Origin of the sequence: Streptomyces thermocarboxydus, from assembly GCF_024760485.1 — a bacterium.
Lineage (GTDB): Bacteria > Actinomycetota > Actinomycetes > Streptomycetales > Streptomycetaceae > Streptomyces > Streptomyces cellulosae.
In genome coordinates, this window is the sequence record NZ_CP058273.1 from 6,954,181 (window position 1) to 7,008,961 (window position 54,781).

Consider the following 54,781-nt stretch of genomic DNA (forward strand, 5'->3'; position numbering starts at 1 on the left):
CAGCGGTTGTTCTGGACGACGTAACGGCCCTGGATGACGGTCGAGCCGAACTCTTCGCAGATCGTGGTGTCGGCCTGTGCGGGGGCGGTCGCGGTCAGCAGCGCCGCGAGGGCGGCGAGGGCGGTGAGGAGCGCCGCCGACACGGCGCGCAGGGTGCGGGGGTGGTGCCGTAACCGTGGCATGTGGGGGACCTCTCGGGAGGGGGTGCGGGCTACCGACGGGAGCGCTCCCGCCTCCCCATTGATGGGAGCGCTCCCAATGGTGTTCCGGGAGGGGACTGTAGAAGGCGTCCATGTCCCTGACAACCCCGTGCGCGGCAACCCGTCGAATGTCTTTCGAAGTCGCAGGTCAGCGAATTGATCGACTTGACCTCGGGAGACGGGAGCGCTCCCGAAACTTTCGACATGTGCGTGGGGGAGGTACTGGCGGCGATCGTGTTCGTGGCCACGTCGGGCTGCACGTGGCAGCAGTTGCCGTCAGCGTCTTTCGGGCCGTCGGGGGCGACGGCCCACCGACGATTCACCGAGTGGACGAAGGTCAGGGTATGGGCCAAGCTGCACCGCATGGTTCTCGATGAGCTCGGCGCCCGCGGTGAGTTGGACTGGTCCCGGTGTGCGATCGAATCGGTGAACATGCGGGCCCTGAAAAGGGGGACCTGACGGGTCCGAATCCTGTAGACCGGGGAAGTACGGCTCGAAGATCCACTTGATCACCGAGCGAACCGGTCTGCCCCTGTCCGTCGGGATCTCGGGAGCGAACCTGCATGACAGCCAGGCTCTGATCCCCCTGGTGAAGGGCATACCGCCGATCCGCTCCGGCCACGGACGGCGGCGAAGCAGGCCAGACAAACTTCACGCCGACAAGGGCTACGACTACTCCCACCTGCGACGCTGGTTACGCGAGCGCGGCATCACCCACCGCATCGCCCGCAAGGGCATCGAGACCTCCCAGCGATTGGGCAGGCATCGCTGGACGATCGAACACCCATGGCCTGGCTCGCCGGCTGCCGCCGCCTCCACCGGCGCTACGAACGCAAAGCTGACCACTTCCTGGCCTTCACCAGCGCAGCATCGCCTGCACCCTCATCTGCTACCGCAGGCTCGACAGCCAAGTGTGCCGCTAAATTCGATGGCACACATCGAACGGTGCCCTCACGCTGGTCACCGTGGCAGAACCCAAGCACCAAATCCGCGCCCTTCACACGGCTTCCACGGTCACCGTCTACCAGGCGTACGGGCCGGAGATCGGTCTTCCCGCAGCCCGGGACAGTTGCTTCCCGGCAGCCTGGCAGCGGGACCGGATGACATGGATCAAGCCCTCCTTCCTCTGGATGATGTACCGCTGCGGGTGGGGCTCCAAGGACGGCCAGGAAACTGTCCTCGCTGTCGAGATCACCCGTGAAGGCTTCGAATGGGCACTGAAACATGCCTGCTTGGCCCACTATGAGCACGGGCTGCATCCCGATCGCGCAACCTGGAAACGCCAGTTGAAGCGGTCTCCGGCTCGGGTCCAGTGGGACCCGGAACGTGACCTGCACCTGCAGCCACTTCCTCACCGCTCGCTGCAACTCGGTCTCACAGGAGAAGCCGCACACCGCTACGCGGACGAGTGGACGGTCTCCATCAGCGACATCACCACACTTGCGCATACGATTCACGAGCACGTCCGGGACGGGAACCTGACGGCAGCACGACGCCTCCTACCCTCAGAGCATCCCTACCCAGTGCCCGAAGGGGGCTTGGCCCACTTGCACCGGTGAGCGGAGCCTCCAATTGAGATGACCTCTAAGGAGGCCCCGCCGGGCGGGACAAGCGGATTTCGGGTTCTCGGTGCGGCCCGGTTGAGCGGTCGGTCATGGCCCGCTTTCCGGCGGGCGCTGCCTCAGAGGGGGCGGCCAGGGATGCGTTCAACGGCCCAGGAGGCCCAGGCGGCCCGCGCAGCCCTGGCGGCCCCGGCAGCCAGGGGGCCCCGTGCGGTCACGCGCCGCCTCCGCCGGATCCGGGCCGGAGCCGTCGGTCCCGGTCGTACCGGCACCGTCCGCCGACCACCGCCGTCGAGGGAGGGCCGGCGATCGAGGGACGAGCTCAGGCCGAGTCCCGCAGCACCAGTTCCGTGCGGTGGATGACGTGCCGCCAGGCCGTCGACGGCTCCTCCATCTCCTCCAGCAGCAGCCGGACCATCGTGTGCCCGATGTCCTCGAGCGGCTGACGGACCGTCGTCAGCTTCGGGTCGGTGTGCTGGGCGAGCGGGAAGTCGTCGAACCCGATCACCGCCACATCGTCCGGCACCCGCCGGCCCGCCGCTCGGAGCGCTCCCAACGCGCCCACGGCCATGGTGTCCGACGCGGCGAACACCCCGTCGATCTCCGGTGCCCGCTCGACGAGTTCGGCCATCGCGCGGTACCCGCTCTCCGCCGAGAAGTCGCCCTGGACGGTCCAGGACCGCCGCGCTTCCACGCCCGCCCGCTCCATCGCCTCCCGGTAACCGCGCAGCCGGCACTGGGCCACGTACATGTCCGGCGGCCCCGTGATGGTGGCGATCGCGCGGCGGCCGCTGTCCAGCAGATGCGCCACGGCGGCGCGCGCCCCGCCGACGTTGTCCGCGTCCACGTACGTCACGCTCTCGTCCCCGGACCTCCGCCCCAACAGCACCGTGGGCAGGCCCACTTCGGCCAGCATGTCGGGCAGCGGGTCCGTCGCGTGCACGGACATCAGCATCACGCCGTCCACCCGGCCGCCGCGCGCGTACTCCACGAGCCGCTGCCGCTCGGCGTCCGTGCGGACCAGGGTGAGCAGCAACTGCACCTCGGTCTCGGTCAGGGCGTCCCCGACGGACCGCACGATCTCGGAGAAGAAGGGCTCGCCGAACTGCCGCCAGTCCGGCTCCGTCATGACCAGCGCGACCGCGTCGGCGCGCCGTCCGGCCAGCGTGCGGGCGGCGAGATTGGGGACGTACCCCAACTCCGCGATGGCGCGCTGCACGGCCCGGCGGGTCGTGTCCTTGACCCCCGCCGCGTTGTTGATGACGCGGGAGACGGTGCCCCGCCCCACACCGGCGAGCGCCGCCACCTCCTCGAGCGTCGGTGTCCCCGGACGCCGCCTGAGCATGACCACCCCCACGAGATCCCCTGATCCTACCGCTGATCTTGCGAGAGTGCGCCGGCCTTCAGGCCGGGGGTGAATCGCGTCTCAAGGCTGCTCTGACCGCGGTCGTGGGCACGGGTCCGCACTGTCCACCCGGGCCACGGCTGGCCGCGCTCAGTCCGGGCGCTTCTGCTGCGCGATGTAGTCCTTGACCGCCTGGAGCGGTGCACCGCCGCACGAGCCCGCGAAATACGAAGGCGACCAGAACCGGCCGTGCGTGATCGCCCGGTTGACCCGGCCGGTGAACTCCGCGCGCAGACGGCGGGACGAGACGCCCTTGAGGCTGTTGACCAGGCTGGCGAGTGCGACTTTCGGCGGGTAGTGCACAAGCAGGTGGACGTGGTCGGTCTCGCCGTTGAACTCCTTCAGCTCCGCGCCGAAGTCCTCGCAGACCTTGCGCATGACCTCTTCGCAGCGCGTCAGCATCTCGTCGTTCATCACTCCGCGCCGGTACTTCGTGACGAAGACCAAGTGTGCATGCAGGTGGTGGACGACTGTTCGACCCCTGCGGATATCGGGGTTTGGTTCCCATCGTGGTGACATAGACCAAGGGTAGAGTGATCGTTGTGCAGCTCCGGTACAGCTTCCGCGTGTACCCGAGCGCCGGTCAGCGCAGCGCGTTGGCGAGGGCGTTCGGGTGTGCGCGGGTCGTCTTCAACGACGCGTTGCGCGTCCGCGAGGAGGCCCGCGCAGCGGGGCTGCCGTTCGTCACCTCGGCGGAGCTGTCCAAGCACCTCACCGCCGTCAAGAAGACCCCGGAGCGGGCCTGGCTCGGCGAGGTGTCGGCGGTGATCCTCCAGCAGTCCCTGAGGGACCTGGACACCGCGTACCGGAACTTCTTCGACGGGCTGAAGGGCAAGCGCCCGCGCATGGGAGCCCCGCGCTTGAAGTCGAAGCGGGACAACCGGCAGTCGATCCGCTTCACCGCGAACGCGGCCTGGCGGATCACGCCGGGCGGGAAACTGCGTCTGCCGAAGATCGGCGACCTCAAGGTCAAGTGGTCCCGCACACTGCCGTCCACCCCGACCACCGTGACCGTGGTCAGGGACGCGGCCGGCCGGTACTTCGCGAGCTTCGTCGTCGAGACGGACGCCTCCGAGGTCCTTCCGGAGACGACGCCTGAGGTGGGCATCGACCTCGGCCTCGGGCACTTCGCGGTCCTCTCGGACGGCACGAAGGCCGACAGCCCGCGCTTCCTGCGACGGGCCGAGAAGCGCCTCAAGAAGACGCAACGCGCCCTCTCCCGCACGGAGAAGGGCTCCCGCAACCGGAACAAGGCCAGGCTGAAGGTCGCCCGCGCTCACGCGCGAGTGGCCGACGCACGCCGCGAGTTCCACCACCACCTCTCGACGAGGATCATCCGCGAAAACCAAGCGGTTGCCGTCGAGGACCTGGCGGTGAAAGGACTCGCCCGCACGCGCCTGGCCAAGTCGGTACACGACGCCGGATGGTCGGCGTTCGTGACCATGCTGGAGTACAAGGCCGCCAGGTACGGGCGGACCTTCGTGAAGATCGGCTGGTTCGAGCCGACCTCCCAGGTGTGCTCGCGGTGCGGCGTCAAAGACGGACCCAAGCCCCTCAACGTCCGCGAGTGGACGTGCAAGGAGTGCGGAGCCGTCCTGGACCGGGACATCAACGCGGCGGTCAACATCGCCAAGGCCGCCGGACTGGCGGTATCAGCCTGTGGAGCGCAGGTAAGACCGGGACTCGTCCCGGCACCGCGCAGCGCAGCAGGAACCCACCCGAAGCGGCCCACACAGCCCGTGTGGGAGCAGGCGGGAATCCCGGGCCTTTAGGCCTGGGAGGATGTCAAGGCCCCAGTCATACCCGTATCGACCGTTCCCGCAACCCGCGTGCGGTGTGCGGTCGTTCGCACCTCGCGTCCGGCGTGAACGGCGTGTCCGGACCCTGGACAGGCCCCCGGGCGCCGTGCTCTCATCCCGACTGGGCCTTACAACGTTGTGCAGACCGAACCGGCGAGCCACCCCGCCCGTCCCGCGCACCCCCCTCCGCAGGACCACGGACGACGATGAACAGGAGCCCGCGCATGCCCCTGACCAGACGCACCCTCCTCGGCGCCGGAGCCGCAGGCCTCGGCGCGGCCGCACTCGGCGGACCCCTCACCCGCCCCGCCTCCGCGTCCCCCGGGCGTGCCGCCGGCCCCCTCCCTGACGCCTTCCGCCGACTGCCTGCCGGCAGCGTCACCCCGTGCGGCTGGCTGGCCGGCCAACTGCGGCTCCAGCTCGACGGGTTGTGCGGCCGCTACGAGGAGATCTCCCACTTCCTCGACTTCGGGACCACCGGCTGGGTGCACCCCGACCGCCCCGGCTGGGAGGAACTGCCGTACTGGCTGCGCGGATACGTGCCGCTCGCCGTGGCCACCGGCGACACCGCGGCCCTCGCCAACGCCCGCCGGTGGGTCGACGCGGTCCTCGCCACCCAGCAGTCCGACGGCTTCTTCGGACCGCGCGCCCTGCGCACCTCGCTGGGCGGCGGCCCCGACTTCTGGCCGTACCTGCCGCTGCTCCAAGCCCTGCGCACACACGAGGAGTTCACGGGCGACGAGCGCGTCGTGCCCTTCCTCCTGAAGTTCCTGCGCTTCATGAACGCCCAGGGCCCCGGCGCCTTCGACACCAGCTGGATCTCCTACCGCTGGGGCGACGGCCTGGACATCGCCGTCTGGCTGTACCGCCGCACGGGGGAGACCTTCCTCCTGGACCTGGCCCTCAAGATGCACACCCTGGGCGCCGACTGGACCGGCCCGACGCCCTCCCGCCACAACGTCAACATCGCCCAGGGCTTCCGCGAACCCGCCCAGTACGCCCAGGTGACCGGCTCCGCCGAACTGACCCGCGCCACCTACCGCGCCTACGACTCCGTCATGGCCGCGTACGGCCGGTTCCCCGGCGGCGGCCTGGCCGGCGACGAGAACTACCGGCCCGGTTTCACCGACCCTCGGCAGGGCTTCGAGACCTGCGGCGTCGTCGAGTTCATGGCCTCCCACGAACTCCTCACCCGCATCACCGGCGACCCCGTGTGGGCCGACCGCTGCGAGGACCTGGCGTTCAACATGCTCCCCGCCTCCCTCGACCCGCACGGCAGGGCCATCCACTACATCACCAGCGCCAACAGCGTCGATCTGGACGACCGCACCAAGACGCAGGGCCAGTTCCAGAACGGCTTCGCCATGCAGGCGTACCACGCGGGCGTCGACCAGTACCGCTGCTGCCCCCACAACTACGGCATGGGCTGGCCCTACTTCACCGAGGAACTGTGGCTCGGCACCGACGACGGGGGCCTGGCCGCCGCGATGTACGCGCCCAGCACGGTCCGCGCCGAGGTCGCCGGCGGCACCACGGTCACCGTCACGGAGGACACCGGCTACCCCTTCACCGACACCGTCCGCCTCACCGTCTCCACCCCGCGCCCGGTGCGCTTCCCGCTGCGCCTGCGCGTGCCCGGATGGTGCCGTTCACCCGAACTCCGGGTCGCCGGACGGCAGGTGAGCGCACCCGACGGTTCCGGTTGGGCGACCGTGACCCGCACCTGGCGCGACGGCGACGTGGTCACCCTGCGCCTGCCGCAGCGCACCGAGGTGCGGACCCTGCCCGGCCAACACGGCGCCGTAACTGTCCGACACGGACCGCTGACGTACTCCCTCGAGATCGGTGAGCGGTACGAGCGTTACGCGGGCGACGACGCCTTCCCCGCGTACGAGGTGCACGCCACCACACCGTGGAACTACGGCCTCGCGCCGTCCCCTCGTCCGGAGTTGCGCCGCACCCCAGGCCCCGTCCCCGACAACCCCTTCACCCACGCCACCACCCCCGTCCGCATCGCCGCCGACGCCCGTCGCATCGCCGAGTGGACGGCCGACGACGAGCACGTCGTCACCCCGCTCCAGGACAGCCCCGCCCGCAGTGACGTCCCGGTCGAACGGGTCACGCTGATCCCGATGGGCGCGGCCCGGCTGCGGATCACCGCGTTTCCCACGGCGTCCCCGGACGGCCGGCCCTGGACGCCGGAGCCGCCGTACCGCCGGATCGAGAACCGGCACAGCGGCAAGGTCCTCGCCGTCGACGGCATGTCCACCGAGAACAGCGCCCGTGTGGTGCAGTTCGCGAACACCGGCACGGGCGACCACGCCTGGCAGCTGATCGACCAGGGGGAGGGCTGGTACCTGATCCGCAACGGCCACAGCGGCAAGGTCCTGGGCGTGGACGGCATGTCCACGGCGGACAGCGCACGGGTCGTCCAGTACGAGGACAACGGCACCCCCGACCACCTCTGGACCCTGGTCGACAACGGCGACGGCTGGTACCTGATCCGCAACCGCCACAGCGGCAAGGTGCTGGGCGTGGACGGCATGTCCACGGCCGACAGCGCCCAGGTGGTCCAGTTCACGGACAACGGCACGGCGGACCACCTGTGGCGCTTCATCTGAAGCGCCCCGCAGGACAACCGGGCGCTCAAGTAACTCCCCCAGGGGCGCGGGGAACTGCGCGCTCAGCCCCCACGGACCCGCAGGGAAGCACGCTCAGGGGCGCGGGGAACTGCGCGACCAGCCCCCGTGCACCCGCACCCGACGACGACCCGCACCGCCCCCCGCGTCCCGAGCACTCCGCGCGCTCCGTACGAGATCCCCCGCCGCCCCCTCCCACTCAGGCCACCTGAACTCGAACCCCGCATCCCCCAACCGCCCCGACACCACCCGCCGACTCTTCAACAACAACTCCGTGTCCGAGCGGAGCACAAACGCCCCCACCTCCGCCATCCACCGGCTCGCGGGCAACCCCGCCGGCACCCCCCAAGCCCTCCGCAGCACCCGCATGAACGCCCGCTGAGGAAGCGGACCGGGCGCGGCGAGATTCACCGCGCCCTCCATGTCGTCCCGAGCGATCAGAAACTCCACGGCCCGCACGAAGTCGTCCTCATGGATCCACGACACGTACTGCGCACCGCCGGCGACCGGCCCGCCCAGCCCCAGCCGGGCGAGCCTCGACAGCATGTCGAACACCCCGCCCCGGTCGGGACTCATCACCATCGCCGCCCGCAGGGCCACCTTCCGCGTGTCCGGGGTCGCCGCCTCGGCCTGCGTCCGCTCCCAGTTCCTGGCGATCTCGACGCTGTACGCCCAGTAGTCCGGCACGCCGCTCTCGGCGCCGCCGACGACACCCGTCGCCTCGTCGTTGGCGGCGTCGAACCGGTGCGCGTAGATCGTCGCGGTGCTCATCTGGAGCCACACCTTCGGCGGCCGACGCGCCGAGGCGATCGCCTCACCCACGACCCGCGTCGAGCCGACACGCGAGTCCATCATGGCGCGCAGATTTTCCGAGGTGTACCGGCATGAAACGCTGCGCCCCGCCAGGTTGACGACGACGTCCGCGCCCTCGACCACCTCGGCCCAAGGGCCCGGGCTCACCCCGTCCCACGCGACGTCCTGAGGCCGGCGAGGCTGCCTGGTCAGCACGACCACCTCATGCCCGGCCGCGCTCAGCGCGCGGTCCAGCATCGTGCCCACCTGTCCGGTCCCCCCGGGCATGACGATCTTCATCGGACCCCTCCGGCCTCTTGGGTGTCCTCACTCTATCCCGCGTTTTTGAACGCGTTCAACTCTGGGTCCCGGCGGAACGGAAAACGGCCGAAGGGGGAGGCCGGGGCCTACGCCTGCGAGGCGATCTGGATCAGATTCCCGCACGTGTCGTCGAAGACGGCGGTCGTGACCGGCCCCATCTCCAGCGGCTCCTGGGTGAAGCGGACGCCGAGTCCTCGCAGACGCTCGTACTCCGCGTGCACGTCGTCCACCGCGAACGCGGCGAGGGGGATGCCGTCGGCCATGAGGGCGTCCCGGTAGGGCTTGACCGCGGGGTGGTGGGACGGTTCGAGCAGCAACTCGGTGCCGTCCGGCTCCTCGGGCGACACGACGGTGAGCCACCGGTCGGTCTCGCCCAGCGGCACGTCGTGCTTCTTCACGAAGCCGAGGACGTCGGTGTAGAAGCGCAGGGCCTTCGCCTGGTCGTCGACGAAGACGCTGGTCAGATGGATCTTCATGAGGGGTCCTTCTCGCGTGCGGGGGTGGCGTGCGGGTCGAGCCAGCGCTCGGTGATGTGCCGCAGCGGCGCGACGTTCAGGTCGTGGAACTTGTACCGGCCCTCCCGCCGGGTCTCGACGAGCCCGGCGGCCTCCAGGACGGCGAGGTGCTGTGACACCGCCTGACGTGAGATGCCGAGCCCGTGCTTCATGGTCAGGCGCGCACAGATCTCGAACAGTGTCTGTCCGGACTTCTCCGTCAGCTCGTCGAGGATCGTGCGGCGGGTTCCGTCCGCCAGAGCTTTGAAGAGGTCGTCGGCCGCCATGTCCTCACTATAGGCAAGTGCTCACTTGCCTATCAATGCGACAGCCTCCCCCGGCGAGCTGACGAGGGGCGGCCGTCGGGTCGGTGGTGACGGTCGAGCCGGTCGGTGACGCCCATGGTGGGACTCCTTGTGGCCGATGCGCAGGGCAGGAAAGAGGGGGCGGCGCGGAGGCCGTCCGCCCCCACCGACGTGCGTGCCGGGCGCGCTGTTCAGCCGTTCGGGGCCTGGTTGGACACGGGTCGGCAGCAGTCCTCCGGGCGGTGGCCGGCAGACTCGTCCCCCATGAGCGACAGAGCAGTCCCGCCGGCCCGCCCCGCGGGTGAAAGCGGGCCTCCCGCACCGGGCGCGACGGGACGGACGCGGCTCCAGGCGGCGGTCGCCGCGCTGGTGACCGTCGGTGCGGGACTGGGCCTGCGGGCGCTGGCGACGGGCGACGTGGCCAAGTACGGCGGGGACGCGCTCTACACCCTTCTGATCCTCACCCTCGTCCTCCTGCTCGCCCCGCGCTCCACCCCCGCGCGGGCGGCGGGCGTCGCGCTCGCTGTGAGCTGGGCGGTGGAACTGCTCCAGCTCACCGGACTCCCCGCGGAACTGTCCGCCCGCAGCACCGCCGCCCGTCTGGTCCTCGGCTCCACCTTCAACGCACCGGACCTGCTCTGGTACGCGGCCGGCGCGTGCGGCGGCTGGCTCGCCCTCCGCGTGGCCGTTCGCTGCCGGAAGACCGGTTGAGCCGGCGGCCCGCCGTCTTCACGGGGTGCGACTGCGGGAGCCGGTGGGCACCATGGGAAGGCGTACTCCCCATGACCAAGGAGCACGCTCATGAGCGAGCCGATCCTCGAGCCGGCGGCGCGGGAGTTCGCCGACGCCACCTCACGGCCCCCGTCCCTCCAGGAACGGGGTCCCGAAGCCGCGCGCAAGGTTCTGCACGCGATGCAGACCGCCCCGCTCGGCCAGCCGGACGTCGACGAGGAGTGGGTGACCGTCCCCGCCGACGTGGGTGAGGTGCGGGTACGCATCGTCGAACCCCCCGGACCCACGGGCCCCCTGCCCGTCGTCGTCTATCTGCACGGCGGGGGATGGGTGCTCGGCGACGCCGTGACCCATGACCGGCTGGTGCGGGAGCTGGCGACCGGGGTCGGCGCGGCCGTCGCGTTCGTCGAGTACGACCGCTCGCCGGAAGCCCGCTTCCCCGTCGCCGTCGAACAGGCCTACGCCACGGCGCGGTGGATCACCGGCAACGGAGCGCGGTACGGCCTCGACAGCACGCGCATGGCCGTCGCGGGCGATTCGGCCGGGGGGAACATCACGGCCGCGCTGGCCCTCATGGCAAAGCAGCGTGGCGACGTCACCTTCGTCCACCAGTCCATGTACTACCCCGTGACCGACGCGGGCCAGGACACCGCCAGCTACAGGGAGTTCGCCGGCGGGCCCCACCTCACGGCCGAGGCCATGGCGTGGTTCTGGGACTGCTACGCGCCCGGCCCGGCCCAGCGTGCCGAGATCACCGTCTCACCGCTGCGGGCCGGTCTCGGCGAACTCCGCGGCCTCCCCCCGGCCCTCGTCGTCGTCGCCGAGAACGACGTCCTGCGCGACGAGGGCGAGGCCTACGCGCGCAAGCTGCTGCAGGCGGGGGTCCCGACGACGAGCATCCGCTACAACGCCACCCTGCACGACTTCATGATGCTGAACCTCCTGAGGGGCACCCACGCGGCCACCGCGGCCGTCGAGCAGGCCGTCCGCGCGCTCCGCACGGCCCTCCGGACCGGCTGAACGGGCCCGACAGGGGCGCCTGACGGCCTATACATGGGCGGGGGCGCGGCGGCACACGCGCTCAGGCCCGCCGCCCGCCCCGCAGCCGAAGCCGCTCACCCGGGAAGCGGGACCGGAAGCCTCGGTCGTGGGACACGGCCACCACGGCACCCGGATACGCGGCCAGCGCCGTCTCCAGGTCCTCGACGAGGTCTAGTGCCACATGGTTGGTCGGCTCGTCGAGCACCAGCAGGTCCGCCGGGCGGGTCACCAGCCGGGCGATCTGCAGCCGCCGTTGCTGACCCGCCGACAGCGCCGCCACCGGCACCGTCAGGTCCTCCTCGCGGAACAGCCCCAGCGACAGCAGCGTGTCACGATGCTCCCCGACCGCCCCCGGCCGACGTGCGGCGAACGCGGCGAGCAGCGGGAGCCGGCTCAGGCGGACGGGCAGCTCCTGCGGCAGATGACCGATGGCGGCCGGACGGCGCACCGACCCGGTGTCCGGGTCCAGGTCCCCGGCCAGAACCCGCAGCAGGGTCGACTTACCGGCCCCGTTCTCCCCGGTGACCAGCAGCCTTTGGCCAGGCTCCACTGCCAACCGGCCCTCCAGACGCAGCCGTTCACCGACCCCCACGTCCTCCAGCTCGACGAGCGGATACGCGGACTCGCCTTCGGCCACGGGCTGTTCGGGAGCAGCCACCGCCGGGGCCGCCGTGAACCGCAGCGGCTCGGTCGGTGCGGGCACCGGTGTGCGCCGCAGCCGGGCCAGCCGTTCGCGCACCGCCCGCACCTGGCCGCCCAGTTTCGCCTCGTGCGACCGGCGGTGCTTGCCGAAGCCCTGGCGCGGGTCCCCGCCGGTGGTGGACAGGCGCCGGCCCGCCGCCTCCAGCAACTCCTCGGTGCGGGCGACCTCGTCGATCCACTCCGCGTGCGCCTGTTCGGCGCGGCGTCGTGCGGCCGCCTTCGCCGCCCGGTATCCGGCCCAGCCGTCGCCGTACCGGCGCACGGAGCGGGTGTCGCGGTCGACCTCCAGGATCGTGGTGGCGATCCGCTCGATGAACGGGCGGTCGTGGGTGACGGCCACGACGGTGCCGCGGTGCGTGCGCAGCCGCTCCTCCAGCCAGTGCACCGCGGACGCGTCGAGATGGTTCGTCGGCTCGTCGAGCAGCAGCAGTTCCGGGTCCGCGGCCAGGACGCAGGCGAGCGCCAGCCGGGACTGCTCACCCCCGGAGAGCGAGCCGAGCAGCCGGTCACGGGTCACGCCGGCCAGCCCCAGCCCGTGCATGGCCGCGTCCACCCGCGCGTCGGCCCGGTAGCCGTCGCGCTGCTCGTACGCGGTCAACAGGTCGCCGTAGGCCGCGAGTTCGGCCTCGGACGCTTCGCCGAGGCGCTCCTCGGCCGCGCGCAGCCGTTGTTCCAGGGCGCGCAGCGGGGTGAGCGCGTGATCGACCGCGTCCTGCACGGTCCGGCCGGGTTCCAGTACGGGGGTCTGGGTGAGGTGGCCGGTGCCGCCGGGGAAGGCGGCGGTGATCTCGCCGTCGTCGGGCGTCTCGGCCCCGGCGAGGAGCCGCAGCAGTGTGGACTTGCCGGCGCCGTTCTCGCCGATGACGGCCGCCCGCTCACCGGGGCGGACGGTGAAGGTGACCTGGTCGAGGATCGTGCGGGGGCCGTAGGACTTGGTGACGTCCTTGACGGACAGCTGCGCCGTGACGGCGGGCGCGAGGGTGTGGGCGCGTGCGCGCATGGGTCTTTCCCCGAGGTGAGAGAGGTGACGGTGGGCGATGACGGCGGCGTCGGCCGTGCCCGGACTCAGAGAAAGAAGTAGTGGCGCATGCACCCACCCTAACAAGACGGGCCGTCTCGTCTCAAGTCGCGTCCGATTCCGGCGATCGGCCCTCGCCCGTCGCGGCCCTGCGCCGCCGGTGCGCCGCCGCCTTGGCGTTGTTGCCGCAGCGGCGCATGGAGCACCACTGGCGGGGCCGGCCCGAGGGCGGGTTGAGGTAGAGCATCCGGCACACCTCGGACGCGCACCTCGTCAGCCGCTCCCGGCGCGACGCGTCGGACACGAGCCCGGTCAGGTCCCGCGCGACCACCGACAGCAGGGCGTCCTCGGTGAGCAGATCGCTGCCGGGTGCCTGTCGCACGCCGTCCGGGCGCAACTCCAGTCTGGGGGCGGGCGGTTCAGGGGCGGCCAGCTCGTTGACGAGGTCCACGGACGCGGGGGAGGGGCGATGCCCGTCCAGCAGCGACGAGGCGATGTCGTACGCGGCGTCGCGCAACGCGTGCAGCGACCGCAGCAGCGCCTCCGCCTCGTAGCCGGGCGCCGGAGTCAGCCCCACGCCGCGGCACCACGCGGCCAGCCGCTCGGCGTCCCCCATCCGCTCCACCGGGCCGGCCGGCCGGCGCCCCACCGTCGCGACGAGGTTCAGCGACAGCGTGCCGGCGTCGAACCGTAGATCACGCGCCCGGGCGGTGACCCTCGTGCGCGGTTCTTGCGGCGAAGCTCCCATGCGGTGATAGTAACCTCCTGAACGGTTATCAAGGGAGACGGGTGGCCATGCGGATCGCGATTGTCGGAGCGGGTGGGGTCGGGGGCTACTTCGGGGCGCGGCTCGCCGCGGCGGGCCACGAGGTCACCTTCGTGGCCCGGGGACGCCACCTGGAGGCCGTACGCCGCTCGGGGCTTCTCGTGCGCAGCCCGCTGGGGGACGTCCGCACCTCGCCCGGCTCGGTGGTGGAGAGCGTCGCGGACGTGGACGGCGCCGACCTGGTCGTCGTCGCCGTGAAGCTGTGGGACACCGAGGACGTCGCCCGTCAGCTGGGCGCCTCCAAGCTGGCCGGCACGCCCGTGCTGTCGCTGCAGAACGGCGTGCAGAAGGACACCGTCCTCGCCCGCCGCCTTCCCGCCGAGTCCCTGCTCGGCGGCGCCTGCTTCATCTCCGCCTTCATCGAGGAACCGGGCGTCGTCCGCCACAACGGCACCCTCCAGCGCATGGTGTTCGGCGCCCGGCACCCCAGTCAGGAGCCGGTGGCGCGTCAGTTCCTCCAGGCGTGCACCGAGGCGGGCATCGACGCCGAGATCAGCGAGGACGTCGACCGGGTGATCTGGGAGAAGTACGTCTTCCTCGTCGGCCACTCGGCCGCCACCACCGCCGTCCGCCGGCCCATCGGCGTCGTCCGCTCCCACGAGCGGACGCGGGCCCTGCTGCGGGACGTCATGGCGGAGACCGTGGCCGTCGCCCGCGCGTCGGGCGTCGCGCTGGCCGAGGACTTCGCCGAGCGTCAGCTCGCCTTCTGCGACACCCTCCCCGCCGACATGACGTCGTCCATGCACAACGACCTGGAACACGGCCACCGTCTCGAACTGCCCTGGCTCAGCGGGGGAGTGGTCGGCCTCGCCGACGAACTCGGCGTCCCCGCGCCCCGCAACCGCACGGTCGCCGACATCCTGTCCCCTTACGTCGACGGCGCCCCGGCAGACGCCTGACGGGCCGGGGCGCCGGGACCGCCGGTCAGTCCGCCGTGGCGCGGTTGAGGCGGACGGACGACCAGAAGGCCGCGCCGATGAGGGTGACCCCGATCAGGCCGGTCACGATGTCGTTCACCTCGTAACGGATGCTGACGAGCAGGACGGCGGCGAGGGCGCCGATCGCGTAGTGGGCGCCGTGCTCCAGGTACACGTAGTCGTCCAGCGTGCCCTGGCGCACGAGATAGACAGTGAGCGACCGGACGTACATCGCGCCGATGCCGAGGCCGAGCGCCATCAGCACGATGTCGTTGGTGACGGCGAAGGCGCCGATCACGCCGTCGAAGGAGAAGGACGCGTCCAGCACCTCGAGGTACAGGAAGGTGAAGAAGGCGGCCCGGCCGGCCAGCGCGACCCCGGAGCGCCCGCCCCCGGCCTCGCCGCCCTGCTCCCTCTCCAGCCTGGCCTCGAAGAAGCCCGACAGCCCGTGCACCACCAGATAGGTGACGAGTCCGGCGACCCCCGAGACCAGCACGGTCTGCGCCTTGTCGGCGTGGTGGCCGCCGTGCTGGTGGGCCTGGGTGGCGAACGTCGTCGAGGTCGCCAGGAGCACGACGAGGGCCACGCACACCGACAGCATGTCGATCCGGCCGAGCCGCGCCAGGGGCCGCTCCACCCGGCCGAGCCACTTGGTCGCCCGGTCCTCCAGGATGAAGTCGAGGAAGATCATCAGCAGGAACATGCCGCCGAACGCCGCGATCGACGGATGCGCGTCGGTGACCAGCTGCTGGTAACGCTCCTTGTCCGTGAGCGCCAGGTTCACCGCCTCCTGCGGAGCCAGCCGCGCGCTCACGGACACGATGACCACCGGGAACAGCAGCCGCATGCCGAACACGGCGATGACAATGCCGACGGTGAGGAAGATCCGCTGCCAGAAGGCGTTCAGCTTCTTGAGGATGCCGGCGTTGATCACCGCGTTGTCGAAGGACAGCGAGATCTCCAGCACGGCGAGGATGGCGACGATCCCGAGTGCCGCCCACCCGTCGTACAGCACCCCGCCCACCAGCCCGACGGCCGTCACGGCGAACGCCCACCGGAAGGTCTTCCACAGCACCCGGCACTCTCCCTTCTCCCTCGCCCCGCTCGGACGACGGATTGGGCTCCAGTGCCCCTTCCCGCGACCTCCGTAACGCACGGACCCCGCACATCCACCGATCACCGGTACGGCGTCACACGCCCACCGGGCGGATGTGCGGCCACAGAGCGCGTGGTCGGGGAGGGCATTCGACCGTTCACGTCGGAGGAAGCTGAGGAGAGGCCGTACGCCGGGCGGCGGATCATACGTGGACAGTGGTGCACGGATATGGCCCGTTGTGCCTTCGACCGCCCGGTCCGACAGGTCGGCGCATGTCAGCATGCGCCATGATCCGAGTCATGCTGTGCGGTGCCGCGGACACGCGTCAGGTGCAGGACGAGTTCGTCCGGACGGTTGCCGACTTCGGCGGCGTTCCCTGGCACTTCGTCAACGGCACGATGAACTACATCAACTCCGCCTCCTCCGACTGGGAGGAGAACTCCCGGGCCACGGTCCAGGAAGCGGACGTCTGTGTGTTCGTCATCGTCGAGGAGATCGGGCACATCACATGGGGCACCGAGGTGACGGCCGCGCTGCTGGCGGGCAAGCCGTTCTTGGTGCTCTGTCAGCAGTCGACCTACGAGCGGTACCTCGTCCTCAATGCCGAGTTCCGCCCGCCCGCCAGTCTGGACTCCTTGGAGGAAGGCACCCGGAACCTGGTCACCACCCTCCGCGAGATCGAGCAGGACAGGAGACTGACCGCGGTCCCCTTCGGTCACGGGAAGTTCGGCGAGACCTTACGCAGGGAGCTGTCGAAACTGTTCGACATCGCGTTGGGGCAGATGGAGGAACGCAACCGGAGGAAATCGATCCTGCCCCTGCTGAGCGACCCCGCCCGGCTGACCACGAAAGACCTCAGAACGGCCCAGGCCATCGCCGTCGACGAGTGGGAGGACAAGCAGGCGCGCAAGGCGGCGCTGCGTGCCCTGGCCGCTCGCCGGACTCTGGACGAAGACGCTCTGTACTCCTTGCTGGCCAGTGGTGAGCAAGGAGTGCAACGGATGACGGTGGAGCTGCTGCCCGAGCTGTACCCCGTCCGCCCGCCCGACCCGGCACTGCTGGAGCACGTGGTGGCCCTGGCCAACGACTCCGACGATGTGGGCATCCCCCGGCGGCTCATCCCCGTCATGCTGGACATGGACCTGTCGAAAGGAGTGGAGGCGCTGGCTCTTCTCGAGATGGAGGACTCGGGAAGCAGGCGCCGCCTGGCCCTGGCGTTGGAGCGGCACGAGGACGCCGTCGCCCGTCAAGGGCTGCAGTCAGCTGTCGCGGCGCTGCTGAAGCGCTGTCTCTCCCAGACCGCCGAGTCGGACTGGAAGGCCCGTTGCCGGGCCTATCTCGCCCGCCTGGGAGCCGGTGCTGTGGAGCCTGCTCCCGGTGACTGAGCTCACCCTCGCCCGGAGGGACCGCTTCGGGGACGGGTGTACGAGTGCCCGTCCCGGCCTCGCGCCCGTTGCCGCCCCGCGCTCAAGGCCTTCACCGCCCCCGCCGCCTCGCCAGCCGCCGGAACGACCGGGCGCTGCCCGTCGGAGAAGGCAGCCGCCCGGCCGCCGCGTCGTCGAGGAGGGAGCCGACCGTCTCCGTCGCGCAGACGCGGTTGGCGCCGATGCCGCCGGAGGCGCCGCGCTTGATCCAGCCGACGACATAGGCGCCGGGGCGGCCGGTCACCCTGCCCCGGTCGTGGGGCACCGTGCCCGTGGACTCGTCGAACGGGAGCCCCGGCAGCGGCGTCCCCCGGTGGCCCACCGCGCGGAGGGCCAGGCCGGCCGGGATCTCCACCTCGCCCGCCGCGCCGGTGACGCGTACCGCGCGGACCGACTCCTCCCCGCACACCTCGGCAGGCGCGGACAGGAAGCGGAGGACGATGCGGCGCGGGCCGTCCGTCGCCGGCGGCAGGGACCAGTCGACGGCCTCCCGCCGTACGTCCTTCAGTACCGCGGCCTTGTCCCGCTCCGCCGCCGCTTCGACGGCCGCGCCCACGGCCGGGTCGTGGTCGTCGACCACCAGGTCGACGCCGGGCAGATGCTTCAGGGCGAGCAACTCCGTGCGCGTGTACGCCGCGTGCTCCGGGCCGCGCCGCCCCAGCACCACCACCTCGCGCACCTTGCTGCGCCGCAGCTCCGCCAGCGCGTGCGCGGCGACCGGGGTCCCCTCCAGCGTCGCCGGGTCGGACACCAGCAGGCGTGCGGCGTCCAGCGCGACATTGCCGTTGCCCACCACGACGACCCGGTCCGCCGACAGGCCGAAGGCGTCCGGGGCGACATCGGGGTGCCCGTTGCACCAGGCGACGAACGCGGTCGCGGCGACACTGCCCGGCCGGTCCTCGCCCGGCACGCCGAGCCGCCGGGCCTCCGGCGCGCCGACGGCGTAGATCACCGCGTCGTGGTGGGCGGCGAGTTCGTCCGCCGTGACGCCGCCCTCGCCCACCTTCAGGCCCAGACAGAGCCGTACCCGTGGATGGGTCAGGAAGCGGGCGAAGCTCTCGCCCGCCTTCTTCGTGGACGGATGGTCGGGCGCGACCCCGTACCGGACCAGACCGCCGGCGACCGGCAGCCGGTCGATCAGCGTCACCTCGGCGGGGGTGTGCAGCAGCAGGTCCCGCGCCGCGTACATCCCGGCCGGACCGGTGCCCACGATCGCGACCCTGAGCGGCCCGAAGTCCGGCGGCAGCACCCGGTCGAACGTCGGCGCGCCCCAGTCGTGGAACACCGGTCCCGTAACGGGCTGTTCGGGCCGGTGCTCCTCGTTCCCGTCGTTCTCGTAGTACGCGGCGTTGATACGGGCGTACTCCCGCTGTCCTCCGGTCAGCCGCTCGACCGGGAAGATCGCGTCCACCGGGCAGGCGTCCGCGCACGCGCCGCAGTCGATGCAGGTCTTGGGGTCGATGTGCAGCATCTCCGTGCTGCCGAAGGCGCGTTCCTCCGGCGTCGGATGGATGCAGTTGACCGGGCAGACGGACACACAGGTCGCGTCGCTGCAGCAGGTCTGGGTGATCGCGAAGGCCATGGTCGTCCGCTCCGCCGAGGGCCCGGGGTGGGCAGGGTGTACGTGGTCAGATGAGGTGGGCGCGCTTGTAGAAGAAGAGCGCGGGGCGGGTGAGCAGTCCGGCGGAGGACAGGAACTCCATCAGCCCCGCACAGCTCGCCCGCACCATCGACTTGTGGTGCTCGTTGGCGCGGGCCTCGCGCAGCGCACGCTTCTCGTCCAGCCCGGCGTTCGCGTACACCTTGGGGTTCACCATGCTGGTGACGATGACGTACGCGGAGATGGCGACGAGCATCGCCTGGACGCGGCGGCGCACGCGCCCGGCGCGGGCGAGGTGCTTCCGCGTCTCCTCGCGCGCGAACATCATGTGCCGCGACTCCTCGACGACATGGATGTTGTTGATGGTGCGGACGAACGGCGCGACTCGCTCGTCGCGCATCCAGTCGCGCTGCATGACGTCGAGGACCTCCTCGGCGACGAGGATCGCCGCGTACGCGGCCTCGCCGAACGCGGTGGTCTTGAACAGGCGTCCCAGCTCGACCGCCACCCGGTGCGGGCGGTAGGCCGGTGCGCCGAGCTTCTTCGCGCCGCGGGCGAACATGATCGAGTGCCGGCACTCGTCGGCGATCTCGGTCAGCGCCCACTGGAACGTGTCGTCCGTGGGGTCCTTGGAGTAGATGTCCCGCAGGATCATCTGCTGGAGGATCATCTCGAACCAGATGCCGGTGCAGGCGACCGACGCCGCCTCGTGCCGCGTCAGCTCCTTGCGCTGCGCGTCGGTCATCTCGTCCCAGTACGCGGTGCCGTAGAGCGTGCTCCACTCGGGGCTGGCGCCGTGGAAATTCTTGTCCAGCGGTGTGTCCCAGTCGACCTCGGTGAGCGGGTCGTAGGAGAGCTGCGCCGACGAGTCGAGCAGCCGACGGGCCACGTCGACGCCGTCGTCCGACGGCTGATCCGGGTGCTGTGCCCGGGAGGTGGTCAGAGCCATGCGGGGCCTCCTCGAGTCGAGTCCTTACGCCATTACCACGGGTAACCGGCCCGCTTGCTGACGAACTGTATAGCAAGACCCTTGGTCTTCCCACCCCTGTGCACGTCAAGCTCATGTGAAGGCCCGCACGGCGTGTTCACCGTGCGGGCCTTCAGCGGCGTGTGGGGGCGGGCGCTCAGAGACCGGTGACCTTGCTGCTCGCCGAGATCTCGTGGACCAGCGTCACTGTGCGATGGCCGCCCGGCGGGAGCTTTACGTCCCAGCGGGCGACGCCGTCCGCGTCCACCGCGTCCGGCGCGGGCGAACACGCCTCCTCAAGCAGGCGCACCTCCACCGCCGACACCTCGGACACCGGGATGCGCTCCCGGACGACGACCACCCGGTCGTCCTGCTCGTCCGGCGCGGAGAACCGCGACAGATGCAGCCTCACGGTCCGGGTCAGCACGGTCCGCTGCGTCAGGCCCGTGGTGTCCCGGGTCTCCTCCGTCTCCCGTACGACCCGGTGGTCGTCCCGGCTGCCGAAGGCCAGCTCGACCACGCCCCCCGGAGCGGTGAACTCCAGCGTGCCGCGCCCCACGAACCCGCTGCCCCGGATCAGGTCGACTGGCCCGGCCAGCAGCGCGTGCCCGGACCGGTTGTCGGCCCGCACCACCTGCGTGACCAGCGGCGACAGCTCCGGCGCGCAGGCGTACTCGCTGCGCGCGGCCGTGGTGAACGACGACACCGGCACCCGGTGCGCGCGCCCGTCGGCCGGCACGGACACGGGGTCGGGGGCGTGCAGCACACGGACCTCGCCGCCGTCGTCCACTCCCGGCAGCCCCGGCACGGGAGCGGGGCCCAGGTCCGCGATCTCCTCCTCCCGCAGGTCCACCCGCACGGTACGGCGCTCCTCGGGGGAGCGCTCCTGCAGCGTCAGCCGGTCCTCGCCGAGCACCGGCGGCTCCGTGGCCGCAGCGGAACGCGCCGTGGACAGCGTCAGCCGCACGCCGGTCCAGTCCTCCCCGGTGCGCTGCCAGACCGTCGCCTCCGTCTCCAGGGTGAGCGCGTCCCCGTCCAGCGTGGCCCGGTACGCCGGCCGCCACAGCGCGCACGGCGTGAGGTGACTCAGCCGCAGCTCCGCCGTCCCCTCGCCCGCGGCCTCCACGGTCAGCTCGACATGCCCGACCAGCTCGGCGGGCTCCGTCTCCGCGTCGGCGAGAGCCTGCTGCGCCTCGCGCAGCTCGTCGGAGAGGGTCCGCAGCCGCGTCTCCACCTCGCGCAGCTGCTCGGCCTGCCGCTCACGCTCCTCGTCGACGCGGTCCAACTCCCGCGCCCACCGTTCCCGTTCGGCCTCGCCGAACCCGGCGCCCTCGCCGATCTCCCGCAGCAGATCCGCGGCGAGCCGGCCCAGCGCGTCCCCGCGCGCCGCCAGCCGGTCCCGGCGCTGCTCCAGCACCGGCCGCTCCTTCTCCAGGGCGGTCACGCGGCGGCGCAGAGGCGAGTCGTCCTCGGCGGGTCCCGGGCCGCGCGGAGTCCATGCGCGCACGATCCGCACGTCGAGCACGGTCGCCGGGAAACCGGCGGTCAGCTCGGCGTGCAGGGTCCGGTCGACGGCCGTGGCGCTGACCGGTCCCAGCCTCAACTGCTGCGTTCCGGGACGCAGTTCGAGTATCGCGGTGCGTTCGACGTGGGCGCGGTCCTCGGTGCAGGTGACGGCGGTGACGGGGAGGGGGACGGGGGCGGTCGGCTCCGACGACGGTGACGTAGACATGTCTGGGTCAGCTCCTGCGGTTGCCGCCGGTCAGGGCCTTGCCGGCTGGGATCCTGATCTCGTAGCCGCCGTCGAGGGCGACGGTGCCGCCGGCCGGCAGGTCGACCCGCCAGATCCGGGTGCCCGGGGCATGCCGCTCCCGGTCCGCGGTGTTCTCGGGCTCGGTCCAGTCGGCCCGCTCCTCGATCCGTACGTCCGCCTCCGAGGTGACCGGCACGCGCTCGCGCACCTCCACGCGGACCGCCGCCGGGAGCCGGTTGGCCAGCTCCACACGCACACGGTGGTCGAGCACGGTGACGTTGTTGCGCAGACCCGCGGTCGACTCGGTGAGGTGCGTCCGCCGGGTGACGCCGATGGCCTCCGCAGGACCCAGCCCGAGGCGGCGCACACCGCCCGGCGCGAGGGTGGGCAGCGCGGCGGTCAGCTGGTACTCCCCGTCGACGCTCACCTCGACCGGTCCGGCCAGCAGCGCCTGATCGGTCGCGTTGGACAGCACCAGCGTCGCGTACACGGTCTGCTCCACCGCCGGCACGCACACGTACTCGGTGCGCAGACCCACCGCGATCTCGCCGACCGTGACGGTGTGCCAGGTGCCGTCCGAGGGGATGTCGGCGGGCGCGACCGCGTCGTAACGGTGGTCGAACGAGCCCGCCGACTCACGGGGCCGCACGGCGTGCCCGGGCAGCGGCAGCGCGGCGGGCTTCTCGGCGCGCCGGCGGTACTCGGCGGTCACCGGGTCGAAGCCCGCGTCGTGGAAGAGCCGGCCCCGGCGGTCCCGCGCCTCGTCCGGACCGCTCAACACGAGCGCCGCGTAGTCGAGTTCGGTGTCGTCCGGCCGGGGCGGCCCCGGGACGGGCGGGGGCGGTGCGTAGGCGGCGGCGCCCGCGGACTCCGGGGCGGCCGCGTAGGCCCCTCCGCCCGCACGGGGTGCGGCGGCCGAACGCGGGCCTATCCCCTGTGTGCCTTGCCTCCCACGACTAGCCGCGCCCGGTCGGCGGCGGGAGCGGAGCCCGGCGCGGCCGGACCGCCGAAGCCCTGAGGCGCGCCGTACACGGCGCCGGGGTCGGACAGCGCGGCGGGGGCCGGGGGCGGAGGCGGTGGAGGAGTGGGCGGAGAGCCGTAGGCCGCCCCTGCCGCGAGCGAGGTGTCCGCGCCGGGACCGCCCGCGACCCACCCGCCCGCTCTCTCCTCCGCGAGGCCGTGGGGGTCCGGCCGAGGACCCGCCGCGTCGTACCCCGCGAACAGGTCGGTCAGCCCCGCCGGGGGCTCCCGCCAGCCGGACGGGGCCGGCGCGGGCTGGCTGCGCCCGATACGCACCGACCGCAGCCGGGGCAGATCGGTACGGCGCCGCAGATCGGCCGTGGCGAAGGCGATCCGCACGCCCGTCCAGTCCTCACCGGACCGCTGGGCGACCGAGGCCCGCAGCACCAGCCGCCCGCTGTCCTCACCCTGACGGTGCGTGAGACGGTACGCCGGCACCCAGACGGCGCCGGGCACCCCGTACTCGATCTCCACCTCGGCCTCCGCCCCGGCCCCGCCCCGCAGGGTCAGCACCGCCGTGTACGAGGAGGCGACCCCGGACGCCGGGGCGTCGGTGCTCGCGCGGTCCAGCCGGTCGTGCGCCAGATCCATCTCGTGCTCCAGGCGCCGGAGTTCGTCCTCCAGTTCGCGAAGCCCGGCGTGCAGCGCGGTCAGGCGCTCGTCGACGAAGCCGGCCAGCTCCAGCCAGGCGTCCACCGGGGTACGGCGATGATGCGGGTCGTCCCGCTTACGGCCGGGCGGCACCGGGCGCAGCGCGCCGACCTCCTCGATGCGCTTCAGCTGCCGGTCCCGTCGGGCGTCGGCCGTGTGGTACGCCTCGGCCAGCCGGTCGACCTCGCGCCGCGCCTCGGCGACGGCCTCCGCGTCCACCGGCTCGGCGTCGACCTCCGCCCGCGCCTCGGCGACCCGCACCCCGGGCGCACCCAGGACGCGAGCGCGCAGCGAGTGGGGGTCGAGCGAGCGCGGCAGTCGGGGCACCCGGACCTGTCCGTCCGCCGGGACCGTGCCCCGGGCGACACGACGGCACAGCGCGCCCTGCGCGTACACCGTCACCGATTCCAGTGCCGAGTCCCACCTCGGTGCCGTCCCAGCCGTCATGTGCTCCCCCGCGCAGCCGTGTTCGTACCCAGGGCAGCCTACGCGGAGACGGGCCGGCAGGGATCACCAGATCAGACACCAGTACCTGCCGTGGTGCCCGATCCCGATCCGGCTCTCGTGCGGCACCAGGGCGGGGTCGGGCCGCCCCACGGCCGACAGGGTGCAGGCGCGGTCCCCGACGGTGCCGGCGGCGGACATGCGGCGGGCGGCGTCCGTGGCGGCGGGGGAGGTGTACCAGGCGGTGATGGGGCCGACGGTGGGTGTGGGTGTGGGTGTGGGTGTGGGTGTGGGGGTGGGCTTGGGCCCGGGCTCGGTGGTGGGCTTCGCACTGGGCTTCACGGTCGGCTTCGCGGTCGCCGTCTTCGCCGGCGGCTTGGCCGGTTCGGTGGACCGCGGCGGGCCGGGGGAGACCGACGCGTGCGCCGTGGGGACACGCGTCCCGGTGCCCGGCGGCGGAGGGATGTGCGGTCCGGGAGTCGTTCCCGCGGTCGGGATCGCGTGCGCCGAAGGCACCGCGGGCTCAGGGGCGGCCGACCGGAGCGGGGCCTCGGGCGCAGCCGATCGCGCGGGCGTCCTGGGCCCCTCCGGCGCACCGGTGACCGTGCCGGTGTCGGTACCTGTTCCCGCACCTCCCGTCGCGGTGGGCGGCGGAGGCACGAACCCCGACGGCCGGCTGGACGGCGCGACCCCGGACGTGCCCGCCACCCGCGGAGGCCCGGTGGTCGCCCCCGTCGGCACGGCGGTCCGGTCGGGCGCCTTGGTCGGGTACGGCCGGTCCGGTCCCGGCGCCCTGGTCCGGCACCCCCGGTGGCTGCGTTCGCCCCTGCCCGGGCGGTGACGGCGGCCTCGTCGGACCGCCGCTCGGCCGGGCCGCCCCGCCGGGACGGGACACGGTCGGCACGGGAGCGCCGGTCCCGCCCGTTCCGGTCGGCCCCGGTGATGTCGTCTCGGTGGTCGGCGTCGGCAGCGGGCCCAGCGTCGGCAGGGTCAGATCGTTGGAGGCGGACGGCTTGGGGCTCGGTGTGCCGTCGTCCTGCGCCACCCACACCCACACGCCGACGCCGCCCAGGACCAGCGCGGCGGCGCCGCCGGCGATCCACGGGGCGCGCCGGGGCGGGCGACGGTGACGATTCATGGTCACCACTGTCCTATGCGCCCCGGCGGGCCGCCTGTCGCATGGTCCGGCTGCCCTGCCGCCCGTCCGCCCAGTGCGCTCGTACGGGTGACGGACACCGCCGACCGGCCGTGCCGCCCCGGCCGTCCGGAGGACCCCCTTCCCTTACCTCCGAGGTCATCGACCCGGCGCCCGGCCCGGTGCCACGATCACGTCGTACCGGAACCGACGCACCGTGGAGGACAGCATGACCGCGTACGCCATCGCCCATCTGCGGCCGGCCGCACCGCACCCCGACGTCGCGGAGTACATGGAACGCATCCCCGCCACGCTGGAACCGTTCGGCGGCCGCTTCCTCGTGCATGCCACGCGCCACGAGGTGAAGGAGGGCACCTGGCCCGGAAACGTCGTGGTGATCGCCTTCCCCGGGATCACCGAGGCGCGGGACTGGTGGGACTCGCCCGCCTACCGGGAGATCGCGCCCCTGCGCTCCCGGCACATCGAGGGCGACATCATCCTGATCGACGGCGTCCCCGACGGCTACGACCCCGCCGTCACAGCCGCGGCCCTGCGCAAGGAACTCGACGCCGCCGGCTGACCGCTGGGCAGCCCGGGCGCGTCCGGTTACGGTGGAGATGTCCCCTTCGCCCGGGGCGTCGCCCCGGAGTATCCGGGAGAGAGACCATGAGTAGTCAGTTCGAGGTCGTCGTGGACGTCGACCGGCCCATCGAGGACGTCTTCGCCTACCTCGCCGACGGCCGGAACGACCCCGAGTTCAGCCCCCGCGTCCTGACGATGGAGAAGAGCCCCGACGGCGACACCCATGTGGGCACGGTGTTCCACAGCACGGTGAAGGACGCCGGGATGCGCTCCCGACGGGACTTCGAGATCTACGAGTTGACCGCACCCACCCGTGTGCGCTGGCACGAGGTGTCGCACAACTCCATCACCGCAGAGGAAGGCGGGTACGACCTCGAACCCACACCCGACGGCGGCACCCGGGTGCGCCTGTACAACAAGCTCGAAGGGCACGGTGTGGGCAAGGTGCTGCTGCCGCTCGCGGCGGGCGCGGCCCGCAAGGACGCCCCTGCCTTCGGCCGCCGTATCAAGGAGGCCGTCGAGTCGTCGGCCTGACGCACCTCCGTGGTGCGCACGGGTTGGCCGACGCGGACCCGTGCGGACCACGGGCAAGGATCAGGAGACCAGCAGCCAGACCGCCATCATCAGCAGGAAGGCGCCCACGGCCAGCGCCGGAAGCCCCAGGATCGCCGTCACCACGCCCCAGCGTGTCCGTCCGCGCGCAGTCTTCGACCCGCCCGCCCCTGCCACGTCACCCTCAGCTGCGCTCACGAACTCACCTTCCGGTCAAGGGAATGACAGGGAGGCTAGCCCATGCCGCGCTCACCGGTGGCGGACATCGAGTCCCCCGACCGGCGTAGCGACGTGGCGGCCGGCATGCCGTCAGGGCTCCGGGTGGCATAACAGTGGCCCTATGACATCAAGACATACTGCCCCTCAGGACACCGAGCGCCGTGCCTCCGGAATGCGGGTCCGGGCCGCTGTGATGGTCCTGGCCGCCGCGACCGCCCTCGGCACGAGCACGACCGAGGCGGCGGCCTCGGCCTCGGCCCGAGCCGCCACCGACTGGGACGCCATCGCCCGGTGCGAGTCGGGCGGCAACTGGAAGGCCAACACGGGCAACGGCCACTACGGCGGACTCCAGTTCGCGCAGTCGAGCTGGGTCGCGGCCGGCGGGCTCAAGTACGCGCCTCGGGCCGACCTCGCGACGCGCAAGGAGCAGATCGCGGTGGCGAAGCGCCTCGCCCGGCTCCAGGGCATGTCCGCGTGGGCGTGCGCGTACGCGGGGCGCTAGCGCTGCGAAGCGCGACGAACTCACGCGACGCGTGATGTCCGCGCGGTGCGCTGCGTCCATGCCACGCGCTGCGGTCCACGCGGTGCGTCACGTCCACGCGGTGCGTCACGTCCACACGCTGCGGTCCACACGCTGCGGTCCACGCGGCGCGTTACGTCCACACGGCGCGTTACGTCCACACGCTGCGGTCCACGCCGCGCGTCACGTCCACGCCGCGCGCGCCGGCTGACCGGAGCGCGCTGTCACGGGACGTCCGCTCCGACCGTCACGCGCCCGGAACCGGGCCGCTCGCCGGCGGATACGGCAGGGCGGGCTGTTGGAGCGGCTGCTGCCGGCCCAGCGCCTTGTCGTTCTGAGCCGCCGTCAGCCTGCGGACGAACAGCAGCGCCAGCACCGCGGACGCGATGTCGAGAACCGACCCCGCCATCAGCCACCCCGCGGCGTCATGGATCGCCTGCGGGTCGTTCGCCTCGTCGTACTGGTCCGAGGTGAACCGGCCGAAGAGGTTCGACGCGATCCACATGCCCCACCAGGCGTTCAGCAGGCCCTGGTGCCGTACCTCGGACGCGTAGGGGTCCGGCTGGCTGGCGCGCAGGACGTCCATGGCGATGCCGCGCGGGATGACCAGGTTGGCGAACGGGACGAACCAGCCGCCGATCGCCCAGCCCGGCGTGCGGCGCTGCACGTCCGGCGCGAACACCTCCGCGTTGTGACGCACCCGGTGGAACCAGATGATGAACAGCGTCGCCGTGCCGAGCAGGCCGAGCAGGTACATCCCGCTGGTCGCGACCATGGCCCAGTCCGCCCGGTCGGCCGTGCCCAGATCGACGCCCGCGCCGGATGCCACGTCCCCCATCACCGAGCGCATGTACGCCGCCGCGCCGAAGCACAGCACATCGGCCAGGATCATGAAGGCGAGCAGCGCGGTCACGGCGTGCGCGAGACCCAGCGGTGAGCGCAGCACGGGAAGCGGCCCGAGCATCGGGCGCTTGGGCAAGGACGGATGAGTCATGGGACCCCCCTGAGAAGTGCGGTGGAAGTGCGGCGCGCTCTCCCCAGAAACGCCGCGAGATGATCACAACTGAGTGATCGACTTCCGGACCCTACCTCACGACCGGTACGGCGTGTCCATGACTATTACATCCTGACCACAGGAAACGCCCGTCATGGAAGGCGCGCCGGACCATGCACACGCACGACATCGACGAAGACCTCGTGGCGGCCGCGGCCGAGGTCGCCCGGACCCGCTGCCGGGGCGACAACCACACCGTGGCCGCGGCGGCGCGCGCCACGGACGGGCGGATCGTCACCGGGGTGAACGCCTACCACTTCACCGGCGGCCCGTGCGCCGAACTGGTCGTCGTCGGCACGGCCGCCGCTCAGGGCGCCTATGACCTGGAGACGATCGTCGCCGTGGGTGACCGCGACCGCGGAGTGATCTCCCCGTGCGGCCGCTGCCGCCAGGCCCTCCTCGACTACTTCCCCGGCCTCGAGGTCATCGTCTCCACCCCCGACGGCCTCCGCGCCGTCCCCGTCGCCGACCTCCTCCCGTACACCTATGTCTGGGCAGACCATCAGCTCGACACGCCGTCGTAGTCAGGGGCGACGGGCATGCGTTCCTCGCATGAGCGATGAGGGTGAGGCACTAAAGTACGCGCCATGCGTATGAGTCTGGAGGAGCAGGTGCGGTCCGCCGTGGCGGCGCTCCTGCACGCGGCGGGGGAGTCGCAGACGGTCCTCGCCGCCGCCCTGGGAGTGAGCCAGGCGCAGGTGAGCCGACGCCAGGCGGGCACCGCCGCGTGGAGCCTCGCCGACTGCGATGCCGTCGCCGCGCACTTCGGCATCGGCACCCTCGATCTCCTGGCCGGGCCCACCGCCGCCACGCAGGCGCTGCCGCCGGAGCGCCGCCGCTCCGCGTCCCGCGCCTCCGGCCGCGTGCGCCGGGCCGCGCCGGTTCAGGAGGCGAGCGGACGATGACGGACTTCGAGGCGATCGACGCCCTGCTCGACTCCGCACGGCAGGAGGTGCCCCTCCCGCCCGCCGGGGAACGCCGCGCCCTGCGCGAAGGGCTCAACCTCTCGCGCAGCCAGGTCGCCCAGGCCCTCGGCGTCGGCCCGTCCACGGTCGGCGGCTGGGAGGCGGGCCGCGAACCCGCGGGCGAGGTACGGGAGCGGTACGCCTACTTCCTCGACGGGGCCCGTAAGAGGCTGGACGGGACGACCGCCGCCCCGGACGCACCGGAGCAGCCGGCCCCCGAGTCCGAGGAACCCCGCGAACCGGCCCTCGCCCCCACCGCCGACCCGGACGACGACGTCGACACGCTCCCCGCCCCCCAGCCGTGCGTGCTCTGCGGACAGCCCGCCGTCCACCAAGTCGCGGGTTTCGCCCAGCACTTGAACCCGGCGGACTGCGGTACGCAGCCGTCCGCCCCGCAGCCGCGCACGGCCCCGCCGACGTCCAGGACCCCGAGCAGCACCGCAACGGGCTCCCGTCCGGACGGCGGGGGAGTGAAGGTCGTGCCCGCCGGCCGGCGTCTGAAGACCGCCGACAGCCCCGACCTGATCGGCCGCGCCGTCGCCGCTGCCCTGAAGGCGCACGCGGGGGACGTCGCCGCCGCGACCGCCGCCCTGGTGAAGCGGGCGATCCCGGACGCGATGGCCCTGCTGGACGAGACGCGCAAGGGCGGCCGTTACGACGTGATCGCGCACCCGTGGCTGCCGGACATCCTCCGCAAGCAGTCCGCGCGCGGTTCCGACCAGATCTGGGAGGCCCGCCCCCGCTGGACCCGGCCCGAACTCCCGCCCGGGCGGCACGAGGTGACCGCGCTCGACATCAACGGCGCCTATCTCTCCGCGCTCAAGACCCATCTGCCGATCGGCCAGCTGGAACACTCCACGGGCGACCAGCACGACCGGCGCCGCGCCGGGGTGCACCTGATCACCCCGCCCGCCTGGGAGCACGACGCGGTCCTGCCCAACCCGATCGGCAGCCGCGACGAACCGGGACCGCTGTGGGTGACCGAGCCGACGCTGAGGCTGCTGCTGCGCCTCTCGGGCCCCAAGTACGGGCTGTGCGACCCGCCGGAGATCCACGAGTCGTGGACGTCCGGGGCGACCGAGAACCTGCTGGAGAAGTTCCGGACCGCGCTCAGGGACGCGCGTGACCGTGCGATCGCCGAGGACGACGAGGTGACCCTGGAGTACGTGAAGGCGATGTACTCCAAGTTCGTCTCGACGATGGGGGAGTCGAACTACAACCGGGAGCTGTACCGCACCGACTGGATGCACATCATCCGCGCGCAGGCGTTCGTGAACCTGTGGTGGAAGGCCCATCGCGCCTACGACGAGGGCCTGATGGTCGTCCGCGCCATGGGCACCGACGAGCTGCACGTGACCGGCGACTGGCGCGCGGTGTTCCCCGAGGGGCGCGGGGTCACCGAGGTGAAGGTCAAGGACGTCTACACGGTCGGCGACCCGGACCCGGACCCGGAGGAGGCGGGAGAGGGGGACGACTGATCCCCCTCCGGTCCCTCACAACCGCTCCCGCACCCAGTCCACCTCGGGATTGACCCGCGCCCGCCCGTCCGGCAGGACCACCGTCGGTACCGTCTCGTTCCCGTCCGCGATCGCCCGTACCGCCGCCGCGGCGGCCGGGTCGCGCCAGATGTCGACCCAGTGGGCGCGGCGGGCGTCCCGGCCCAGAGCGAAGCGCAGACGCCTGCAGTAGCGGCATCCCGGCCGCCAGTAGATCACCGGACGCCCGTCCGCCGCGCTGCGGCGCCGGGCCTCCTCCGCGCCGACGGAGGCCGGGAAGACCAGCGGTGAGTTCACCACCGCGAACCCCACCAGCACCAGCAGGACCACGGCCCCTGCGACGGTTCTCCCGTCCGCGAACTGGCCCGCCGCGCCCAGTGCCCCGGCCGCCGCTAGCAGCAACGGCAGCATCCAGCCTCGTATCACCGCGCTCCCTCAGGACGACTCGCGGACGACCAGCTCCGTGGGCAGGGTGATCTGCTGCCGGGGCCCGTCGTTCAGGGTGATGTCGGTGAGGATGCGGGCCATCGTGCGGCCCAGCTCCTCCACCGGCTGGCGCACCGTCGTCAGCGGCGGGTTGGTGTGCCGGGCGAGCACCGAGTCCTCGAAGCCGACCACGGCCACGTCCTCCGGCACTCGCCGCTTCCGCCGGCGCAGTTCGGCCAGCGCGCCGACCGCCATGAGGTCCGACGCGGCGAACACGGCGTCCAGATCCGGCATGCGTTCAAGAAGCAAACGCATGGCGCGGCCGCCGCTGTCCTCGGAGAAGTCGCCCGCCTCGATCAGCGCCTCGTCCACCGCAACGCCCGCTTCCTTGTGCGCGGCGCGCCACCCGGCGAGGCGTGCGCGGCCGACGTCCATGTCCTGCGGGCCGGTGATCGTCGCGATCCGCCTCCGCCCGCGGCTCAGCAGATGCCGCACGGCCTCGGCGGCGCCGCCCGCGTTGTCGGAGTTGACGTAGCTCAGCTGCTCGCCCGCGTCGCGGCGGCCGGCGAGGACGGTGGGCAGGCCCATCTCCTCCAGCGTGCGGGGCAGCCGGTCCTCGGAGTGCACCGAGACCAGCAGCACGCCGTCCACCCGGCGGGTGGCCACCGACTCGGTGAGCTGGTCGCGTTCGGCCTGGTCACGCACCAGCATCAGCTGCAGCTGCGTTTCGCTCTCGGCGAGCGCGCCGCTCACGCCGCGGATGAGCGCGGCGAAGAACGGCTCGGAGCCGAGCCGGCTCTCCGACTCGGGGATCACCAGGGCCACGGCGTTGGTCCGGTTGGTGACCAGACCGCGGGCGACCGAGTTGGGGACGTAGTTCAGTTCTTTGATCGCCGCCAGGACCCTTGCCCGGGCGTCGGCGCTCACCAGGTCGGAGCCGTTGACGACGCGGGAGACCGTGGTGCGACCCACGCCGGCGCGGGCGGCGACGGTCTTGATCGTGGGACGGCGGTTGCCCGTCATGCACTCCCCCCTCTGCGGCCGCGGCGGCGTTCTCTGCCGCGGAGGTGACCTGCGGCAATTCTTGCAGACGCCGGGGACGGCGCAGCACCCCGAGGGTCCGGAAGACGAACGGAAGGCCCGTCTCCCTTACGGAAGTTGCTTTCAAGTTATTGACAGATTGCGTCGCTGCTACAAGTCTTCGTGGAGCGGTGGGAACGTGCCCACCCAGAGTTGGGCACGTTCCCACCTCGATCAAGAGCCGCTGTAGCCATCGCAGAACTCGTCACTCCGATGTGTCAGCGCCGTCGCTAGGAGGAGATCCATGGGCACTCTCGGTTCGTTGCGCAGGAAGGCGGTGGCGACAGCCGCGGCCGTCGGCGCGCTCTCGCTCGTCGTCGGCTGCAGCGGCGACAGCGACTCGGTCACCGGTGGCAGCAAGGACGGCGACAAGGTCACCATCACCATGGGCCTGTTCGGCGTCATGGGCATCAAGGAGACCGGCCTGCTCGAGGAGTACGAGAAGAAGAACCCCGGCGTCACCATCAAGGCCGACATAGCCGGTGACGAGCAGACCTACTACACCGCGCTGCAGACCAAGCTCGCCGCCGGCAAGGGCCTGAAGGACATCCAGGGCATCGAGATCGGCCGCGCCAAGGAGATCACCGAGACCCGGGCGGACATGTTCGCCGACTTCGCGGACGTCCCCGGCACCGATCACTTCCTGCCCTGGAAGCAGTCCCAGATCACCACCAAGGACGGCAAGGTGCTGGGCCTCGGCACCGACATCGGCCCCATGGCGGTCTGTTACCGCAAGGACTACTTCGAGCAGGCCGGCCTGCCCACCGACCGCGAAGACGTCGGCAAGCTGTGGGCGGGCGACTGGAAGAAGTACGTCGAGGTCGGCCGCACCTTCAAGAAGAACTTCAAGGGCGACGGCGTCGCCTACACCGACTCGGCCAGCGGCCTGTTCAACGCCATGGTCTACGGCTACCCCGAGCAGTACTACAACGAGCAGGGCGACCTGATCTACGACACGAACCCGGCCGTCAAGGAGGCCTGGCAGCTCGCGTCGGACGCCGCCGACGAGGACCTGACCGCCAAGCTGCGCCAGTTCCAGCCCGGCTGGGACCCCGGCCTGTCCAACGGCACGTTCGCGACCGCGGTCTGCCCGCCCTGGATGCTGAGCCACATCAGCGAGAAGGCCGGTGACGTCAACAAGGGCAAGTGGGACGTCGCCCGCGCGCCCAAGGGCGCCAACTGGGGCGGCTCCTTCCTCGGCGTGATCGAGGAGAGCCCGGTGAAGGAGGAGGCGCAGAAGCTCGTCGCGTGGCTGACCGCCCCCGAGCAGCAGGCCCGCATCTTCAAGGACCTCGGCAACATCCCGTCCTCGCAGAAGGCCCTCGAGGACCCGACCGTGAAGGCCGTGAAGAACGACTACTTCAGCGGCGCTCCGCTCGGTGAGATCTTCGGCGCCGCGGCCCAGGAGATCCCGGACAAGCAGGTCCTCGGGCGCAAGGACGGCGCCATCAAGGACATCTTCTCCCAGGGCCTGGCCCTGGTCGAGCAGGGGACGGCGCGTGACGAGGCCTGGGACACGACCGTGGAACGCGTGAAGAAGGCCGTCCGCTGACCGCAGGTCCAGCACCGTCCCGGGCCTGCCCGCCCCCCTCGGGCACACAGGCCCGGGACGGTTCCCCATCCGCTCTCAGGAAGGAAGTCCGGTGGCCACCTCCACCACCAAGGCCCTGGCCGGCGAGGAGCCGCCGGGCCCGTCCCGTGTCCGGGACGGCAAGGAGACCTCACGGCGGCGCGGCGCCTGGCTGCACCGCCTCGACGTCAAGGGCGCGCCGTACGCGTTCGTCGCCCCGTTCTTCGTCGTCTTCGCCGCGTTCAGCTTCTACCCGCTGATCTACACCTCGTGGATCTCCCTGCACGACGTGGAACTGGCCACGCTCGACGTCATGGAGTGGGTGGCGTTCGACAACTACGTCGACCTGTGGGGCGATTCGCGGTTCTGGAACGCCCTGTGGAACACCGTCACCATCGGCATCATCTCCACGGTGCCGCAGCTGCTGATGGCCCTCGGCATGGCACACCTGCTCAACTACCGCATGCGCGCCTCGCTGTTCTTCCGCGTCGCGTCCCTGGTGCCGTACGCCACGTCCGTCGGCGCCGCCGCGCTCGTCTTCACCATGATCTACGAGCGTGACTTCGGCATGATCAACTGGGCGCTCGGCACCGTCGGCATCGACCCGGTGAACTGGGAGGCCGACAAGTGGCCCGCCCAGGTGGCGATCTCCACCATCGTCATCTGGCGCTGGACCGGCTACAACGCCCTGCTCTACCTGGCCGCCATGCAGGCCATCCCGGCCGAGCGCTACGAGGCCGCCTCCCTGGACGGCGCCTCCCGCTGGCAGCAGTTCACCCACGTCACCGTGCCCGGCATCCGCTCCACCATCGTCTTCACCATCGTGCTCTCCACGATCGGCGCCACCCAGCTGTTCGGCGAGCCGCTGATCTTCGGCCAGGGCCCCAACGGCGTCACGGGCGGCGCGAACAACCAGTACCAGACGCTGGGCCTGCTGCTGTACGAGGAGGGCTGGAAGAACTACCAGATGGGCCGCTCGGCGACCATCGCCTGGGCGATGTTCATCCTGCTGGTCCTCGCCTTCGTGACACAGCGACTGATCAAGCGCCTGCGCTCCCGTACGTCCTGACCTGGAGACGCCATGACCATCCACAGCCTCCCGGCCCGGACGGACGCCCCGGCCCGGACCGAACCCGACAAGCCGGCCCGCCGCGGCGGCCGCCGCCTGCTGCGCGAACGCGCCGGACGCACCCACCACGCGGGACCGCTCGCCTACGTCCTGCTCGCCGTCATGGCGATCCTGTCCATCTTCCCGCTGTACTGGACGATGGTGGCCGCCTCCACGGACAACACCCGGGTCAGCCAGACCCCGCCGCCGTTCCTGCCGGGCCCGAACCTTTTCAGCAACCTCGCCCGCGCCTGGGACGAGGCAGCCATGGGCAAGGCGATGATCAACAGCACGATCGTGGCCGGGGTGATCGCCCTCTCCACGGTGTTCTTCGCGACGCTCGCCGGCTTCGCCTTCGCCAAACTGCGCTTCAAGGGACGCAACATCCTGCTCATGCTGGTGATCGGCACCATGATGGTGCCCCCGCAGCTCGGCGTCGTCCCGCTGTTCATGATGATGTCGGAACTCGGCTGGTCGCAGCAGCTGCCCGCCGTCATCTTCCCCACCCTGGTCAGCGCCGTCGGCGTGTTCTTCATGCGGCAGTACCTCTCCGAGGCGCTGCCCGACGAACTCGTCGAGGCCGGACGGGTCGACGGGGCGCACTCGCTGCGCATCTTCTGGAGCATCGTGCTGCCCGTCGCACGGCCCGCCATGGCCGTCCTGTTCATGATCACGTTCGTGCACGCCTGGAACGACTTCTTCTGGCCGTTCGTGGTGCTCGACATGTCCAACCCGACCGTCCCCGTCGCGCTCACGCAGCTCAGCGCGGGGTACGTCCGCGACCAGTCGCTCATCATGGCCGGCGCGCTGCTCGGCACCCTGCCGCTGCTGGCGATGTTCATCGTCTTCGGCCGCCAGATCGTCAGCGGCATCATGGCCGGCGCCGTCAAGGGCTGACCGCCGCCTCCACAGCCCCGACCCGACACCCCCACCGGGCCCGCCCGCGCACCCCCGCGGCCGGCGCCCGCCACCCCGAAAGGACTTACGTGGTCACCGCAGCACAGCAGACCGCGTCCTCCCCGGACGCCGCCCGCACCTTCCCCAAGGGCTTCCTCTGGGGTTCGGCCACCGCCTCCTACCAGATCGAGGGCGCCGCCGCCGAGGACGGACGCACCCCGTCCATCTGGGACACCTACGCCCGCACCCCGGGCCGGGTCCGCAACGGCGACACCGGTGACATCGCCACCGACCACTACCACCGCTGGCGCGAGGACGTCGCCCTCATGGCCGAACTCGGCCTGGGCGCCTACCGGTTCTCCCTCGCCTGGCCCCGCATCCAGCCCACCGGACGCGGCCCCGCCGTCCAGAAGGGCCTCGACTTCTACCGGCGCCTGACCGACGAACTGCTGGAGAAGGGCATCCAGCCCGTCGCCACCCTCTACCACTGGGACCTGCCCCAGGAACTGGAGGACGCCGGCGGCTGGCCCGAGCGCGCCACCGCCGAACGCTTCGCCGAGTACGCCGCCCTCGCCGCGGACGCCCTCGGCGACCGCGTGAAGACCTGGACCACGCTCAACGAGCCCTGGTGCAGCGCCTTCCTCGGCTACGGCTCCGGTGTGCACGCCCCCGGCCGCACCGACCCGGTCGCCGCCCTGCGCGCCGCCCACCATCTCAACCTCGGCCACGGTCTCGCCGTCCAGGCCCTGCGCGACCGCCTCCCGGCCGCCGCCCAGTGCTCGGTCACCCTCAACATCCACCACGTCCGCCCCCTCACGGACAGCGAGGGCGACCGGGACGCGGTCCGCCGCATCGACGCGCTGGCCAACCGCGTCTTCACCGGGCCGATGCTGCAGGGCGCGTACCCGGAGGACCTGCTCAAGGACACCGCGGGACTGACCGACTGGTCCTTCGTGAAGGACGGCGACCTGGAGCAGATCAACCAGCCGCTCGACTTGCTCGGCGTCAACTACTACACGCCCACGGTCGTCTCGGAGACCGACGGCAGCGGCGCCCACACCTCCGACGGACACGGCAACAGCCCGCACAGCCCCTGGCCGGCCGCCGACAAGGTCGCCTTCCACCAGCCGCCCGGCGAGCGCACCGCCATGGGCTGGGCGGTCGATGCGACCGGTCTGTACGACCTGCTGCGCCGGCTGTCGCACGACTTCCCGAAGCTGCCGCTGGTCATCACCGAGAACGGCGCCGCCTTCGACGACTACGCCGACCCCGACGGCAACGTCAACGACCCCGCCCGCATCGCGTACGTCCGCGACCACCTGGCCGCCGTCCACCGCGCCATCCTCGACGGCTCGGACGTCCGCGGCTACTTCCTGTGGTCCCTCCTCGACAACTTCGAGTGGGCGCACGGCTACAGCAAGCGGTTCGGCGCGGTGTACGTCGACTACCCGACCGGCAGGCGCATCCCGAAGGCCAGCGCCCACTGGTACGCGGAGATCGCCCGCACGGGCGTCCTCCCCGCGGCCTGACCCGAACTCCGCGAGCCCGACTCCCTGCCCGTGGGGGGACAGGGAGTCGGGCTCGCGGTCGTCACCTCATGTCCGAGCGGCCGCGGAGGATCGCGACGCCGTCGCCGTCGAGCTCGTCGCAGCAGGCCGCGCGGCCTGTCATCGCCATGACGAGGTCGACGGTCCGCCCTGCCACGAGCGGCCCGTCCCCGGTGGAGAACGGCCCGTCACCCGCGACGAGCTTCAGCCCGCCGATCCGCCCCTTCGCGACGACCACGAGGTCGGTGCCGCCGTAGTACCCGGCGACGGCGGTCACGGTCTCGACGGGGTAGTCCCTCCGTATGCCGAGCGGCCGCCGGATGTCCTCCCCGTGCACGACGGTCTCGCCGCGCATGGCGACGGCGGGCAGGGGAGGCTTGGTCGTGCTCGGTACGGTGCGCCGGAAGCGGGCCAGGGTGTCGGCCGGCCCCGAACCGAGCTGCTGGGCCAGGCGCATGGCGACCTGCACGTCGAAGTCGAACCGACAGCGGACGACGCCGGCGAGCCACGTGAAGGTGTTGAGACTCGCTCCCGCGGTGAGGTGCGCGAGCACGTCGCGCACGGTGAGCCCGTCACAGAGCGAGGGCGTGGCCCACTGATCGGGCTGGAGCCCCGCGAGATCGCCGGCGAGCGCGGCGCGCTCGGCACGGATCATGGACCACACCGTGGGGCCGGAAGGTGTCGTCATGGGGGAGAGGCTCCTTGGCGGCGGGGCGGCTGAGACGCGTGGCACGGGGGACGACTCCCGCCCGGCACGCGACTCATCGCCGGGAGCACAGCAGAATGCGGGGCATGGACGTCCTGGCACTGCTGAAGTCGGCCTCGCTCCTGGTCCCCGAGGAGACGGCGTCCGAGAACGACGTCACGGTGAACGACGTCTGGGAGTACCTCGCCCGCGACGAGTGGGAGACGGCGCTCGGCCTGCTCGAGGAACTGGGGGACGTACGGTCGCTCCCGGCCGCGTTCTGGGCGTCGATGGCAGCCGCGGCGGAGGAACTGCGCTTGGAGCGGAGCGCGGCGTGGTGCCACTGGCGGGAGGGGGAGGCCCTGCACGGTGTCATCCGCGCCGACCTCACCCTGCGCGCGCCGTCCGACGGCGGACGCCGGTCACCTGTCCCCGGCGCCGGCGTCCTGCGCCCGATGTGGGACATCGGCCACCGCACCCCCACCGGCGAACCCGCGTACGCCGTCGCCCGGCTCTGGGTGGAGGACCTCCCCGCCCTGGAACCCGGCGGCCGTGCTCCGGTGCGCCTGGCCCCTCTCACCCCGGAGCGGTGGCGTCACCTCCGCCCCGGTCATGTGATCACCCTGCACGAGACCGGCCGAGTGGGCGGAGCGGCGGTCCTGCTGGAGGCGGGGCTGCCGGGATGACGTGCGGGGGGCGCGCGGCTGTCAGAACGTGGCGCTGATCGCCCCGACCCTCTTCCCGTGGCCCAGAACAGGGGCGGTGGCGAGTTCGGCGAGCGTGGTGTCCGCGTCCACGTCGACGCCGAGGCGGCGCAGGGCGGCGATCATCACCACGGGGCGCGACCGCTGGGAGCCGTCGGCGATCTTCAGCGCGACGGCCGAACCGTCCGGCAGGCCGAGCGCGTACACGCCCTCGGCGCCGTCCTTCGCGACGGCGCCCGGCAGCGCCCGCATGAGCCGGGTCACATCACGCCCGGTGCCGCCCACGTACTCCGGGTGTGTGTTCATGGCCTGCACGACACGGTGTTCAAGGGTGCCCGCCGGCGCGCAGGCCAGGCGCCCGAAGGAACGGGCCAGGCCGCGCAGGCTGATCGCGAACAGAGGCGCACCGCAGCCGTCCACGCCCGTCGCCGCGACCTTCTCGCCCGCGAGCTCCTCCACCGTCTCGCGCAGCCGCACCTGGAGCGGGTGCTCCGGGTCGAGGTACGAGGCGGTGTCCCAGCCGCCCGCGACGCAGGTCGCCAGCATCGCGGCGTGCTTGCCGGAGCAGTTCATCGTCAGCGGGGTAGGGTCTCCGCCGTTGCGCAGGTAGTCGCGGAGCGCGTCCTCGCCGATCGGGAGGGCCGCCGTGCACCGCAGCGCGTCCGTGGAGAGGCCGGCCGAGGCCAGGATCTCCCGCACGCCCTCCAGGTGGAAGTCCTCGCCGGAGTGGCTGGCGCAGGCCAGCGCCAGGAGCGGGCCGTCCAGATCGAGTCCGGCACGCAGCATGCCGAGCGCCTGCAGGGGCTTGTTGGAGGAGCGCGGGTACATCGGGGCGTCGACGTCCCCGATCCGTACCTTCTCGGACCCGTCGGGGCCGGTCGCCAGGACCGTCCCGTGGTGCACGGACTCCAGGAAATCTCCGCGCCGGACCTCGGCCACCACGTTGTGCATCGCTACGCCCGCCTCTCCATTCGTGTCAACTGTCGACAGTTATCACTTCACCCCGGACGCTGTCGAGTGTGAGATCGATCCGGCGGACAACGCTTGACAGCTGCGGAAACGTAGCTGTCAACTGGCGACTGTCAACACTTTGCCGGTCGAGGAAGGCAGTGCCTGTGAGCGAGACCCTGCAACGCGGCCTTGCCGTCCAGATCGCCGAAGTGCTGCGTGAACGGCTGCTCAGCGGCCGTCTCACACCTGGCACCCGGATCAACGAGGTGGTGCTCGCCCGGGAGCTCGGCACCAGCCGGGGGCCCTTGCGCGAGGCGGTACGACAACTGGTCAGCGAGGGCCTGCTCGTGCACACCCCCAACCGGGGCGCCACGGTCTTCGCGGCCGACCCGGCGAGCGTGGCGGCCCTCTTCGAGCTCCGTACGGCGCTGGAGAGCGAGTGCGCCCGGCTCGCCGCGGAGCGCCGCGACGACAAGGACGTCGCCGCGCTGCGCTCGGCCTGTGCCCGGGCGCGGAAGACCATCGGGAGCGGGCGGAGTCTCGTGCACCGGCTTGACCTGGACTTCCACCGGACCCTGACCGACACCGCCCGCAGTCCCCGGATCGGCGAGCAACTGTGGCGTGTGCAGCAGCAGATCATCCTGCTGCGCAGCCCGCTGGACGTACCGGCGTCCCACACGGCCGACTCCCTGGACGACCACGAGGAGATCGCCGCCGCCGTGGCGGACGGTGACGCCGAGCGCGCCGCCGCCCTCATGCGGCTCCACCTCGACCGCGTACGGAACCAGATGGCGGCCTCGGCCGAGAACCCGGCGGTCGCCTCGGCCTCCGGCGTGCCGGCCGGCGGCTGACCCGAGCACCTCCTTCCCGTACGACCCGCCCCGGGCGCCGCACCCCGTCCGCCCGGGCACGCCTCCGCATGCCCTCAGCCGCACGACCCGGTCACCTCCGGACGTCTCGGCCGCCCCGGCGACGCGCTGCCACCTCAGCCGCCGGCCCCCCCGACCTCCCCCCCCACACCGACCGGCCCGGCCCCGGCCGAGCACTGGAGTACCTGACATGACCGATCCCTCCACCATGGCCCCGCCCTCAAGGGAGCGCCGTACCCCCGGGCTGTTCGTCGCCGCGCTGCCCGTCGTGCTGATGCTGGCCCTCATGGTCACCGGCACGCTGTGGCTCGGTCTCGACGCCGTCGTCCTCCTCGTCGCGGCCTGCGCCGTCGCCGGCGTCATCGCGCTGACCCTGGGCGTGACCTGGGACGAGATGCTCGAGGGGATCCGGTCGAAGATCGACTCGGCCATGCCCGCACTGCTGATCCTGATCTCGATCGGCATCCTGATCGGCACCTGGACGCTGAGCGGCACGATTCCCATGATCGTGGACTGGGGGCTCCGCTCCATCCAGCCCTCGTGGATCGTGATCCTCGCGTTCCTGATCACCATGGTCGTCTCGACGGTCACCGGCACGTCGTGGGGCTCCGTCGGCACCGTCGGCGTCGCCCTGATCGGCGTGGCCGGCGGTCTGGGGGTGTCCCTGCCCATGACGGCGGGCGCCATCATCTCGGGCGCCTACTTCGGCGACAAGATGTCCCCGATGTCGGACACCACCAATCTGGCCCCCGCGGTGGCCGGATCGACTCTCTTCGAGCACATCCGGCATCTGCTCTGGACGACGGGCCCGGCCGCCGTCCTCGCGGGCATCCTGTACCTGGTCCTCGGCCGCACCCAGCACGCCGACGGCCAGGCCGTCCAACGCTCGCAGGCCCTCCAGGACGTGCTGGAACAGGCCTTCCACTTCAACCTGCTGCTTCTGCTGCCGCCCGCCGTGGTGCTCGTGGGCGCGGTCATGAAGAAGCCGGCGCTGCCGACCGTCATCGCCTCGTCGGTGGTCGCGGGAGCGCTGGGCGGCATCGTGCAGGGCTTCACCCTCGAACAGATCTCGTCCGCGGCGGCGACGGGCTTCACCTCGACGATGCTGGACGGACACGGAGGCATCGACCCCCAGCACCTGCCCGAGGCGGCCGAGACGCTGCTCAACCGGGGCGGCATGGCGTCCATGACGACGACCGTCCTCATCGGCCTCGCCGGATTCGCCTTCGCCGGCATCCTTACCGTGACCGGCTGCCTGGACGTCCTGATGCACCGCCTGCTCGCCAAGGTCCGCAGGACGGGCGGGATCATCCTCGCCACCGCGATGAGCTCTCTGGGCACCGCCCTTGCGATGGGTGTCTCGTACTTGACGATCATCGTGCCGGGCCAGGCCTTCAAGGACGTCTACCCCGAGCGCGGACTCGCCCCGAAGAACCTCTCGCGCACCCTGGAGGACTCCGGGACGGTCTTCGTACCGCTGGTGCCGTGGACGGAGGCCGCGGCCTACATGTCCGCGACCCTGGGGGTCGCGACCATGGCGTACGCCCCGTACGCGTTCCTGAACTACTTCGGCGTGATCATCGCGGTGATCTGCGGCTACACCGGATTGGGCATCGCCCGTCAGAAGCCGGCCCCCCGCCCCGCAAAGGAGCCGGTGCCGGCCACGGCCTGATCACCTCAGCCGGACTTCCGCCACACCGAGATGTGCTTGGGCGACTCCTGGGTGAACGGTGAGCCGTCCCAGTCCGCGACCCGGCGTTCCGGCTGAAGCCCGGCGATACGGGCCATGAGGTCGAGTTCCGCCGGCCAGGCGTAGCGGTGCCGGGAGGCGCCGCGGCGGTAGCGGCCGTCGTCGCCGTCGCGGGTGAAGTGGTGCGAGACGAGAAGCTGTTCGACGGTGTCGACGGTGTCGAACCCCAGATGGCGCTCCGACACGTCGAACGGCACCGCGGCCTGCCCGGGCGGCAGGAACCGCAGGGGCGGCACGCCCAGCTCGATGACGAAACGGCCCCCGGGCCGCAGATGACGCGCGGCGTTGCGGAAACACTCGACCTGCTCGTCCTGCGTGAGCAGGTTCGAGATCGTGTTGTAGACGAGGTACACCAGGGAGAACTCACCCGGCACGACGGTCGTCGCCATGTCCCCGAGGACCACCGGCAGCGTGTCCTCGTCGACCTTGCGGCGCAGCACGGCCGCCATGTGCTCGGACAGCTCGATGCCGGTCACCGGCACACCGCGTTTCCGCAGCGGCACGCCCACACGTCCGGTCCCGACGGCGAACTCCAGCGCACGGCCGTCCCCGGCCAGCTCGGCCAGGAAGCCGACGGTCGCCCCGAGGACGGCGGCCGAGGTCATCTCGGTCTCCTCGGCGTCATAACGTTCGGCGGACTCGGGTCCCCACAGCTCACTACTCGTCACGGTGGGCCACTGTGCCGCGCCCCGACGGGCGCTGTCGATCGAATTAACGCGCCGTACGGGGGCCGGCCTGCCCCACAATGGCCACCTGCCGGACTCCCTCGACAGACAGGTGGGCAACCGTGCGCGCACCGCACCCGCTCCTGACGTACTTCCATGCGGCCGCAGACGGCCGCTTCCCCCCGGTCGACGGCAGGGTGACGGTGCTGCCGCCGCTGGCCGGGGGGCTCGAGTGCTCGGTCGCCTTCACCGGCCACGCCGTCGTCGCAACCGCCCTGAGCAGCCAGGACGTACTGGCCCAGGAACCGGACGGCTTCGGCGCGTCGCTCGCGCCGGACTTCCTGCGCCACCTGGCCGGCCCCAAAGGCTGGATCGACGTCATCGACGTGACCCTCACGGCCCGCGGCACGGGAGGCCCGCCGCGCCTGGCAGAGCCGGCCGACGCCGACGACCATCCGCGCGTACGCCACGCCAGGGACGTACGGACGAACGTCGAGGTCCACGGTGACGAGCGCGGCCTCATCACCCTGGCCGACGGTCTCGCCGGCCGGCGGGAGTTGAGCATCGAACTCCACGACACCCAGGACGGCGGCAGAGGACACGGGAGGTCGCTCATCGCCGACGCCCTGTCCCTCGTCCCGGAGGGCGAGCCCGTCTTCGCCGCCGTTTCCCCCGGCAACGCCCGCTCCCTCCGCGCCTTCCTCGCCTGTGGGTTCAGGCCGATCGGCAGTGAGGTCCTGCTGCGTCCGGCGCGGGTGTAGCCCGGCAGGCGCCCGCCGTCACGCGGAGGCCGCCGCCCGAAGCCCCAGCCACTGCTCCGCGTCCCACGCCCAGAACCGCTCCACCTCCGCGAACCCGAGCTTGGCCGCCAGCCGGAGGGAACGCGTGTTGGCGGTCTGCGTGGCCAGGACCACCGGCTCCTCGGGGAGGACGCCGTCGAGCCAGTCGAGCGCCGCCCCGCACGCCTCCGCCGCGTACCCCTGCCCCCACGCCCGCGGCAGGAACAGATAGCCCAGGTCGACCTTGCCCACCGCAGCGGGGCGTGCGTGCTCCGACGCCCTCCTCAGCAGCACGTGCCCGATCATCGCCCCGTCGAGCTCGACGACGAGGCTGCCAGGCCACTGCCCCGGCACGGCCGGCATCTCACGCTCCACCTCTTGCCGCGGCTCGGCGCCGCCGAGATACGTATGCACCTCCTGCGACGCGTACAGCTCGACGAACCCCGCACGGTCTCGTGCCTCCGCCGCACGCAGCACCAGCCGCTCGGTCGGGACCGGTGCGGGCGGCCAGGGGGCGGGTCCAAGATCGGTCATGCCCGCCAGCCAAGCAGCAGGCGCAGCCGCCCACAAGGGGCAGACCCGGGTGCCCCACACCCACCCGCACCCGTCCTCACCGCCTCCGGTACTCCTGCGTCGGCTCGGCCGCCCTGCCGGCCGTCCGCTCCGGCACCTCCGCCCCGGGCGTCGGGGCGACGCCGCTGCGGCGCGCGGTCGACTCCCGGGCCGCCGGGGTGGGGCGTGCGTCCACGGGGGGCTCGGCGGGCTCCGCCGTCACCGTGGGGCCCGTCGTCGGGTGAGGGGTGGGGGAGCCGGTCAGGGGCGGAGGGGCCAGCGGGACCGTGGGTGACACCGGCCGGTCGGAGGTCGTCGTCGCGTTCTGCAGCGGCAGCGCGACGAGCAGGGCCACGGCGCACGTCAGACCGGCCCCCACCGTCGTACGGACCAGCCGTCGCCGCGCCGCACGGCGGCGGATCGTCTCGAACCGGCCCGGCGGCGGGCCGAGATGGTCGGACGTGGGCCGCAGGAGCTGCGCGAGCGGGTCGTCCGGCTCGAACTCGGGCCCCTCGTCAGCGTGAGTGATCAAGGTTTCTCCTCAGGTGGGCACGGAGCAGCTCCCTGGCCGCGTGAAGATCGGCCTTGATGGTTCCTTCCTTGCGTCCGGTCACCGCGGACACCTCCCGGACCGGCAGGTCAGCGTAGTAGTGCAGCAGGATCGGCACCCGCAGCCGCTCCGGCAGCGCCTGCACCAGCATCCGCACCGACGGGTCGGCGGGTTCCGTGTGCGGACGTACGGCCGCCTCGGTGCCGACCCGGCGCACGGTCTTCCGTTCGCGGTCGAGCCGTCTCCAGTGGTCGCGCACCAGATTGGCCGCGGTGACGTACAGGAACGCCCGTGGTTCCGTCACGGACGTCCAGCGTGACCACAGCCGGGTGAACGCCTCGGAGGCGATCTCGTGGGCCGTCCCGTCGTCGTCGACCAGACGGCGGCACCAGCCGGCGAGGCGCGGGTAAAGGGCGGCGAAGAGCTCGGACGCTGCCTGCTCGCGGGACCGTTTCAATGCTCTCCATGGTCGGGGCGGGCCCGGTGAGGGGACACCGCGCGGGGCAAGGGGGAAAGTCCGTGTGCCGGGCCGCCGTTGCGACGGCCCGGCACACGGACGCCGGGCGCGCGCCGGGTCAGGGCGCGGTGGCGCGGAGCGCCGCGAAGACGATCACGTTGTCGCGGTACTCGCCGTCCTCCAGCGGCCCGCCGCACGTGACGAGCCGCAGTTCGGGCCGCGGGGTGTCGCCGTAGACGTCCTCCGTCGGGAAGTCGGCCTTGGCGACCGTGCGGACCGAGGTGACGGCGAACTCCGCAGCCGTGCCGTTCTCCAGACGCACCGTGATCCCGTCGTCCCGCCGCAGCCGCGCCAGTTGACGGAAGACCCCGTCGCCGTAGGCGCCGACCGTGACGTGACCGAGGATCACCGAGGGACCCGGCCGGCCGGGGGTGGGGGAGTACCGGTACCAGCCGGCCGGGTCGTCCGCCGTGATCGGAGGGACCTCCACCGTGCGGTCCGGGGCCAGACCCAGCCGTATGACCGGGGTGTCGACCCCGATGGCGGGGATCTCCAGACCGACCGGGACCGAACGCGCCAGGGGACGTGGCCCGGAGACGGGCGACCCCGCCGCTGCGGGCGTCCGGTTCCCCGGCGTGCCCGTCGCGGCCGGCCCGTCGGCGGCGGACCCGCCACCGCCGCCGCAGCCCGCGACCAGACAGGCCACGGCACGGCGACGACGGCGCGCCTGGAGAACGGGTCATGCCCGGACGCCCGCCGGCGCACGACGAGACGGCGCGCCGCCCGCGGCGAGCACCGCGGCGGCGCCCCGCCGATCAGCACCGGTCGCCGCCGGACTCCGCGGCGACCGGCGCGTCACCGGTGTCCGGGGCGCCGCGCGGCACCACGGAGACCCCGTCGCGCTCCTCCGCCGGAGCCGGAGTCGCCTCGGCGGCGCCTCGGTCGGACGGAACCGGGCTCGGGCCGGTCTCGGCCGCCTGCTCGCCGGAGTCGGTGGGCGCCGACGTCGTGTCGGGGACCGGGGAGGGGTCGTCGGCGAACGCCGGCATCGCGGTGGCCAGCACGGCGGTACACGCGAGTGCCGCCGCGCTCAGGACGTTTCGGCGCATGGAACGCTCTCTTTCCTGGTTCGCCCGCACGGTTTCGTCCGCCGGGCCGGTGGATGGATCGTGCGGAGAGACGGGGGAGCGGGGACCCAGGTTGCAAAGAGAAGGTAAAGCCGCCAACGGCGTCTCTGTGAGGCCCAGTTCGACGGGCTCAGTCGAGGATCGCCGTCGCCTCCACCTCGACCAGCACGTCCGGCTCGAAGAGGTGGTCGACGCCGATGAGGGACGACGGCGGGAGCGGCACCCGCAGCCCGATCTCCCCGGCGACCTCCTCCACCCCGGCCATGAACGGGCCGATCTTCTCGGGCGCCCAGCCGGTGACGTAGAAGGTGAGGCGCAGGACGTCGTCGAAGGAGGCGCCGGCGCCGCGCAGGCCGCGCGCCGTGCCCCGGAGCGCGTGGGCGACCTGCCCGGCGAGGTCGCCCGGCGCGAGGGGAGCACCGTCGGCGGTACGGGCGACCTGCCCGCTGACGTGGACGTGCCGGGTGCCCGTCCCCACGGCGACGTGCTCGTACGGGGTGGGCTGCAGCATGCCTTCGGGGGTGAAACGGCGGACGGCCACGGGAGTCTCCTCGTGTCGAAGAAGCAGGTATACCGTTGATACTTGGTGGCCGAAGGACACTTCAAGGAGACCAGGTATCGTGCCGGAGACCTACGACGGCCGCGCGAGCGGCGAGCTGCGGATCGAGAACGCCCACCGTGAGCTGCTCGACCAGGTGCTGGACAAGTGGTCGCTCAGCGTCCTCAACGAACTCTGCGAGCGGCCCTGCCGGTTCAACGACCTGCGCCGCGCCGTCCCCGCCGTGACGCAGAAGTCCCTCACCGCGACCCTGCGCAGGCTCGAACGCAACGGCATCGTCGAGAGGGAGGTCGTCAGCTCCCGTCCCGTCGCCGTGGAGTACCGCATCACGCCGCTCGGCAAGACCATGCGGCGGCCGGTCGACGTGCTCCTGGAGTGGGCCACGGCCCATATGCCCGAGATCGAGCGCGCCCGCCGCGCTTTCGACGACCTCGACTGAGCCCACCCCCTGTCGAGACCGCCACCGCGACACGCGCCCTCCGAGCGGAAGCGGGACACGGGCCGCGCCACGGGTGTACGAAGGGCCGGCAACGCACCGCGCGACGCGTGAGGAGCGATACGTGGCGATCCAGCGGATGGACAACGTGGCCGTCAACGTCGACGACCTGGAGGCGGCCGTCGCCTTCTTCACCGACCTCGGCATGGAACTGGAGGGCCGGGCGGAGATCGAGGGGACCGTCCCGGACCGGATGCTCGGCCTCGACGGCGTCCACACGAGCATCGCGATGCTGCACACCCCCGACGGTCACGGAAAGCTGGAGCTGACCCAGTACCGCACCCCCGCGGCGGTCACCGTGGGCCCTCCCGACCCGCCGCCGCACACCCTGGGCCTGCACCGCGTCATGTTCGCCGTCGACGACCTGGACGACACGCTCGCCCGCCTGCGCCGCCACGGCGCCGAACTCATCGGCGAGGTGGTCGAGTACGAGAACGTCTACCGCCTCTGCGACCTGCGCGGCCCCTCGGGCATCATCGTGGCGCTGGCGGAACGGATCGGCTAGCCGTTCCGCCCTGCGCGGTTGACCTCAACCGAGCTTGAGTTCCTACGTTCGTCCTCGAAAGTCGCGGCAGCAGGCCACGGCGCCCACGAGGAGGTCGGTCATGGACGAGCGCACGGCGGAGGCGGCCGTTCCCGAGCGTTACCACTACGCGGTGGTCCCGCACATCATGGTCGACGACGCCGCGGCGGCGATCGACTTCTACCGGCGGGCGTTCGGCGCGCGGGAGGACTTCCGGCTGGACGCGCCGGGCGGGGGAGTGCTGCACGCCGAGATCACCATCGGGCGGTCGACGCTGATGCTGGGCGACGCGAGCGTGAAGGAGGCCGAGGAGGGGTCCTTCACCGCGCCCGCCTTCCTCGGCGGCGGCACGTCCGTCACGCTGCACGTCTTCGTGCCGGACGTCGACGCGCTGGCCGCGCGGGCGGAGGCGGAGGGCGCGGAGATCCTCCAGCCGCCGACCGACATGTTCCACGGGGACCGCACGGTGATCCTGCGGGACCCGTCGGGGCATCTGTGGGTGTTCCTGACCCACCTCGAGGACGTGAGCGAGGACGAACTCAGGCGACGCCTGGCAGCCGCTGCCCTGTAGCCACGGGGCAGGCGTTCCTCAGGCTGCCGCCTCCTCGACCGTGACGCCCAGCCGCCCGGCGACGGTGGTGAGCGCCGCGCCCAGCGGCAGCCCGACCCGCGCCCGGGCGTGCCGGTCGCCGCGGGTCGGGTCCCGGTTGACGATCAGCACGGGCTTGCCGCTCTCCGCCGCCAGCCGCACGAACCGCAGCCCCGACATCACCGTCAGCGAGGACCCCAGGACCAGCAGGGAGTCCGACTCCCGCACCATCCGCCGGCACAGCTCCACCCGCTGCGGCGGCACCGTCTCCCCGAAGAACACCACGTCCGGCTTGAGGACGCCGCCGCACACCGCGCACGGCACCACACGGAACCCGACGACCTGGTCGTCGGTGAGGTCGGCGTCGCCGTCCGGGTTGATCCCCGCGGCGACCGGCGAGAAGCCGGGGTTGGCCGCCTCCAGCCGCTCCGCGAGCTCACGGCGCGGGCTCGTCCGCCCGCACGACAGACAGACCACCCGGTCCAGACTCCCGTGCAGCTCCACCACACCCTCGCTGCCGGCGGCCTGGTGCAGCCCGTCCACGTTCTGCGTGATCACGCCCGACACCAGACCGTCCCGGCCGAACGCGGCGACCGCCCGGTGCCCGGCGTTGGGCAGGGCACGGCCGAAGGTCCGCCAGCCCAGATGACTCCGCGCCCAGTACCGGCGCCGCGCGGCGGCCCCGCCCACGAACTCCTGGAACGTCATCGGGGTGTGCCGGCTCAGACTCCCGCCCTCGCCGCGGTAGTCGGGGATCCCGGACTCCGTGGAGATCCCCGCCCCGCTGAGCACCAGCACGCCGCCGGCGCGCAGCGCGTCGACGACGGGCTCCAGATCCGTGGTGGCCGGCGGCAGGTCCTCCGTCGGGGTCCATCTCAAAGTGGGGCGCACGCGCATGTCCACCAGGGTACGGAACCCCTGCGAACCCTCCGTCGATCTTGTGATCCGGTAGCCTACGGGCGCATACGGAGGGCCTGATCGACGTGCGAGAGCCGAGGAGCTGAGGGTGCCGGAGCGGAACATCGAGTTCGGCAAGTTCGGGGCCCGGGGTCTGAAGGGTCACGAGGCCGTCGCCCGCCGCCTCGACGCGCTCGCCGGGTTCGTCGCCACCCCGGTCACCGCACGGCGCGGACTGCTCGCCCGGCTGCACTACCTCACCCGCACCGATCACGCCCGCGAGGCGGCCCGGGAGGCGGGACTGACCGTCACCGACCGCACCCTCAAGGCGTGGCTCGACGGCAGACGCACCCCCAACCGCCGCAACCTCGAACGCATCGAGACGGCCTACCGCACCGTCCGCCGCCACAACGTCGCCCGCTACCTTCTCGCCCGCCTCAACCGCGAGGGGCGCGGCACCCGCGTCGAGTTCCACCCGCTGAACCAGTCCCAGGTCGACCGCCCCCGCCAGCGCGTGATCACCTACCGCACGCTGAACGTCCGCCACTGGGACCGCATCGTCGAGGCCTGGGTGGCCCAGGACGACGCCGCCCTCGACGAGGCGTGGATCAGCGACGCGGTGGTCGACCTCGGCTCGGAGTGGGGCCAGTACGAGTACGTCAGCAACGTGGGCTTCGCCGCCTGACGGCCCGCGCGCCTCGAACCGCCACGCGGGCGCCGAAGATCAGCTCAGCGGGCACGCTCAGCCCTGGTCCAGCAGCTGCGCCGCCACGGCCCGCGCGTCCCGCAGACAGCGGCTGTCGCCCTCCAGGCCCGCGCGCACCATCGCCCCCTCCAGCAGGAAGGCGATCTGCCGCGCCGTGGCCCGAGCAGCGTCGCGACGGCCGGGCAGCAGCGTCTCCACATGCTCCGCGATCATCCGCTCCACCTCTTCCTTCTGTTGCCGCACCTGTGCCCGCCCCTCGTGCCCGGCGGGCATCTCCGCGGCGGCGTTCAGCAGCCCGCACCCCCGGAAGCCGCCGGTGGGAGGGGCGTCCGCGCCGTCGATGTAGGTGTCGAAGACGCCCAGCACACCGTCGCGCGGGTCCGGTTCCGGCCCCACGCGCTCCCGGTACCGCACCAGCCAGTCCTCGTGCCGGTCGTCCAGGTAGGCGCGGACGAGATCGGCCTTGGAGGAGAAGTTGTTGTAGAGGCTCATCTTGGCCACGCCGGCCTCGGCGGTGATGGTGTCGATACCGGTGGCCGTCACGCCCTCCTGGTAGAAGCGCCGCGCCGCGGCCCGCAGGATGCGCTCCCGTGCGGGCCGTCTCCTTCCGGGCCTGACCGCTCCCGCCGATTCGCGCTCTCCTGACACGGCGCGCCCCTCTCGTTAGGTAGACTGGTCTACCTATTCTACGGGACGGCCGGCGCTCCGCCGACCGTCCCGCCGCCCCGGCCCCCAAGGAGGGCACCGTGCCGTTCCTGACCGACCACCTCGTCGTCGACGGAGTACGCCTGGCCTACCGCGACCGCGGAAGCGGCGAGCCGGTCGTCTTCCTCCACGGCACGCCCTCCCACTCCTACGAGTGGCGTGACGTCGTCCCCCGCGTCGAGGCCGACGGCCATCGCGTCATCGCGTACGACCTGCTGGGCTACGGCCTCTCCGAACGCCCCGCCCACCGTGACACCTCGGTCGCCGCTCAGACCGGCCTGCTCGGGTACCTCCTCGACGCCCTTGGCGTCGACCGGGTGAGTCTGGTGGCGCACGACATCGGCGGCGCCGTCGCCCTGCGCTTCGCCCTCGCCCACCCAGGCCGGGTGCGACGCCTGATGATCATGGACTCGGTGAGCTACGACTCGTGGCCGTCGCCCACCTGGCGGCGGATCATCGACGAGGAGCTGGACTCGCACGCGGCGATGCCGCAGGAGGAGTTCGACGCCCTGCTGACCCGTCAGCTCACCATGACGGTCGCCGACCCGTCACGGATGACGGGCGACGTCCTGCGCGCGTACCTCGCGCCCCACGCGTCACGGCTCGGCCGCACCTCCTTCTTCGAGCACCAGGTGCGGCACTACGACGCGCGCTACACCCAGGAGATCGCCGGCCGGCTCGGACAACTCACCATGCCCGTGCGCATCCTGTGGGGTGCGGAGGACCAGTGGCAGCCCGTCCACTACGCCGAGCGCCTGCGCGACGACATCCCCGGCGCCGAACTCGTCGTCGTACCCGAGGCCGGCCACTTCCTCATGGAGGACGCACCCGATCGCGTCGTCCACGAGATACGCGACTTCCTCGCCGCTGCGCACCGCGACGCGTGAGCACGCGGAAGGCCCCCGTCGTCGGACGGGGGCCTTCCGCGTGGCAGGCAGAGGCCTGCGGGGTGTCACTTCACGCCACTGAATGCGCCCTTAGGCGTGGGCGTGACCGCCCCGGTGGCTGCGGCCGGTGAAAACCCGGTACAGCGCGAGGAGAATGACGGAGCCGATGATGGCCGCGATCCACGTCGACAGATCGAAGAAGCCGTCGATCGAGTCCACCCCGAATATCACCTTGCCCAGGAAACCGCCGAGCAGACCGCCCGCGATGCCGATGAGCATGGTGATGATGATGCCGCCCGGGTCCTTGCCCGGCATGAGCGCCTTGGCGATCGCGCCGGCGATCAGACCGATGAAAATCCAAGCGATAATGCCCATCACTGACTCCTTTGAGATCGGTTCGCGGAACGTGTATCCGCGAATCACGCCTCCTAACAAAACTTTTAACGGAATCAGCGTGCGGTGACGTCGGCGTGCACCAGATGGTGATCGGAGAACCGGCTCCGATGCACCTCGTGCGCCAGCGCCGAAAGCCCGCGCAGGAACACGTAGTCGAACTTGCTCTGCCAGTCCGTCGTCGGCTCGCAGGAACCGGCGGCCGGCGGGCGGCACCCGGCGTCCGTATCCTCGGCGAGCGCCCACATCGGGGCCAGCTCGGGGGCGTCCGGCACGGCGTTGAAGTCGCCGAGCACGACGGCCCGCCCGTACCGGGCGACCTGCGGCGCGAGCACCGCCGTCTGCTTCTCGCGCACCGACTCCTGACGCCGCTGCGCCAGATGCGTGTTGAAGACCCGTACGGTCCGCCCGGCGACCTCGGTCGTGACGGCGATGTACCCGCGGTCCTCCGAGCCGCCGTCCGGATACTCCGCCGTGACGACGTCGGTCATCGGCGCCGCCGACAGCAGCGCCTGCCCGTACCCTCCCGGCTTCCACGGCGCGCCCCCGCAGCGGCTCCAGTTGCGCAGCACCGGACCGTACTCGACGTGGTAGTCGAGCCCGTGGAGGTTGGCGAGGTGGTCCCGGATCCGCTCCACGTCCCGTACGCACGCCTCCTGGAGGCCGACGAGCTGCGGCGCGTACGCGGCGATCTCCGCGGCCCGGTCGACGTTGCTCTCGTCGCACGGGTTGCACAGGTTCCACGTCATGATCCGGTTGGGCACCACGTCCTTCGCGGCGTCCATCGGCACCGTCCGGGCGAACGGGGCGCCGGCGGGCGTACTGGGGCCGAGGAGCATCATGCAGGTGACGACGACGGCTCCCGCGATCAGCCACGCCCCTCTACCGAGCACCCCCGCCTCCTCCACGTGCACCCGCACGGCGCGCCGGTGCCTGCTGCACCGAGGGTAGGCGACGCGGGCGTCAGCAGCGCGTGAGGACCGGCCGCCCCGTGGGCGGGAGTTGACGGGCCCTGAACAGGGCTGCGGCCCGGTCAGCCGGTCGCGGCCAGGCGGTGGAAGGCCGCCTGCGCCGCGTCGACGGTGTGCGGCTGCGGACGGCCGGACGCGTCGATTTCGTTCCAGTGCTGGAGGCTGACGGCGACGCACCACTGCCGCCCGCCGTCGGCGCGCGCCATCGCCGGCGTCCCGCCTCCCCACACCGTGCCGCCGTAACCCCAGTAGGAGTCCTGTCCCGGGCTCAGGGGCTCCAGGGGGTGCCGTCCGAGGCAGTAGTCGATCGACCTCCCCTCCTGGGAGATCACCACGCGCCGTCGCCGACCGCACCCTCCTCACCGCCATGGAGGGCCACCGCCCCGAAGGCGACTGGCGCGACCGCCTCACCGCCCTCGCCCTGCGGATCAGGGACGCGAGGTGCTCCAGGCGCTGCGCGCGGCGGGCCTGCCCGACGAGGAGATCCCCGCCCACTGCCATCGCCTCGCGGTGCTCCTCGTCGCGCTGATCCCCTCCGACGCCGGCATCGGCACCGTCACGCCCGAGGACCGGGAGCAAGGCCTCGGACAGCTCCGCGTCGCGGTCCTCGGCGTCGGCCCCGAGCGCTCCCCGGCCCTGGCCCACTTGGCCCGCGACGTCCGCCCCCTGAGCTCGGACCGTCCCGCCGCCTTCGAGGACATCCTGGCCCCGCCCACCTCGACCACATCGAGGCGGCGGCCGAGCGCGCCTGGAGCCGACGCCGGACGGACCGCCGTCCGGTGTCTCTCCGCCAAGATGCCGCGCCGCGCCCCCTCCTGAAAAATGGGCACTGCCCTCCTTCCGAGAGCGGTGATGCGAGATGGCCGTCATTTCACGCGGATTCCACGGCCGGGCGCGGGACCAGGGGCGCGAGCTGCCGCCGGGGCAGTACGAGACCACCGGATTCCCCGTACTGTCCGCGGGCCCCACACCCGCGGTGAGCCTCGACGACTGGGAGTTCACCGTCCGCAGCGAGACCGGCGTGCGGCACCGGTGGAACTGGCAGGAGCTGATGTCCCTGCCCTCCGAGACGCCCACCGTCGACATCCACTGCGTGACCAAGTGGTCCAAGTTCGGCACCCGATGGCAGGGCGTCTCCCTCGACGTCCTCCTCGCCGGCGTCGAGTCCGGCGCCGAGTACGCCCTGGTCCGCTCCTACGGCGACTACACCACCAACCTCCCCGTCGAGGACCTCCTCGACGGCAAGGCGTGGATCGCCTACCGCTACGACGACGAGGAACTCCCCGCGGAACACGGCGGCCCCGCCCGCCTGCTCGTCCCGCATCTGTACCTCTGGAAGTCCGCGAAGTGGGTGCGCGGCATCCAGCTGCTCGACGAGGAGGAACGCGGCTTCTGGGAGACCGTCGGCTACCACGATTACGGTGACCCATGGCGCGAGCAGCGGTACCAGGGCGACTAGGCGCACGCCTGCGCTGGCTGGAGGCCCGCCTCACCGGCCGGCACGACGAGTCGGACACCGCCCGCACCCTCGTGTTCGACGTCCCCGGCTGGCCGGGCCACCTGCCCGGACAGCACCTCGACGTACGGCTCACCGCGGCGGACGGCTACAGCACGCAGCGCAGCTACTCGATCGCCTCCGCGCCCGACGGGGAACGCGTCGAGCTGACCGTCGAGCGGATCGACGACGGCGAGGTCTCCCCGTACCTGGTGGACGTCCTCGAGGTGGGGGACGTGATCGAACTGCGCGGACCGGTCGGCGGCTGGTTCGTGTGGCGGCCCGACGAGCAGAAGGAACCGGTGCTGCTCGTCGCGGGCGGCTCGGGAATCGTGCCGCTCATGGCGATGATCCGCACCCGGCGCGCCCTTTCCGACCGCGTCCCCTTCCGGCTGGTGTACAGCCTCCGCAGCCCTCGATCCCAGTGGTTCGTCCCGGACCTGCGCACGCAGGACCCCGGACTCGACAAGACCTTCCTCTACAGCCGCTCCGCACCGGAGGGCTGGCCGCGGCCGCCCGGGCGCATCACCGCGAACGATCTGTCCGCCGGCGGGTGGCCGCCGGACTTCGAACCGGTCTGCTACGTCTGCGGATCCACCGGATTCGTGGAGA

Annotated in this window: 59 protein-coding genes and 4 pseudogenes (2 of these 63 running past the window's edge); 30 read left to right on the forward strand and 33 right to left on the reverse strand. The window is 72.0% G+C overall.

Translation table 11 applies throughout. The features are described from left to right. Positions 1-182: the start of a glycoside hydrolase family 12 protein gene (locus AY578_RS31760; protein ID WP_019527349.1), read on the reverse strand. It extends 967 nt beyond the left edge of the window; 182 of the gene's 1,149 nt are visible here — the first part of the coding sequence; the start codon lies at positions 180-182; the stop codon falls past the left edge of the window. Positions 183-416: 234 nt separating this feature from the next. Here AY578_RS31760 and AY578_RS31765 point away from each other — a divergent pair. Together AY578_RS31765 and AY578_RS31770 are read left to right on the forward strand one after the other, a co-directional pair. Further along, a pseudogene (locus tag AY578_RS31765) lies at positions 417-1,123 on the forward strand (IS5 family transposase); the annotation flags it as partial. A 42-nt stretch (positions 1,124-1,165) separates the two neighbouring features. Beyond that, complete coding sequence (locus AY578_RS31770) at positions 1,166-1,759, forward strand: DUF4291 domain-containing protein (RefSeq protein ID WP_258906676.1); 594 nt, start codon at positions 1,166-1,168, stop codon at positions 1,757-1,759. 325 nt (positions 1,760-2,084) lie between these two features. On the opposite strand, the gene AY578_RS31775 is transcribed toward AY578_RS31770, so the two are convergent. Next, positions 2,085-3,107, reverse strand: a complete 1,023-nt coding sequence (locus tag AY578_RS31775) for a LacI family DNA-binding transcriptional regulator (RefSeq protein WP_026243660.1) — start codon at positions 3,105-3,107, stop codon at positions 2,085-2,087. A gap of 150 nt (positions 3,108-3,257) precedes the next feature. Beyond that, positions 3,258-3,686: an IS200/IS605 family transposase gene (gene tnpA / locus AY578_RS31780; RefSeq protein ID WP_215049247.1), complete on the reverse strand. Its 429-nt coding sequence runs from the start codon at positions 3,684-3,686 to the stop codon at positions 3,258-3,260. Positions 3,687-3,709: 23 nt separating this feature from the next. Between tnpA and AY578_RS31785 the strand changes: the two genes are divergently transcribed. Together AY578_RS31785 and AY578_RS31790 are read left to right on the forward strand one after the other, a co-directional pair. Further along, on the forward strand, positions 3,710-4,939 hold the full coding sequence (locus AY578_RS31785; protein ID WP_019523686.1) for an RNA-guided endonuclease InsQ/TnpB family protein: 1,230 nt from the start codon (positions 3,710-3,712) through the stop codon (positions 4,937-4,939). A gap of 251 nt (positions 4,940-5,190) precedes the next feature. Next, positions 5,191-7,587, forward strand: coding sequence for an RICIN domain-containing protein (locus AY578_RS31790; RefSeq protein ID WP_019523685.1), 2,397 nt, complete (start codon positions 5,191-5,193; stop codon positions 7,585-7,587). A gap of 93 nt (positions 7,588-7,680) precedes the next feature. On the opposite strand, the gene AY578_RS31795 is transcribed toward AY578_RS31790, so the two are convergent. From AY578_RS31795 to AY578_RS31805, 3 genes are all read right to left on the reverse strand, one after another. Beyond that, entirely contained in the window at positions 7,681-8,697 is a 1,017-nt protein-coding gene (locus AY578_RS31795; protein WP_019523684.1) for a TIGR01777 family oxidoreductase, read from the reverse strand. A gap of 107 nt (positions 8,698-8,804) precedes the next feature. Then, the gene (locus AY578_RS31800; protein WP_019523683.1) at positions 8,805-9,194 is read right to left on the reverse strand and encodes a VOC family protein; all 390 of its coding nucleotides are present in this window, start codon (positions 9,192-9,194) and stop codon (positions 8,805-8,807) included. Further along, the gene (locus tag AY578_RS31805; protein ID WP_019523682.1) at positions 9,191-9,499 is read right to left on the reverse strand and encodes an ArsR/SmtB family transcription factor; all 309 of its coding nucleotides are present in this window, start codon (positions 9,497-9,499) and stop codon (positions 9,191-9,193) included. Before AY578_RS31805 ends, AY578_RS31800 begins: the two co-directional genes overlap by 4 nt. A 282-nt stretch (positions 9,500-9,781) precedes the next feature. Here AY578_RS31805 and AY578_RS31810 point away from each other — a divergent pair, with 282 nt between their 5' ends. Together AY578_RS31810 and AY578_RS31815 are read left to right on the forward strand one after the other, a co-directional pair. Further along, positions 9,782-10,228, forward strand: a complete 447-nt coding sequence (locus tag AY578_RS31810) for a ribosomal maturation YjgA family protein (protein ID WP_078504534.1) — start codon at positions 9,782-9,784, stop codon at positions 10,226-10,228. A 90-nt stretch (positions 10,229-10,318) separates the two neighbouring features. Beyond that, positions 10,319-11,269, forward strand: a complete 951-nt coding sequence (locus tag AY578_RS31815) for an alpha/beta hydrolase (RefSeq protein ID WP_019523680.1) — start codon at positions 10,319-10,321, stop codon at positions 11,267-11,269. A 61-nt stretch (positions 11,270-11,330) separates the two neighbouring features. Here AY578_RS31815 and abc-f read toward each other — a convergent pair whose 3' ends face one another. Further along, positions 11,331-12,992: a ribosomal protection-like ABC-F family protein gene (abc-f, locus tag AY578_RS31820; protein WP_136237464.1), complete on the reverse strand. Its 1,662-nt coding sequence runs from the start codon at positions 12,990-12,992 to the stop codon at positions 11,331-11,333. Positions 12,993-13,113: 121 nt separating this feature from the next. After that, on the reverse strand, positions 13,114-13,758 hold the full coding sequence (locus tag AY578_RS31825) for a CGNR zinc finger domain-containing protein (protein WP_019523679.1): 645 nt from the start codon (positions 13,756-13,758) through the stop codon (positions 13,114-13,116). A gap of 47 nt (positions 13,759-13,805) precedes the next feature. Between AY578_RS31825 and AY578_RS31830 the strand changes: the two genes are divergently transcribed. Further along, positions 13,806-14,735, forward strand: a complete 930-nt coding sequence (locus AY578_RS31830) for a ketopantoate reductase family protein (protein WP_019523678.1) — start codon at positions 13,806-13,808, stop codon at positions 14,733-14,735. A 25-nt stretch (positions 14,736-14,760) separates the two neighbouring features. On the opposite strand, the gene AY578_RS31835 is transcribed toward AY578_RS31830, so the two are convergent. After that, positions 14,761-15,828 carry a DUF475 domain-containing protein gene (locus AY578_RS31835; protein ID WP_019523677.1) on the reverse strand — a complete coding sequence of 356 codons (1,068 nt, stop codon included), beginning with the start codon at positions 15,826-15,828 and terminating at the stop codon, positions 14,761-14,763. Between the two features lie 320 nt (positions 15,829-16,148). On the opposite strand from AY578_RS31835, the gene AY578_RS31840 reads away from it, so the two are divergent. Continuing rightward, positions 16,149-17,234, forward strand: a complete 1,086-nt coding sequence (locus AY578_RS31840; protein ID WP_106432468.1) for a hypothetical protein — start codon at positions 16,149-16,151, stop codon at positions 17,232-17,234. Positions 17,235-17,325: 91 nt separating this feature from the next. Here AY578_RS31840 and AY578_RS31845 read toward each other — a convergent pair whose 3' ends face one another. The 6 genes from AY578_RS31845 to AY578_RS31870 all read right to left on the reverse strand — a co-directional run bounded on the left by AY578_RS31845 (position 17,326) and on the right by AY578_RS31870 (position 24,050). Further along, on the reverse strand, positions 17,326-18,855 hold the full coding sequence (locus AY578_RS31845) for an FAD-dependent oxidoreductase (protein ID WP_019523675.1): 1,530 nt from the start codon (positions 18,853-18,855) through the stop codon (positions 17,326-17,328). Between the two features lie 46 nt (positions 18,856-18,901). Continuing rightward, on the reverse strand, positions 18,902-19,822 hold the full coding sequence (locus AY578_RS31850; RefSeq protein ID WP_019523674.1) for an AurF N-oxygenase family protein: 921 nt from the start codon (positions 19,820-19,822) through the stop codon (positions 18,902-18,904). Positions 19,823-19,997: 175 nt separating this feature from the next. Next, on the reverse strand, positions 19,998-21,572 hold the full coding sequence (locus AY578_RS31855) for a mucoidy inhibitor MuiA family protein (RefSeq protein WP_019523673.1): 1,575 nt from the start codon (positions 21,570-21,572) through the stop codon (positions 19,998-20,000). A gap of 7 nt (positions 21,573-21,579) precedes the next feature. Next, positions 21,580-22,374: a DUF4139 domain-containing protein gene (locus tag AY578_RS31860; protein ID WP_258906702.1), complete on the reverse strand. Its 795-nt coding sequence runs from the start codon at positions 22,372-22,374 to the stop codon at positions 21,580-21,582. Between the two features lie 146 nt (positions 22,375-22,520). Next, the gene (locus AY578_RS31865; protein WP_258906703.1) at positions 22,521-23,711 is read right to left on the reverse strand and encodes a DUF4140 domain-containing protein; all 1,191 of its coding nucleotides are present in this window, start codon (positions 23,709-23,711) and stop codon (positions 22,521-22,523) included. 63 nt (positions 23,712-23,774) lie between these two features. Continuing rightward, positions 23,775-24,050: a hypothetical protein gene (locus AY578_RS31870; RefSeq protein WP_202503457.1), complete on the reverse strand. Its 276-nt coding sequence runs from the start codon at positions 24,048-24,050 to the stop codon at positions 23,775-23,777. A gap of 1,022 nt (positions 24,051-25,072) precedes the next feature. Here AY578_RS31870 and AY578_RS31875 point away from each other — a divergent pair. Together AY578_RS31875 and AY578_RS31880 are read left to right on the forward strand one after the other, a co-directional pair. After that, complete coding sequence (locus AY578_RS31875; RefSeq protein ID WP_026243657.1) at positions 25,073-25,423, forward strand: DUF1330 domain-containing protein; 351 nt, start codon at positions 25,073-25,075, stop codon at positions 25,421-25,423. A gap of 86 nt (positions 25,424-25,509) precedes the next feature. Beyond that, a complete protein-coding gene (locus tag AY578_RS31880; protein ID WP_019523669.1) occupies positions 25,510-25,959 on the forward strand; it encodes an SRPBCC family protein in 450 nt (149 codons plus the stop codon). Between the two features lie 60 nt (positions 25,960-26,019). Here the strand turns inward: AY578_RS31880 and AY578_RS31885 are convergent, their stop codons facing one another. Continuing rightward, entirely contained in the window at positions 26,020-26,175 is a 156-nt protein-coding gene (locus tag AY578_RS31885; RefSeq protein WP_158688202.1) for a hypothetical protein, read from the reverse strand. A 193-nt stretch (positions 26,176-26,368) separates the two neighbouring features. Between AY578_RS31885 and AY578_RS31890 the strand changes: the two genes are divergently transcribed. Further along, entirely contained in the window at positions 26,369-26,698 is a 330-nt protein-coding gene (locus tag AY578_RS31890; RefSeq protein WP_019523668.1) for a transglycosylase family protein, read from the forward strand. Between the two features lie 265 nt (positions 26,699-26,963). On the opposite strand, the gene AY578_RS31895 is transcribed toward AY578_RS31890, so the two are convergent. Beyond that, on the reverse strand, positions 26,964-27,710 hold the full coding sequence (locus AY578_RS31895; RefSeq protein ID WP_106432466.1) for a DUF4328 domain-containing protein: 747 nt from the start codon (positions 27,708-27,710) through the stop codon (positions 26,964-26,966). A gap of 173 nt (positions 27,711-27,883) precedes the next feature. Here AY578_RS31895 and AY578_RS31900 point away from each other — a divergent pair, with 173 nt between their 5' ends. From AY578_RS31900 to AY578_RS31910, 3 genes are all read left to right on the forward strand, one after another. After that, positions 27,884-28,294, forward strand: a complete 411-nt coding sequence (locus AY578_RS31900) for a cytidine deaminase family protein (RefSeq protein ID WP_019523666.1) — start codon at positions 27,884-27,886, stop codon at positions 28,292-28,294. Positions 28,295-28,357: 63 nt separating this feature from the next. Then, on the forward strand, positions 28,358-28,675 hold the full coding sequence (locus AY578_RS31905) for a helix-turn-helix domain-containing protein (protein WP_028960367.1): 318 nt from the start codon (positions 28,358-28,360) through the stop codon (positions 28,673-28,675). Then, positions 28,672-30,213: a helix-turn-helix domain-containing protein gene (locus AY578_RS31910; protein ID WP_019523664.1), complete on the forward strand. Its 1,542-nt coding sequence runs from the start codon at positions 28,672-28,674 to the stop codon at positions 30,211-30,213. Before AY578_RS31905 ends, AY578_RS31910 begins: the two co-directional genes overlap by 4 nt. A gap of 15 nt (positions 30,214-30,228) precedes the next feature. On the opposite strand, the gene AY578_RS31915 is transcribed toward AY578_RS31910, so the two are convergent. Both AY578_RS31915 and AY578_RS31920 read right to left on the reverse strand, forming a co-directional pair. After that, entirely contained in the window at positions 30,229-30,657 is a 429-nt protein-coding gene (locus AY578_RS31915; protein WP_026243656.1) for a glutaredoxin domain-containing protein, read from the reverse strand. A 9-nt stretch (positions 30,658-30,666) separates the two neighbouring features. Beyond that, entirely contained in the window at positions 30,667-31,680 is a 1,014-nt protein-coding gene (locus AY578_RS31920) for a LacI family DNA-binding transcriptional regulator (RefSeq protein ID WP_019523662.1), read from the reverse strand. Between the two features lie 301 nt (positions 31,681-31,981). Between AY578_RS31920 and AY578_RS31925 the strand changes: the two genes are divergently transcribed. From AY578_RS31925 to AY578_RS31940, 4 genes are all read left to right on the forward strand, one after another. Continuing rightward, a complete protein-coding gene (locus tag AY578_RS31925) occupies positions 31,982-33,289 on the forward strand; it encodes an ABC transporter substrate-binding protein (protein WP_020700065.1) in 1,308 nt (435 codons plus the stop codon). Between the two features lie 91 nt (positions 33,290-33,380). Then, the gene (locus AY578_RS31930; RefSeq protein WP_019523660.1) at positions 33,381-34,376 is read left to right on the forward strand and encodes a carbohydrate ABC transporter permease; all 996 of its coding nucleotides are present in this window, start codon (positions 33,381-33,383) and stop codon (positions 34,374-34,376) included. 12 nt (positions 34,377-34,388) lie between these two features. After that, the gene (locus AY578_RS31935) at positions 34,389-35,312 is read left to right on the forward strand and encodes a carbohydrate ABC transporter permease (protein ID WP_019523659.1); all 924 of its coding nucleotides are present in this window, start codon (positions 34,389-34,391) and stop codon (positions 35,310-35,312) included. Between the two features lie 89 nt (positions 35,313-35,401). Continuing rightward, complete coding sequence (locus AY578_RS31940; RefSeq protein WP_019523658.1) at positions 35,402-36,841, forward strand: GH1 family beta-glucosidase; 1,440 nt, start codon at positions 35,402-35,404, stop codon at positions 36,839-36,841. A gap of 61 nt (positions 36,842-36,902) precedes the next feature. On the opposite strand, the gene AY578_RS31945 is transcribed toward AY578_RS31940, so the two are convergent. Next, positions 36,903-37,547 carry a maleylpyruvate isomerase family mycothiol-dependent enzyme gene (locus AY578_RS31945; RefSeq protein WP_028960370.1) on the reverse strand — a complete coding sequence of 215 codons (645 nt, stop codon included), beginning with the start codon at positions 37,545-37,547 and terminating at the stop codon, positions 36,903-36,905. 104 nt (positions 37,548-37,651) lie between these two features. Here AY578_RS31945 and AY578_RS31950 point away from each other — a divergent pair, with 104 nt between their 5' ends. Next, positions 37,652-38,230, forward strand: coding sequence for a hypothetical protein (locus tag AY578_RS31950; protein ID WP_037778412.1), 579 nt, complete (start codon positions 37,652-37,654; stop codon positions 38,228-38,230). A 21-nt stretch (positions 38,231-38,251) separates the two neighbouring features. Here AY578_RS31950 and AY578_RS31955 read toward each other — a convergent pair whose 3' ends face one another. Beyond that, positions 38,252-39,199 (reverse strand): asparaginase, encoded by a 948-nt coding sequence (locus AY578_RS31955; RefSeq protein WP_019523655.1) that lies wholly within the window; start codon positions 39,197-39,199, stop codon positions 38,252-38,254. Between the two features lie 164 nt (positions 39,200-39,363). Between AY578_RS31955 and AY578_RS31960 the strand changes: the two genes are divergently transcribed. Beyond that, positions 39,364-40,050: a GntR family transcriptional regulator gene (locus tag AY578_RS31960; protein WP_019523654.1), complete on the forward strand. Its 687-nt coding sequence runs from the start codon at positions 39,364-39,366 to the stop codon at positions 40,048-40,050. 208 nt (positions 40,051-40,258) lie between these two features. Continuing rightward, on the forward strand, positions 40,259-41,740 hold the full coding sequence (gene nhaC / locus AY578_RS31965) for a Na+/H+ antiporter NhaC (protein ID WP_052183328.1): 1,482 nt from the start codon (positions 40,259-40,261) through the stop codon (positions 41,738-41,740). Positions 41,741-41,745: 5 nt separating this feature from the next. On the opposite strand, the gene AY578_RS31970 is transcribed toward nhaC, so the two are convergent. Then, on the reverse strand, positions 41,746-42,486 hold the full coding sequence (locus AY578_RS31970; RefSeq protein ID WP_028960373.1) for a class I SAM-dependent DNA methyltransferase: 741 nt from the start codon (positions 42,484-42,486) through the stop codon (positions 41,746-41,748). 119 nt (positions 42,487-42,605) lie between these two features. On the opposite strand from AY578_RS31970, the gene AY578_RS31975 reads away from it, so the two are divergent. Further along, on the forward strand, positions 42,606-43,244 hold the full coding sequence (locus AY578_RS31975; RefSeq protein ID WP_028960374.1) for a hypothetical protein: 639 nt from the start codon (positions 42,606-42,608) through the stop codon (positions 43,242-43,244). 18 nt (positions 43,245-43,262) lie between these two features. On the opposite strand, the gene AY578_RS31980 is transcribed toward AY578_RS31975, so the two are convergent. The 6 genes and pseudogenes from AY578_RS31980 to AY578_RS32005 form a co-directional block, all read right to left on the reverse strand. Continuing rightward, positions 43,263-43,796 carry a GNAT family N-acetyltransferase gene (locus tag AY578_RS31980; RefSeq protein WP_026243653.1) on the reverse strand — a complete coding sequence of 178 codons (534 nt, stop codon included), beginning with the start codon at positions 43,794-43,796 and terminating at the stop codon, positions 43,263-43,265. Positions 43,797-43,872: 76 nt separating this feature from the next. After that, a complete protein-coding gene (locus AY578_RS31985) occupies positions 43,873-44,346 on the reverse strand; it encodes a hypothetical protein (protein WP_028960375.1) in 474 nt (157 codons plus the stop codon). Next, complete coding sequence (locus AY578_RS31990; RefSeq protein WP_019523648.1) at positions 44,330-44,821, reverse strand: RNA polymerase sigma factor; 492 nt, start codon at positions 44,819-44,821, stop codon at positions 44,330-44,332. Before AY578_RS31990 ends, AY578_RS31985 begins: the two co-directional genes overlap by 17 nt. Before the next feature lie 118 nt (positions 44,822-44,939). Beyond that, positions 44,940-45,586 (reverse strand): annotated as a pseudogene (locus AY578_RS31995) (class F sortase). Continuing rightward, positions 45,566-45,930: pseudogene (locus AY578_RS32000) on the reverse strand (sortase-dependent protein); the annotation flags it as partial. The pseudogenes AY578_RS32000 and AY578_RS31995, both read right to left, overlap by 21 nt. A gap of 148 nt (positions 45,931-46,078) precedes the next feature. Then, entirely contained in the window at positions 46,079-46,489 is a 411-nt protein-coding gene (locus tag AY578_RS32005; RefSeq protein ID WP_019523645.1) for a RidA family protein, read from the reverse strand. Positions 46,490-46,568: 79 nt separating this feature from the next. Between AY578_RS32005 and AY578_RS32010 the strand changes: the two genes are divergently transcribed. From AY578_RS32010 to AY578_RS32020, 3 genes are all read left to right on the forward strand, one after another. Then, on the forward strand, positions 46,569-46,946 hold the full coding sequence (locus tag AY578_RS32010) for a winged helix-turn-helix transcriptional regulator (protein ID WP_019523644.1): 378 nt from the start codon (positions 46,569-46,571) through the stop codon (positions 46,944-46,946). A 121-nt stretch (positions 46,947-47,067) separates the two neighbouring features. Continuing rightward, positions 47,068-47,508, forward strand: coding sequence for a VOC family protein (locus AY578_RS32015; protein WP_019523643.1), 441 nt, complete (start codon positions 47,068-47,070; stop codon positions 47,506-47,508). Between the two features lie 100 nt (positions 47,509-47,608). Beyond that, the gene (locus tag AY578_RS32020) at positions 47,609-48,097 is read left to right on the forward strand and encodes a VOC family protein (protein WP_028960379.1); all 489 of its coding nucleotides are present in this window, start codon (positions 47,609-47,611) and stop codon (positions 48,095-48,097) included. 18 nt (positions 48,098-48,115) lie between these two features. On the opposite strand, the gene AY578_RS32025 is transcribed toward AY578_RS32020, so the two are convergent. Next, on the reverse strand, positions 48,116-49,012 hold the full coding sequence (locus AY578_RS32025; protein ID WP_028960380.1) for an NAD-dependent protein deacetylase: 897 nt from the start codon (positions 49,010-49,012) through the stop codon (positions 48,116-48,118). 109 nt (positions 49,013-49,121) lie between these two features. Here AY578_RS32025 and AY578_RS32030 point away from each other — a divergent pair, with 109 nt between their 5' ends. Next, positions 49,122-49,697 (forward strand): hypothetical protein, encoded by a 576-nt coding sequence (locus AY578_RS32030; protein ID WP_019523640.1) that lies wholly within the window; start codon positions 49,122-49,124, stop codon positions 49,695-49,697. Between the two features lie 57 nt (positions 49,698-49,754). Here the strand turns inward: AY578_RS32030 and AY578_RS32035 are convergent, their stop codons facing one another. Next, entirely contained in the window at positions 49,755-50,366 is a 612-nt protein-coding gene (locus AY578_RS32035; RefSeq protein WP_258906726.1) for a TetR/AcrR family transcriptional regulator, read from the reverse strand. A 98-nt stretch (positions 50,367-50,464) separates the two neighbouring features. On the opposite strand from AY578_RS32035, the gene AY578_RS32040 reads away from it, so the two are divergent. Then, entirely contained in the window at positions 50,465-51,310 is an 846-nt protein-coding gene (locus tag AY578_RS32040) for an alpha/beta fold hydrolase (RefSeq protein WP_019523638.1), read from the forward strand. Between the two features lie 90 nt (positions 51,311-51,400). Here AY578_RS32040 and AY578_RS32045 read toward each other — a convergent pair whose 3' ends face one another. From AY578_RS32045 to AY578_RS32055, 3 genes are all read right to left on the reverse strand, one after another. Beyond that, positions 51,401-51,685: a GlsB/YeaQ/YmgE family stress response membrane protein gene (locus AY578_RS32045; RefSeq protein ID WP_019523637.1), complete on the reverse strand. Its 285-nt coding sequence runs from the start codon at positions 51,683-51,685 to the stop codon at positions 51,401-51,403. 74 nt (positions 51,686-51,759) lie between these two features. Then, positions 51,760-52,596, reverse strand: a complete 837-nt coding sequence (locus AY578_RS32050; protein WP_215048982.1) for an endonuclease/exonuclease/phosphatase family protein — start codon at positions 52,594-52,596, stop codon at positions 51,760-51,762. A 140-nt stretch (positions 52,597-52,736) separates the two neighbouring features. Then, entirely contained in the window at positions 52,737-53,009 is a 273-nt protein-coding gene (locus AY578_RS32055) for a hypothetical protein (protein ID WP_258906736.1), read from the reverse strand. On the opposite strand from AY578_RS32055, the pseudogene AY578_RS32060 reads away from it, so the two are divergent. From AY578_RS32060 to AY578_RS32070, 3 genes and pseudogenes are all read left to right on the forward strand, one after another. Continuing rightward, positions 53,009-53,411 (forward strand): annotated as a pseudogene (locus AY578_RS32060) (TetR/AcrR family transcriptional regulator); the annotation flags it as partial. The gene AY578_RS32055 and the pseudogene AY578_RS32060 sit on opposite strands and share 1 nt — an antisense overlap. A gap of 122 nt (positions 53,412-53,533) precedes the next feature. Beyond that, on the forward strand, positions 53,534-54,133 hold the full coding sequence (locus tag AY578_RS32065; protein ID WP_019523633.1) for a sulfite oxidase-like oxidoreductase: 600 nt from the start codon (positions 53,534-53,536) through the stop codon (positions 54,131-54,133). Beyond that, positions 54,103-54,781: the 5' portion of a ferredoxin reductase gene (locus AY578_RS32070; RefSeq protein ID WP_161108637.1), read on the forward strand. It continues 77 nt past the right edge of the window; 679 of the gene's 756 nt are visible here — the first part of the coding sequence; its start codon is at positions 54,103-54,105; its stop codon lies beyond the right edge, outside the window. Before AY578_RS32065 ends, AY578_RS32070 begins: the two co-directional genes overlap by 31 nt.

Excerpts from the sequence above, each read along its gene's own strand:
- AY578_RS31845 (WP_019523675.1), bottom strand. The coding sequence starts at position 18,855 with ATGGCCTTCGCGATCACCCAGACCTGCTGCAGCGACGCGACCTGTGTG.
- tnpA (WP_215049247.1), bottom strand. The coding sequence starts at position 3,686 with ATGTCACCACGATGGGAACCAAACCCCGATATCCGCAGGGGTCGAACA.
- AY578_RS31810 (WP_078504534.1), top strand. The coding sequence starts at position 9,782 with ATGAGCGACAGAGCAGTCCCGCCGGCCCGCCCCGCGGGTGAAAGCGGG.
- AY578_RS31795 (WP_019523684.1), bottom strand. The coding sequence starts at position 8,697 with ATGAAGATCGTCATGCCCGGGGGGACCGGACAGGTGGGCACGATGCTG.
- AY578_RS31935 (WP_019523659.1), top strand. The coding sequence starts at position 34,389 with ATGACCATCCACAGCCTCCCGGCCCGGACGGACGCCCCGGCCCGGACC.
- AY578_RS31980 (WP_026243653.1), bottom strand. The coding sequence starts at position 43,796 with ATGACCGATCTTGGACCCGCCCCCTGGCCGCCCGCACCGGTCCCGACC.
- AY578_RS31865 (WP_258906703.1), bottom strand. The coding sequence starts at position 23,711 with ATGACGGCTGGGACGGCACCGAGGTGGGACTCGGCACTGGAATCGGTG.
- AY578_RS31875 (WP_026243657.1), top strand. The coding sequence starts at position 25,073 with ATGACCGCGTACGCCATCGCCCATCTGCGGCCGGCCGCACCGCACCCC.
- AY578_RS31945 (WP_028960370.1), bottom strand. The coding sequence starts at position 37,547 with ATGACGACACCTTCCGGCCCCACGGTGTGGTCCATGATCCGTGCCGAG.
- AY578_RS31900 (WP_019523666.1), top strand. The coding sequence starts at position 27,884 with ATGCACACGCACGACATCGACGAAGACCTCGTGGCGGCCGCGGCCGAG.
- AY578_RS31825 (WP_019523679.1), bottom strand. The coding sequence starts at position 13,758 with ATGGGAGCTTCGCCGCAAGAACCGCGCACGAGGGTCACCGCCCGGGCG.
- AY578_RS32065 (WP_019523633.1), top strand. The coding sequence starts at position 53,534 with ATGGCCGTCATTTCACGCGGATTCCACGGCCGGGCGCGGGACCAGGGG.
- AY578_RS31840 (WP_106432468.1), top strand. The coding sequence starts at position 16,149 with ATGCTGTGCGGTGCCGCGGACACGCGTCAGGTGCAGGACGAGTTCGTC.
- nhaC (WP_052183328.1), top strand. The coding sequence starts at position 40,259 with ATGACCGATCCCTCCACCATGGCCCCGCCCTCAAGGGAGCGCCGTACC.
- AY578_RS31955 (WP_019523655.1), bottom strand. The coding sequence starts at position 39,199 with ATGCACAACGTGGTGGCCGAGGTCCGGCGCGGAGATTTCCTGGAGTCC.
- AY578_RS32020 (WP_028960379.1), top strand. The coding sequence starts at position 47,609 with ATGGACGAGCGCACGGCGGAGGCGGCCGTTCCCGAGCGTTACCACTAC.
- AY578_RS31790 (WP_019523685.1), top strand. The coding sequence starts at position 5,191 with ATGCCCCTGACCAGACGCACCCTCCTCGGCGCCGGAGCCGCAGGCCTC.
- AY578_RS31805 (WP_019523682.1), bottom strand. The coding sequence starts at position 9,499 with ATGGCGGCCGACGACCTCTTCAAAGCTCTGGCGGACGGAACCCGCCGC.
- AY578_RS31815 (WP_019523680.1), top strand. The coding sequence starts at position 10,319 with ATGAGCGAGCCGATCCTCGAGCCGGCGGCGCGGGAGTTCGCCGACGCC.
- AY578_RS31855 (WP_019523673.1), bottom strand. The coding sequence starts at position 21,572 with ATGTCTACGTCACCGTCGTCGGAGCCGACCGCCCCCGTCCCCCTCCCC.
- abc-f (WP_136237464.1), bottom strand. The coding sequence starts at position 12,992 with ATGCGCGCACGCGCCCACACCCTCGCGCCCGCCGTCACGGCGCAGCTG.
- AY578_RS31925 (WP_020700065.1), top strand. The coding sequence starts at position 31,982 with ATGGGCACTCTCGGTTCGTTGCGCAGGAAGGCGGTGGCGACAGCCGCG.
- AY578_RS31775 (WP_026243660.1), bottom strand. The coding sequence starts at position 3,107 with ATGCTCAGGCGGCGTCCGGGGACACCGACGCTCGAGGAGGTGGCGGCG.
- AY578_RS31895 (WP_106432466.1), bottom strand. The coding sequence starts at position 27,710 with ATGACTCATCCGTCCTTGCCCAAGCGCCCGATGCTCGGGCCGCTTCCC.
- AY578_RS31890 (WP_019523668.1), top strand. The coding sequence starts at position 26,369 with ATGCGGGTCCGGGCCGCTGTGATGGTCCTGGCCGCCGCGACCGCCCTC.
- AY578_RS31920 (WP_019523662.1), bottom strand. The coding sequence starts at position 31,680 with ATGACGGGCAACCGCCGTCCCACGATCAAGACCGTCGCCGCCCGCGCC.
- AY578_RS31830 (WP_019523678.1), top strand. The coding sequence starts at position 13,806 with ATGCGGATCGCGATTGTCGGAGCGGGTGGGGTCGGGGGCTACTTCGGG.
- AY578_RS32025 (WP_028960380.1), bottom strand. The coding sequence starts at position 49,012 with ATGCGCGTGCGCCCCACTTTGAGATGGACCCCGACGGAGGACCTGCCG.
- AY578_RS31800 (WP_019523683.1), bottom strand. The coding sequence starts at position 9,194 with ATGAAGATCCATCTGACCAGCGTCTTCGTCGACGACCAGGCGAAGGCC.
- AY578_RS31880 (WP_019523669.1), top strand. The coding sequence starts at position 25,510 with ATGAGTAGTCAGTTCGAGGTCGTCGTGGACGTCGACCGGCCCATCGAG.
- AY578_RS31850 (WP_019523674.1), bottom strand. The coding sequence starts at position 19,822 with ATGGCTCTGACCACCTCCCGGGCACAGCACCCGGATCAGCCGTCGGAC.
- AY578_RS31950 (WP_037778412.1), top strand. The coding sequence starts at position 37,652 with ATGGACGTCCTGGCACTGCTGAAGTCGGCCTCGCTCCTGGTCCCCGAG.
- AY578_RS31910 (WP_019523664.1), top strand. The coding sequence starts at position 28,672 with ATGACGGACTTCGAGGCGATCGACGCCCTGCTCGACTCCGCACGGCAG.
- AY578_RS32045 (WP_019523637.1), bottom strand. The coding sequence starts at position 51,685 with ATGGGCATTATCGCTTGGATTTTCATCGGTCTGATCGCCGGCGCGATC.
- AY578_RS31905 (WP_028960367.1), top strand. The coding sequence starts at position 28,358 with ATGCGTATGAGTCTGGAGGAGCAGGTGCGGTCCGCCGTGGCGGCGCTC.